Genomic DNA, 57,671 nt, shown 5'->3' with positions numbered 1-57,671 from the left:
GGCTGCGACCGGGAGACGTGCGCATCCCCCGCAAACTCGCGCGTAGCCGGTTTACCACGCCTTATTATCAGCAGTTTCTGGTGTGATGTTTTTACTGTTGACGGGAGAAAAAGCGCGCCTGATGATATATTGCAGTGCAGGAAAAATAAGACCAACGTTAAGGCGAAGGATTTGAGCGGGCGTGACGACGAGCAGCACAAACACGAGTGATAGCAGCGCCGCGGATACGCAACTGCAGGCTTGGGTCACGGCGATTGCGGCGCATGACGAGCAGGCGCTGGCTAATCTGTACGAAGCCACATTGACACGGGTTTATGGCCTGGCGCTGCGCATCACGCGCAACCCGCAAGCAGCTGAGGAAGTGAGTGAAGACGTGTATTGGCAGGTGTGGCGCGAAGCGCCGCGATTCGATGCGCAACGCGGTAACGTCATGGCATGGCTGCTGACGATCGCCCGCAGCCGGGCACTGGATTATTTGCGCAAAGCGGACGATGCCGAACTTTGCGAGGAGCCGGAAGTTCTATTGCTCAATGAGCCATCGCACGACGGCGATCCGCAGGATTTGCTGGCGGCAACGCAGGATAACGCCAAATTGAATCAGGCGCTGCAACAGCTCGAACCGATGCAGCGGCAATTGGTCGCGATGGCTTTCTTCCGCGGTTTGACGCACGAAGAAATCGCCGCTTTCACCGATATGGCGCTCGGCACGGTCAAATCGCATATCCGGCGCGCGCTCAAACAGTTGCACGATGTGCTCGAGGACGATTTAATCAAAGGCTTTGAACGATGAAGAAACGCTACTCACTTGATCCGGAAAATTCCGGGCAGGCGCAAAAAATCGAATCCGCGCTGCTCGAGGGATTGGAGCCGCTGCAACCCAGCGAACAGCAACGCGCAACCATCCGCGCGCGGCTTTTTCAGCGCATCCATGCCAGCGCCGCTGCGGAGTCGCCACGTGTTACGATCCGCAGCCATCAAGGCCAGTGGCGCAAGATTCTCCCCGGCGTGCACGCCAAGCTTCTCGATCGAAATAACCGCGCTTTCCTGCTCGACATCGAACCCGGCGCCAGCCTGCCGATGCATCGCCACCACGAAGACGAGGAATGCATTGTGCTGCGCGGCTCCGCCAGCCTCGGCGATCTCAAGGTCAATACCGGCGACTACCACATGGCGCGCGCCGGCAGCCGCCACGGCAAAATTTCATCGGCAAGCGGCGCGCTGTTGTACCTGCGCGGCATACCGGTGGGCCACACCGCGGAAGTCGCGCGCGACTTCCTTAGCGCCCTTCTGCCCGGCGACGGCCGCGAATTGATCACCATCCGCGCCAGCGAAGGCGCATGGTCGGATCTGGCGCCCGGCGTAGCGAGCAAAGCGCTATACGACGACGGCCAAACCCATTCATCGCTGGTACGCATCGCCGCCGGTTCTCAGTGGACATCGCAACAGACCCCGCTCGCTCACGATGAAGAATGCTTGCTGCTTGAAGGCGACGCATTTTTCGGCGACACCTTGCTGCACAGCGGCGACTGGCAGCTCGCGCCAACAGGCGCCGAATCCCGCCCGGTCTCTTCCGATCATGGCGCGCTAGTGTTCATGCGCGGCGCGCGCAACGCGGCATAACCGTTCAAGGCTCACACATGCGCATCGGCATTGATCTCGGCGGTACAAAAATTGAAGGCGTAGTGCTGGATACCGGCGGCCGGGAATTAGTCAGAAAACGGGTGGATACGCAACAAGCGGCGGGCTATTGGGCGATTTTGCACACTATTGCACAACTCGTCAGGCAACTGGAAGCGGAAATAGATCAGCAATGCCCGGTAGGAATCGGCACGCCGGGCGCCATTTCGGCAGTCAGCGGCACCATGAAAAATTCCAACACCGTTTGCTTGAACGGACAGCCGTTACTCGAGGATTTGCAAGGGCTGTTGAACCGGCCGCTACGCATCGCCAACGACGCCAATTGCTTCGCCCTGAGCGAAGCCCTCGACGGCGCGGGCAAAGGTTACGGCATGGTGTTCGGCGTCATCATGGGCACCGGCGTCGGCGGCGGTATCGTGTTCAACGGGCAACTGCACCCAGGCCGACAACACATCGGCGGCGAGTGGGGCCACAACATACTGGAATTAGGCGGGCCGGATTGCTATTGCGGACAAAAAGGCTGCGTCGAAACATTCATCTCCGGCCCCGGCCTGGCCGCCGATTATCACCGCCACGGCGGCAATCGCGCACTGACCGCTTACGATATCGTGACACTGGCGGCGCAAGGCGATGCTTTGGCGGAAGCGGCGATGCAATGTTTCTTCGACCGCTTTGGCCGCGCCCTGGCGATGGTCATCAACATCCTCGACCCGGATGCAATCGTCCTTGGCGGCGGGCTTTCCAACATCGACCGGCTGTATAGCGAAGGCCGCAACCGCGTCGCGCATTACGTGTTTAATGACCAGCTCATCACACCGATTCTGAAAAACGTCCACGGCGACAGCTCCGGCGTGCGTGGCGCTGCGCAGTTATGGCGGTGTGATGAGATTTAAACAATTGTAGGGTGGATAAGCGAAGCGTCATCCACCCTACAAAACTGGCTCCTATCAACACGCTTCAACCGATTACACGATCCCTCTCAAACTCGATAACCAAACTTGCATAGGTCTCTATGCATGCACCATTATTCCAGCAGACTAAGATAATCCAGCGCTCATCACTCGGATTGACAACAAACTCGTCCCCGACTATTATAAAGTCTGACTTTGGATTAGACGGAACATGGATAAAAATATCACACGCACTCTCGGGAAAGCGATTTTGGAAGCAAGCGCCCGCTTTAAAGTCATTTTACTGACCGGGCCGCGTCAGGTTGGCAAAACCACGCTATTGCAGGATATCCGAGAACCATCGCGCACTTATATCACGCTGGATGACCTTTCTCTGCGCATGGCCGCGCAACAAGACCCGGCAAGCTTCATCGACAGACTGAATCTTCCGGTTCTAATTGATGAAGTGCAGTATGCGCCAAACCTGTTTCCTTACATCAAAATGACGGTCGATAAAACCAAACAAAACGGACTATTTTGGCTCACCGGATCGCAACAATTCGACATGATGAAGAATGTCTCGGAATCGCTGGCGGGACGCGTCGCGCTGCTGCAACTACAAGGCATTTCATTAGCGGAAGAACAAGATCGTAGCGATGACTTGCCATTTCTGCCCGATCTGGCGTTACTCAAATCCCGCCAGAAAACCGCAAAACCGCTCACCGTGCCGGATGCCTATCACAAAATATGGCGCGGCTCATACCCGGACATGGTGGCGCAACACAACGATCAGCACTGGGAACAATTCTACAGCTCCTATGTTTCCACGTATATCCAGCGGGATGTGCGGGAGTATCTGAATATCAACGACACAGCCGCTTTTCACAAATTCATGCAAATTGCCGCCGCGCGCACCGGCCAACTCATCAATTATGCGGATATGGCAAGGGATACCGGTGTCAGCGAAGTGACGGTTAAAACATGGCTGAATGTTCTGCACGCCTCCGGCATTATCTACCAGCTCCAGCCCTATTTTAACAACCGTACCAAACGGCTGGTCAAAACACCCAAGCTGTATTTCATGGATACCGGTCTTTGCGCCTATTTGACTGGCTGGTTGAACGCCGATGTTCTGGAGCGCGGCGCAATGTCAGGCGCAATATTGGAAACCTGGGTTATCGCGGAAATCATCAAATCCTACCTGCACCATAGCCGCAGCCCCCGGATCTATTTTTACCGCGACAAAGAAAAGCGGGAAATCGATCTGCTCATTGAAGAAAACGGAACGCTTTACCCCATCGAGATCAAAAGATCCGCTGCTCTTCACAATATGAAATTTAAAGGATTCAGCATGCTCGAAAACCTCAGCACGCCGGTTGGGCATGGCGGAGTGATCTGTTTTGCAAATACTCTGATACCTATATCGGATAATGTGGATGCGATACCGGTGGGGTATTTGTGATCACGTTAACAAACCGCTACACCGCCATAAACAATTCAAATCAGTGCAGCTACGTTGCGATTTTTAGAAGATGGTCATCAATAATACTGGAGTTGAAAATTGCATGAAATAAGGTACAGAGTCAGGAATCCAATACCGGAGATTGAGCGTTAGCTTTTACTTCAAATGAACTCTTGACATATGAGGCTACTGAATCAATTTCAGGGTAAATCTTTCCACCATTAATTCCCAACGCTTCTAGTTGCTCTCGCATTTTCTTTTTTTCTCCGGCTTTTACGACCAATCTAAGATCCTTTGGCTTATAAATGCACGAAACCGGAATTCGCGAAGATTCTGACTTTCTGTCATTGATGCCAAACAAGAAAAATGCACCATCCTGGCTAATGATTCTCGGGTTATTCAGTAAAGGTTTGACGCAAATTACTGATCGGAGGTGTTCTGACTTGATCTTTGGTTCAAATGACGACCTTTCCTGGCGTATGTCATGAATCAACAATTTGATCGACCCTTGTTCTGAAAATTGTTCTGGAGTTTCGCCTGGCTTTACAACGAATTCGAACTCAAAAGGCTGCTTACTGACATTAGAAATTACGCTCACCGTGTCGCTATCAAAGTATTTGATTTCTTTCTTTGGCAGCCGAAAGATAATTACCTCGCCGTCTGCAGATTTTTCTTTGCTCGTTTCATCGTCTTTATATTTTTCATCCTTGCACGCAAAAAGAAGAGCTATTAAAGGATTGCCAGTAATATCCAGCAAACGAGTGGGTAGAGCGTAATGCTGCATTTTCACGAGCTTTTGAAACGTGGTTTCTAGGGCCTGTTAACACTATTTGATATAATATGGTGATGGAAATCACCGAAACTCAATATCAACAGATCGAACACTGCATGCCGCGCCAGCGTGGCAATGTCAGTCATTCCAATCTACAAATTCTCAATGCTATTCTGTATGTTACCGAGCATGGTTGCAAGTGGCGCGGACTACCCAAGCGTTTCGGTAATTGGCATACCATCTACACTCGAATGAATCGATGGACGAAAAGCGGCGTGCTTCAAAAAGTTTTTGAGCAGCTGCAGCATCAACAAATCATTCGCATCAAGATTGAAGCCGTTTCGATGGATAGCACCAGCATCAAAGTGCACCCTGATGGTACTGGTGCATTAAAAAAAACGGCCCGCAATCCATCGGCAAATCCCGAGGTGGCTGGACCACTAAAATTCATCTGGTTGCCGCAGATACCAGAACAGCCATAACTTTTTCCTTATCTCCGGGGCATACACATGACGCACCGGAAGGACGACAACTCCTGTTAGCACTCGGCCCCGTCTCTTCTCCTACTCATCTGCTGATGGATCGCGCTTATGAGGGTGATCAAACCAGACAGCTTGCATTGGAGCTCGGTTATATCCCGGTTGTCCCACCCAAAACTAATCGGCTGGAGCTCTGGGAATATGACCGCGCCATGTACAAAAAACGCAATGAGATCGAAAGATTATTCCGCAGACTCAAGGGATTCCGTCGAATATTCTCCAGATTCGACAAACTGGATGTCATTTTTCTCTCATTCATCCATTTCGCTCTCATCGTCGAAGCACTTAGGTAGTGTTAACAGGCCCTAGTTCATGAAAATCATCCGGACAACGCAGAATCAACTCTCTGAACATTCTGTGCTCATTGGCGATCCAACCAGAATTCCGGTAGATAGAGGGAATCAGTTCGTATTTCTTATTGGAGTGACCACGATAATAGTATTCATAGTCTGGGTCTCGTGTAAGAGACTCCAACTCCCTGAGCAGCGTGCGGACACTGCCAATCCCTATCTCGTTTTTTTCTAGCGACGGACGTTCCATATCTGAATCTCTTTTCTAAGCTAACTAAAATTAGCCGCATAGCTAAAAAAGTAAAACATCTCCACAAAACCGCTCATTTTAATCGTCTTTTAAACCATTGGTACTATTAGGCGCACCACTATCAGCCAACGCAAACACCACCCCCGCCAGCGGCGGCAAGGTAATCGCGATCGAATCGGCAAAACCCATCCAGGGCATTTGCACGCTGGCGATGCTGCCTAAATTGCCAACGTTGCCGCCGCCGTAATAGGCGGAGTCGCTGTTGAAAATTTCCCGGTATGTGCCGCTGGCGGGAACGCCGATGCGGTAGCCGTTGCGCGGAACCGGGGTGAAGTTGAGGATGACCAGCACGAACGCGCCGTCTTTGCCGCGCCGCAGGTAGCTGATGGTGGATTGATCGGCATCCTGGCAGTCGATCCATTGAAAGCCTTCGGCGGCAAAGTCGAGTTGATGCAGGGCCGGGGTGTTTTGATAGCAGCGATTCAAATCGCGCTGCGCGGCTTGCACACCGGCATGCAAGGGTTGTTGCAGCAAGCCCCAATCCAGTTCCGCATTCACGCGCCATTCCTGCCGCTGCGCGAATTCGTTGCCCATGAAATTGAGTTTCTTACCCGGACAGGTCATTTGGTAGGTCAATAACAGGCGCACATTGGCGAATTTCTGCCAGTCGCCGCCGGGCATTTTGTTAAGCAGCGAGCCTTTGCCGTGCACCACTTCGTCGTGCGAAAACGGCAGCACGAAGTTTTCCGAATAAGCGTACAACTGGCTGAACGTCAGTTGATCCTGGTGATAACGGCGGTGAACCGGGTCCTGGCGCATATACGACAACGTATCGTGCATCCAGCCCATGTTCCATTTCATCGAAAACCCCAGGCCACCGACATAGGTCGGGCGCGACACCGCCGGCCAGGCGGTCGATTCTTCCGCCAGTGTCAGCGCACCGGGGAATTCGCCATGCACCATAACGTTCAGATCGCGCAGGAAATCGATCGCTTCCAGGTTCTCCCGGCCGCCGTATTTGTTCGGCAGCCATTCGCCTTCCTTGCGTGAGTAATCGAGGTACAACATCGAGGCGACCGCGTCGACGCGCAATCCGTCCAAATGAAATTCGGACAGCCAGTAATGCGCGCTGGACAGCAGAAACGATTTCACTTCGTTGCGTCCAAAATTGAAAATGTACGTGCCCCAATCCTGGTGAAATCCCAGGCGCGGATCTTCATGCTCGTACAACGCCGTGCCGTCGAAACGCGCCAGCGCGAAAGCATCCTGCGGAAAATGCGCGGGCACCCAGTCCAAAATCACACCGATTCCCGCTTGATGGCAGGCGTCGACAAAAAAGCGGAAATCATCGGGTGAGCCATAGCGGCTGGTGACGGCAAAATAGCCGGTGGTCTGGTAACCCCACGATTCATCCAGCGGATGTTCCGAGACCGGCATCAGTTCGATATGCGTGTAGCCCATGTCCACCACATAGGGCAGCAGATGCTGCGCCAGCTCGCAGTAGTTATAAAAACGCCCATCGGGATGACGCTTCCATGAACCGGCGTGAACTTCGAGAATGTTCAGCGGCGCGTGCAGCCAATCCCAGTTTCTGTGTCCATTCATCCACGCAGTATCTTGCCAATCGTAACCGCCCGCCGCGGGTGTCAGTGCCGCGGTATTCGGACGGAGTTCAAAATGCTGAGCATAAGGATCGGTTTTGATCAGAATCTCACCACTGGCGCGATTGCGGATTTCGAATTTATACAAGGTATCCGGCGGCAATTCCGGAATAAACAATTCCCACACGCCGCTGCCGTGATGCACCTTCATCGGATGAATCCGGCCATCCCAGCGGTTGAAATCGCCGATGACGCTGACCCGCTCGGCGTTCGGCGCCCATACCGCGAAACGCATGCCGGAAGTACCGGCATTGCTGACGGACTGCGCACCGAGCATGCGGTACGCCTGCCACAGCCTGCCCTCGTTGAACAGATACAAATCGTGATCGGAAATTTGCGGCGCAAAAGCGTACGGATCGAACAGCTCATAAGCGCCATACCCGCGCCCTTGTTCTTCGATGCGCAAGCGGTAAGGCACGGCGGGCATGGTGTCGCCGCGCCATTCGAAAATTCCATCCGGATGGATGCGTTGCAGCGGTTCAAAACCAACCGCTGTCCTGATCCACACCTGCGCATCGTACGGCCGGAACACCCGCACCACGGCTTGACCGTGCTCACGATGCAGCCCGAGGTAGGCATAGGGATCGTGTAAACGTGCATGCAGCAACGCATGCTGTATCGAATTGTTTTTTCTGGCTGTCATCACATTGATCGCAGGATTGGCCGATAGGATACGAATTATAGCGTGTCCGGCTTTTGCTTTAGGGCAATTAAACCTGGGAAAGCTCTGAAAAACTGTTGTACCCGGTCATGCCGCATTGAAATCAGACGCAAAACGCGCATTGTCCATTCATATAGTGCGCTTCTCCGCCTGATTCCGCTTTACCCGGCCATAGCACGACGCTACCTTTTTTAGAGTTTACCTACAGTCGTGTGTGAGAAAGTGCCATAATGCGATACCATATGGACATGAAGCAGAGAGGTACAGTGCTATGGACTATCACAATGAATCGCAATATGCCGGTGGATCCCAGGCGGAATATAAAAACGGCAGTCACCTCCACAGCAATATTTCGCACGATACGCTGGCGCTGATTCTGGCCGGGGGGCGCGGCAGCCGCTTGCATCAATTGACTGATTGGCGCGCCAAACCGGCAGTTCCTTTCGGCGGCAAATTCCGCATCATCGACTTTCCGCTTTCCAACTGCGTCAACTCGGGTTTCCGGCGTATCGGTGTGGTGACGCAATACAAGGCGCAAAGCTTGATCCGCCATATCCAGCACGGCTGGAGTTTTCTCGACGGGCGTTTCAAGGAATTCGTCGAACTGCTCCCGGCGCAACAACGCACCGCCGACGAAACCTGGTATCAAGGCACCGCCGATGCGGTTTTTCAGAATATCGACATTATGCAGCGCCACGATACCAAGTACGTCGTGATCCTCGGCGGCGATCACATCTACAAAATGGATTACAGTAAATTGCTGGCCGAGCATATCGAAAAAGCAGCGGATATGACGGTGGCTTGCCTTGAGGTTCCCGTGGAGGAAGCTGTCGCTTTTGGCGTGATGGGCGTCGATGCGTCATGGCAAGTCACCAGCTTTGCCGAAAAATCGTCTCGCCCGGCGTCGATTCCCGGTCAGCCGGATAAGGCGCTAGCCAGTATGGGCATCTATGTATTTAACGCCAAATTCCTTTACCAGCAATTGATACGCGACCATCAAACGCAGGATTCATCGCACGATTTCGGCAAAGACCTGATCCCTTACCTGGTGCCCCGCTACCGCGTCTTCGCGCACCGGTTTCAAAACAGTTGCGTCAACATGGCATCCGGCATACCGTACTGGCGCGACGTCGGAACGATCGATGCCTATTGGGAAGCCAATATCGATCTGGTCGGCGTCACGCCGCAGCTCAATTTGTACGATGTCGACTGGCCGATCTGGACGCATCAGGAACAATTGCCGCCGGCCAAGTTTGTATTCGACGATGACAACCGCCGCGGCCAAGCGTTGGATTCGTCGGTATCGGGCGGTTGTATCATCAGTGGCGCGACGGTACGCCGTTCTATGTTGTTCTCCAATGTGAAAGTCAATAGTTACAGCTCGTTGGAAGACGCCGTGATTCTGCCCGATGTAGTGATCGGCCGGCACGCGCGCCTGCGGCGTGTGGTGGTGGAAAAACGATGCACGATCCCGGAAGGATTGACCGTAGGATACGATCCCGCCGAAGACCGCAAGCGCTTTTATGTGACGGAGAAAGGCATTACCTTGATTACCCCGGAAATGCTGGGACAGGAAATACACAAGGTCTGCTGACCTCGTCAGAACGAACGCAAGGTACCGGACAGCTCTCTAATAACAATAATTAAGCAGAGGTCTCACCTTTTAAAATGAAACAATTAAATCTAGTTTTACTGTGGCACATGCACCAGCCGGATTACCGGGATTATGTCACCAACGAATTCGTGTTGCCGTGGGTCTATCTGCACGCCATCAAAGACTACACCGATATGGCTTACCACCTGGAAATGCATCCGCGCACCAAGGCGGTGATCAATTTCGTGCCGGTGCTGTTGGATCAACTGGAAGATTTCACCGGGCAATTTGCCAGCGGGAAAATCCGCAGTCCGTTGCTGCGGCTGCTGGCCACACCGGATCTCGAACATATTTCCATCCAGGACCGGCTGTATGTGTTCGACAGCTGCTTTCTCAGCAATCATGCCACCATGCTGCAACCGTACCCGGCCTATAAGCGCCTGCATGAACTTTATCAAATGTTCAACCGGCACAGCGAAAGCGAGCTGGTGTATTTTTCCGGGCAATATCTGGCCGATCTGCTGGTGTGGTATCACTTGGCATGGATGGGTGAAAGCGTCCGGCGCAATAATGAATTCGTCATGCATTTGATGGCGCAAAGCCAGGAGTTCAGCTACGAGAACCGTTTGCAGCTCTTCAAGCTGATCGGCGAATTGATCAAAAACCTGATCCCGCGTTACCGCAAGCTCGCCGAATCCGGGCAAATCGAGTTATCCACCACGCCGCATTATCATCCGCTGGCACCGTTATTGATCGATTTTGCTTCCGCGCGGGACAGTCAACCGGATGTCGCGTTACCGGAGCACCACCTGTATCCCGGCGGGCGCGGCCGCGTCGCGTTTCATCTGGCCTCGGCAACAGCCAGCCACGCGCAGCGCTTCAACGAAAAACCCGTCGGCGTCTGGCCGGCCGAAGGCGCGTTATCGGCAGCATTATTGAAAATTTTCGCCGAGCAAGGCTGTCGCTGGAGCGCCAGCGGCGAAGGCGTACTGGCCAACAGCCTGCGCGCTTCTTACCCCGATGCGCCGTTGCCGGACCGCAACCACTATTTGTACCGCCCGTACCGCATCGATGGTGAAACGGGGCATGTCACCTGCTTTTTCCGCGACGATCAACTATCCGATTTGATCGGTTTCGAATACTCCAAATGGTTTGGGCGCGATGCCGCGGAAAATTTCATCCAATCGCTGGAACGCATTTACCACGACACACCGGCCGACGAAAGTCCGGTGGTCAGCGTGATTCTGGATGGAGAAAATGCCTGGGAGTCGTATCCCTACAATGGTTTTTACTTTCTGGAAGACCTCTACAGCTTACTGGAAGATCACCCGTACATCCGCACCACGACCTATCGCAACTATATCGCCGATACGGAGAAAACAAATAATATTAGAATATTGCCGAAGCTGGCAGCCGGCAGTTGGGTATACGGAACGTTCTCGACCTGGATCGGCGACAAGGAAAAGAATCGCGCCTGGGATATGCTGTGCGCCGCAAAACACAGTTTCGATCTGGTCATGCAAAGCGATCGCCTGAGTGACGAACAAAAGATCGAAGCCAGCCGGCAATTGGCGTCCTGTGAAAGTTCCGACTGGTTCTGGTGGTTCGGCGATTACAATCCGGCGCACTCGGTCGCCAGTTTCGATCACCTGTTCAGATTGAACCTGATAAACCTGTACCGCCAGCTTAAATTACCGGTGCCTCCGGTGCTGCAGGAATCGATCAGCAAAGGCAATGAGCACAATGAAGCAAGCAGTACCATGCGGCGATCGTCATAACGCTTGATCAATCCCGCCGGTATCGAGTGGCGGGGAGAGCCGGATTTGCGGTCGCCAGTTTTAAAAACGACTACCAGGATCATTGAATGTCACAACGTGTATCGTTACTTTTCGGTGTTCATGCGCACCAACCCGTCGGCAATTTTCCTGAAGTGCTTGAAGACGCGCATCTGCGTTGTTACAAACCGTTTCTGCAAGTGCTCCACCGCTACCCCGATTTCCGTTTTTCCGTGCATTTCTCCGGTTGGCTGCTCGATTATCTGCTGCAGCGTTTCCCCACCGACATGGCCCTGCTGCACGACATGGTGGCGCGGCGGCAAGTCGAGTTGTTCGGCGCCGGGGATACCGAACCGGTGCTGGCGGTTATTCCGGACCGCGACCGTATCGGACAGATCGAAGCTTTCTCGCAGAAACTGGCAGCAAAATTCGGTCAGCGCCCGCAAGGCGCATGGTTGACCGAACGGGTATGGGAATCCACCGTCGTCCCGGCGCTGGCGGATTGCGGCATCCGCTACGTCACCGTGGACGACTATCATTTTCTTTGCGCTGGAAAAACACACGAGGAATTGAACGGTTATTTCACCACCGAGGAAGATTCCCATAAGCTGGACTTATTTCCGATTTCCGAAGCGCTGCGCTACAAGGTTCCGTTTTCTCCGGCGGAAGAAACCATCGCTTACCTCGAATCGTTAGCCGATCAGCACACGCAACACACCACCGCAGCCGCGATTTATTTCGACGACATCGAAAAATTCGGCATCTGGCCGGAAACTTATCAATGGGTATACGAAAAAGGTTGGCTCGAGCGTTTCATTCAAGGTGTACTGGCCTCGGATAAAATCAGCACGCAGCATTACAGCGAATATCACGCCAGCGAAAAAACCCGCGGCATCGTCTACCTGCCCACGGTCTCGTACATAGAAATGAACGAATGGACGCTGCCGGCACAATCCGCCAATACTTACGCGGATCTGGTGCAGCAGGCCAAAGCCAACGGCTGGTACGAACACAAGAAAGCGTTCCTGCGCGGCGGTATCTGGAAAAACTTTTTTTCCCGCTATCCGGAATCCAATTGGATGCACAAGCGCATGCTGAGCCTGTCGGCACGGCTCAATGAATTGCCGGAAAAACAGCGCACCGCCTCGATGCGGCAAAAACTGTACGAAGCGCAGGCCAACGATGCCTATTGGCACGGCTTGTTCGGCGGTTTGTACCTGCCGCATCTGCGCCGCGCCGTCTACAACGCCTTGGTTGAACTGGAAGCGCTGCTCGATGCGCGCGCGCCGCGCCCGGCGTATTTCACCGTTGATACCGACCTGGATGGCGTGGAAGAAGCCTATCTGCAAAACGGTGTCCTGCAAGCTGTCTTGAAACTGGATCGTTTCGCCAGTATTTGCGAACTCGACGCTTACGCGCTGAAACATAATTTTGCCGACACCCTGCGCTGCCAGGTGGAACATTATTATCAGAAAATCCAGCCGGACGCGCGCCGTTCGTCCAACCACGCCACCAACGGCATCGCTTCCGCGCACGACCGGATCAATTACAAGCACGACATCAGCGCCGAAGATGTGGTACCTGACGATCATCCGCGCAGTCTGTTCGTCGATCGCCTGGACGGCATGTTCGTCACCTACCGGTCTTTGGCTGCGGCGCTGGAAAATAATCACTTCGAGTCGGACAACACGGCGTATCCGGTTCACAAACTCATCATGCTCGACGGCAACCGCTTGCAGGTCACGTACCAATTCACCGCCAAGCCGGAACAGGGCTTCAGCACCGAAATCAATCTGGCCATGCCCAGCTGCGACGGTGTCGGCGGGCGCTACGTGTATCAGGGAAAAATTCCCGGCGGTTTCGGTCAATGGCTGGAATTGAACGACATGACGGAAATCACCTTGGACGATGATACGCTGGGTGGCAGCGTTGTGCTCAAAACATCCCATCCGGCCACGTTGCGCGCCCGTCCGCACTTTTCGGTATCGCAATCCGAGAGCGGATTTGAGAAAATCATGCAAGCCGCGACGCTGCTGCTGGAATGGCCGGTCACCGCGCCGGAATTGATCATCACGCTGGAGATCAAAGCACACGCGTAACAGTAAAGCCGTTCATAACCGGCACGATTTATCACCTTCGGCAACCCATACCCCTATGACGTCATCACTTACACAATCACCGGCCTGGCTCGCTTTGCAGGCGCATCATGCCAGCATGGCACAACAGCATGTGCGCGACTTGTTCCAGCAAGATCCGCAACGCTTCGAAAAATTCTCGCTCGCGCTGAACGACATCTTGCTCGATTTTTCCAAGCAACCGCTGCGGCAGGAAACAGTCGATCTGCTGCTGGCGCTGGCGCGGCAGCAAAAACTGCCGGACTGGATCGGACGCATGTTTGCCGGAGAAAAAATCAATTCGACCGAACAGCGCGCCGCCTTGCATATCGCGTTGCGCAGCGATCAGCCGGTATTCGCCGATGGTGTCGACGTGCTGCCGGAAGTCAAACGCGTGCTGAAGCAAATGGAGCGTTTCTCGATTGCAGTGCACAGCGGTGCGCGCAAAGGCTACAGCGGCAAAATGTTCACCGATATCGTCAACATCGGCATCGGTGGTTCGGACCTCGGCCCGGTGATGGTGACCGAGGCGCTCAAACCGTATCGCCTCAACGGCATCCGCCCGCATTTCGTCTCCAACATCGACGGTGCGCAATTGTCCGAAACGCTGCGCCATCTCGACCCGGCCACGACGCTATTCATCATCGCGTCGAAAACGTTCACCACGCAGGAAACGCTCACCAACGCGCATTCCGCGCGCACATGGTTCCTGGCGCAAGGCGGCAGCGAAGCGGCTATTGCCTGGCACTTCGTCGCGGTATCGACCAATCGCGCCGCGGTGGAAAAATTCGGTATCGATCCGGCCAATATGTTTGAATTCTGGGATTGGGTCGGCGGGCGTTATTCGTTGTGGTCGGCAATCGGCCTACCGATCGCGCTGGCCATCGGCATGGACAATTTTTATGCGCTGCTCGCCGGTGCACGCGCCATGGATCAGCACTTCGCCACCGCGCCGCTGGAAAAAAACCTGCCGGTAATATTTGGCCTGATCGGCATCTGGCAAATCAACTTTTTCGCCACATCATCCCACGCCGTATTGCCGTACGACCAATCGCTGCACCGTTTTCCCGCTTATTTGCAGCAACTGGAAATGGAAAGCAACGGCAAACGCATCACCCGTACGGGAGAAATGGTCGATTACGCCACTGGCGCGGTCGTTTGGGGCGAGCCCGGCACCAACGGCCAACACGCGTTTTATCAGCTCCTGCACCAAGGCACGCAAATCGTTTCCGCCGATTTCCTGGCGCCTTGCCAGAGTCATTATCCGGTCGGCGATCATCATCGCATGCTGCTGGCGAATTTCTTCGCCCAGACGGAAGCCCTGATGACCGGCAAGAATGCCCAGGAAGTGCGCGCTGAGCTGGAAGCGCAAGGCATGGATGACGCTGCCGTGACGCAACTGCTGCCGCACAAGATTTTTCCCGGCAACCGTCCGACCACGTCGATTTTGTTCAAAAAACTCGATCCGCAAACACTCGGCGCATTGATCGCGCTGTACGAACATAAAGTGTTCGTGCAAAGCGTGATCTGGGATATCAATCCGTTCGATCAATGGGGTGTGGAGCTGGGCAAGCAACTGGCTGGAAAAATCCTCGCCGAACTGCAGCAGGACGGCGCTGTGACTTCGCATGACGCATCCACCAACGGTTTGATCCGTTATTTCAAAGCTAATCGATAGACACGCCCTCATGCCGCCCGCGCAACAAACCCGCGTTTTGTTCATCACTTCCGAAGTCTACCCGTTGTGCAAAACCGGCGGCTTGGGCGATGTCAGCGCGGCGTTGCCACAGGCGTTGCGCACGCAGCAAACCGATGTGCGGCTTCTGCTGCCGGGTTATCCGCAGGTTCTCGCCGGCGTTAAATATAAATCCAAAGCCGCCGAGTTCAACGCGTTACCGCAATTCCCGCCCGCCACCTTATTGACGGCGCGGCTATCGCTGAGCAAAACCGAGCACCTGCCGGTCTTTGTCATCGATTGCCCGGGGTTGTATCAGCGCGCCGGCGGACCGTACATGGATGAGTTCGGGCGCGACTGGCCGGACAATGCGCTGCGTTTCGGCTTGTTGTCGAAAATCGGCGCCATTCTGGCGAGCGACGCCAGCCCGATCGCCTGGCGTCCGCATATTGCGCATTGCAACGACTGGCAAAGCGGCCTGACCCCCGCTTACCTGCATTTTCATCCGGGCAAGAAAGCCGCCACACTGATGACGATCCATAACCTCGCGTTCCAAGGCATTTTCCCGCCGGGCAGCGTGGTTCAGCTCGGATTGCCGCCGCACAGTTTCAGCATCAACGGTGTGGAATATTACGGCAATATGTCATTCCTCAAGGCAGGACTTTTTTATGCCAACCATATCACCACGGTCAGCCCCAACTACGCGCAGGAGATTCAAGCCGAACCGCTCGGCTTCGGTTTGCAAGGCTTGCTGAAATCGCGCAGCCGCCAATTGACCGGGATCGTCAACGGCATTGACGTCAACGAGTGGGATCCCGCCACCGATCTGCATCTGGCGAAAAACTACAGCAGCAAGAAACTCGCGGATAAGGCGGCTAACAAAAGCGCGCTGCAGCAGCAACTGGAGCTGACGGTCGATGCCGATATTCCGCTGTTCGGCGTGGTCAGCCGGCTGAGTCATCAGAAGGGAATCGATGTGCTGATCCAAGTGGCACCGCAACTGATAAAAATTCCCGCGCAACTGATCGTGCTCGGCAGCGACCAAGCACAATTGGAGCACCAGCTCGCCATGCTGGCGCAGGCGCATCCCAACGCCATCGCCGTGCGCATCGGCTTTAACGAAGCGTTGTCGCATCTGGTCGAAGCCGGTGCGGATTGTTTTCTGATGCCGTCGCGCTTCGAGCCGTGCGGCTTGAACCAAATGTACAGCCAGCGTTACGGCACCCCGCCGGTGGTGCATGCGACCGGCGGTCTTCTCGATACCGTGGTCGATTGCACGCCGCAAACGCTGGCCGACGGCAGCGCCAGCGGTTTCGTATTTGACACCCTGAATCCCGGCAACCTGCTCGCGGCGATAAAACGTGCGGCGCACGCTTATCACGATAAAAAAATCTGGCAGTGCTTGCAAAAAAACGGCATGACGAAGGATTTCAGCTGGCACACCAGCGCTACCGCTTATCAGCAGATTTACCGTTCCCTGATAGGAAAGCTCTGAAAAACTACTACGCTCAGCCATGCTGCGTTGAAATCAGGCTCAAAATGCTCATTTATCACTCGTAAACTGCGCTTTTTCGCCTGATTTCGCCTTGCCTGTTTTTCAGAGCTTCCCCAGGAAAACCCTGAAGAATCCGGCGGATTTCGTCTGAATCCCGGCATTCTTCATGCCCTGCGGGGCTATGCTACAATCGGCGCGAGTTGTACAGTCTTATAGCTCAAAGCCCTTCTTTCCATCATCCGAACAAGGAATAGCCATGAAAACCCGGATCGCTGTTCTGTTTGCCGTATCCGCCATCACCCTCGCAGCTTGCAGTTCGCATCCCTTGGAAGCTCCATCGCCTCCGGCTCATGTCAGCCCGGTACCGGATAACTGGCCGCAAGCGCAAGCCAAAATAGTGCAGAAAAAAGCGGACTATCTCCAGTCGCATCAGGTCGCTTACGACTGGTTCGGCAATTTTGCCTTCAGTGAAACCGACGGCATTCCCTATCTCGTCTTGAAATTGTTGCCGAAACTCGCGCCGGAACTGTGGGGCAGCGAAGAGAACTTTCTCGATGCGATCGGCCTGTTCATCGACGAGCGGCAAAAAACTTTCCCGGTCGCGCGCGGTATCGGTTTCAGCGGCTTATCGCGGGCCGAAGCGCAAGGCAACATCGACTACGCCTCGTTCACCTGCGGCGCTTGCCACATTGGCCGCGTGCGGCTGGAAAACGGCCAAATGGATTACCTCGACGGCGGGGTGAACGGTTCGTTCAACATTGTGCAGTTCCGCGTCAAAGCGTATCAAACGCTGCAAAAAGCTTACGCGGGCAAAACCGGCGATGAGCGCTATGCAGTGTTAACGCAACAGCTGCTGGCCGCATTGGATGCCACGCACCAGCAAAATCCGAATTACTTTTACAACAACTTCCAGTCCGCGGGCAGAAACTTTGACGCGGATTACGAAGCGGCGCAGATCGCGCTGTTCAAGAAAACCGCCGGGCAAACGGTAAAAAAATACGCGCAACGCGTCGAAGCCGAATACGAAGGCTTTGGTGCTCTGGTCGCGAAAAACTACCCCGGTCTTGAAGCCGCGATGATCGCCGGATTTCCCGGCATGGCCGACGCTACCGGCTTGAGCGCGATCAATGGTTATATCGGATTGCGCAGCAACCCCATATTGAAATGGTTTGCCGGTATCGTCCTGCCGCCGGAGCCGGGCATTACCGATTTCATGTCGGTCTGGGAACAAGACAAACGCCTCGCCAGCTGGGATAAAAGCCATAAGCGCCTGATCAACGGCGGCGGGCAATGGAACGGCAATATCCCGATGCCGATCTACCGCAACCTGGTCGCCATGCTGACGCTGGGCTTGGAACAGACCGACGTGCGCGTCGCCGCGTTTGCCGAGGAATTGCTCGATGGCCTGCCCGCCAGCCCTTATCCGTTCGCGGTCGATGTTGCATTAGCCAAGAAGGGGCAGGATTTATTCGCCGAACACTGCGCCGATTGCCATCAACCGAAAAACGGCAAGGTGTACGACAACCTCGGCACTAGCATGAAACGCGCTTACGTGGTCGGTGCAGTGCTGAACTATGCTGCGCGCAAGGAGCTGTATAGCAACTGCTCTCCGGACACGACCATTCAGTTGTACGGCAAAGATATCAAACCCTGCGCCGAGTTTGACGGCGTCTCGCTGGCCGGTAAAAAAGACCTGCTGATGTCGCCCAACAGAGAACACCACGGCTACAATGCGCGGCCGCTGAGCGGCGTATGGGCGCAAGCGCCATACTTGCACAACGGCACGGTGCCGACGGTTTACCACTTGCTGGTACCGGATGAACGCCCGGCCAGTTTTGTCAAAAGCCGCCTCGATTACGACCAGAAACTGCTCGGTTTCTCCTGGAACCCGCAACAGGCAAGCGGTAAGGAAGAGGGATATGTGTTCCAGACCAACGCGGTTCCCGCGCTGAGCAACAAAGGTCACGACAAGGATATCGTCGAAGGCAAGAAAACCTACCGCCTAAACTGGTCGAACGACAAGGACGGCGCGTTTGCGATCATCGAGTATTTAAAAACTTTGTAACACTCATCACAAGGAGCCATCATGTCCAATCCGTTGATTCAACCTTATCTGATGTTCGGCGGGCGCTGCGAAGAAGCGCTCGAATTCTACCGCAGCGCGCTCGGCGCGCAGGTCGATATGCTGCTGCGCTTCAGCGAAAGCCCGGATCCCACGCCACCCGGCATGCTGCCGCCGGGTTTTGAAAACAAGGTGATGCACGCCAGCTTCCGCATCGCCGGCAATGTGATAATGGCATCGGACGGTTGCGAAGTGGGAGCGCAATTCAAAGGCTTCTCGCTGTCGATCTCGGTCACCACCGAAGCCGAAGCGGATCGCTATTTTGCCGCGCTGTCGGACGGCGGCCAGGTGCAAATGCCGCTGACCAAAACCTTCTGGTCGCCGCGCTTCGGCATGCTCACCGACCGTTTCGGCATCGCCTGGATGATCAACGTCGTCGGCGAATACACCGCATGAATTCCCGCATTCTGGCTATCGTTGCCGCCATCGCTACGGTGGCGGCAACCGGCTGCACCGCGCAGCAACTCTACTCCACCGGTCAATCGTGGCAACGCAACGAGTGCAGCAAAATCATGGATCAACAGGAACGCGCCCGCTGTTTATCAAGTACCAGCGCTTCTTATGAAGCCTACAAGAAACAGTCCGGTATTGAAGGAAAGCAAGGAAGGTAATTGAACGGTAGGGTAGTTCTTCCAAGTCACACAAGGAGGTATTTCATGAATCAAAAAGTATACAAAGGCAATTGTTTTTGTGGCGCGGTTGAGTTTACCGTGACCGGTGAGCCGGACGCGATGGGTTATTGTCATTGCGAATCCTGCCGGCATTGGTCTGCCGGGCCGGTCAATGCTTTTACGCTATGGAAGCCAACAGCGCTGCAAATTACGCGCGGCGCGAAAAACATCGGCACCTACAACAAAACAGCACAAAGTTCACGCAAATGGTGCAAAACATGTGGCGGCCACATTTATTCCGAGCATCCCGGCTGGAATCTCATCGATATATTTGCCCCCATCCTGCAGAATTTTTCGTTTCAACCGGCCATTCACGTGCACTATCAGGAATCCGTGCTGCGCATCGTGGACGGACTGCCCAAAATGAAAGATGTTCCGAAGGAAATGGGCGGCTCGGGTATCAGCATCGCGGAATAAAGAACCGGTATTCGCGTTAAAGGAAATGACTCCGAACTTTGAAGCCATGAGCGAACAGCAGCTATGGAACATCGCCAATCCGATCATGGACAACTTGATGGATGCGTCAACCCAACTAGACCATCCCCGGCATGTGCGCGACTTCACCGGGCGGCTGAAAGCGATCGTCACACCGGACTATTTTCAATGCGTCTGCCAGCAGTACCAGACGGAAAAAGGCTATTTCACCACCCGTACCCTCGTCGCCGTCTTTCGCCGCCCGGACTCTGCGGCGCTTGTGTGGAAGCAATCGTTCACGAAAGCCCCGGGCGAATTTGTCGCGGAAATGGTGCTGGTGCACCGGGATGGAAGGTATTTAGTCGATCATGTGATGGTGTTTTGAGAGTTTGGTTGAAGTCGATACGTGAAATCCGTTTGTTTCGGTTCTAATGAAGTTTGTTATGATTAAACTGAATTAATAGAACTTTATGAAACAGAAGAACATCATATGACGCTTGCAGTGATAGATCTCATTTTTGGCGCAACAGATCGCGTTATTCTGAACATCTAATTCAAGACGCATATCTTAGAACAGGAGACACCATGGACATATTTTCCAAATTATTTCAAAAACGGGTGGAAAAAACTCCTCTTGAGACCTTTATCTGCACGATTACACCAGAGCAACCCCAAAGAACCTATCAGTCTATCAACGATCCAAATCTTCGGTTGCCTGCTGCACTCTCGACATGGGTTTTATATCTTTCCCATCGCTTTACAAATGGATTGAGAGAAATGCTGATGTCCACCGAAAAGTCACTAGGTACAAGCAGCGTATTTTCCTACGAATGCGTCGCGTTTGAGGCTGCTGCCTTCTGCCACTACTGGTTAATGCGTGAAGTTCTCAATACCGATGAGGATAGCGAAGCAGATGAGAGCAATTATTTTGAGTGCTTGAAGAATTCCGCAAACATAACCAGTTCACTTCTCACTGACAAAGTCAGTTTTGCCTTACCAGATGAACTTCTCATAAAGCGTAGTATGATCTACTCATATGAAGAGAAATGCAAAGCAGTTCAACCGGAAGAAAAATTCGCTCAGTTTCTGATTTCTTCCATTCAGAGTGGTTCACCAGTCACGAGCGCTCCAGTAGGTATTTCTAGTAGTTTGCCGCTTCAGCTAAGTGTTGCTTCATACATTCCCATTTTCGAATCAACACAGCTTGCAGAATTCAAAAAGGTTGCCAGGGTTATGTTCCTAGCTGACCAAGAAGGCCTCCTTTGATGGCGGTACCCAATGTTACGCAAAAAACACCCGCAAACTGTCCTTAAGAACCGATGGAATATCCCCGACTGGTTGGAGAAGGAAGTCACTGCTAGAGATGTGCGCTGTGTTTATTGCAGCATTCAATTCGGTTCGTGCGGCACCGGAAAATCAAAAGCTTCATGGAAACACATCATTAACGATGCACGGATCGTGACAAGAGAAAATATTGCTCTTTGTTGCATTTCCTGCAATGCAAGCAAAGGAACAAAGCTTCTGGCTAATTGGATTACATCGCCCTACTGCCGGAACAAAAACATCACCCCGCAATCGGTTGCCGACATCATCAAACGCGCTCTGCTACAACTGCCGGGATATGTAAAAACAATCACCTAATTCAGTATCGTTATACAGCCTGTTCAGAACCAATAAAAACAAAGCAACTAGCGATGTCTAGGAAACCCGCCACCATGACCTCCGCCCCCGCGGCCTTTACCGAATAATATCGCAACAGCGACAAGCGCAACGATGGCTGCGCCCGCTACAACTTTTCTCCAATCAACGACGGTTTTGTAGAGCTGAAAATCCTCGCGCCAGCGCATGCGTTGCCAGATTTCATCCGGGGCCAGCGCATGGGGTTGATCGATGGTATTTGGCGTAACAGTAATTTTTTGATCCGCCCGGACAACCACGAACTGCCCGGTATCCTCTCTCGTCATCACTTCAATCGTGCCGCTGAGCACCATGATGTCGGTTTGTTGTTGCGACACGTTGATTTGCAGCACTGCGTTTCTGGCTTGTATCCTGGCATGCAGTGTCTCGATGTCATGCAGGCAACTCGATGTATCCGCGTACGCTTTGCCGGAATTGAACTGGTCGACGCGTATCGAGCAGGTTGAATCCGTCGCTTTGAATTCAATACGGGCGCCGCTTTGCATTCCCGAACTCACAAACGAATTGTTCTTTACTGGCGCGGAAACTTTTACTTGATCGCCGTTCAACAGCACATTCTTACCCGATGCATAGAGCGTCCCGATGACGGCACCGCTTGCACCGGCGTTGCGATGAAGGCGAAAACCCATGTTCTCGTCTTGTTCCCAGAAACCGCCGTTTTCGGCAAAATTCCTGTCCTGAATGGGCACGGTTTTACAACCGGAGAGCAGCCAGACCGCCAGCATAAGTAACAACCAGCTATGAAAATTAACACTCAGCTCGTCTCGCATGCAGAAAAATGACTTGTTTTTTGTGCTGCCCATCTTGTTTCTCCTTTCAGGTGCGCATTCCGCGCGGGTTTCCGATAGATCACTGTACTGCGGTCACTCTGAATCGGGACTGAACGCAGTCAGTCACATATTTTTCGGATGGTTACATTTCTCTTTGACAGCACGTACGCTACAGCGTACGCTTCTATTTTTGGAGGTGACAATGACCATACTTAATGCCACGGAAGCCAGGGCCAAGCTTTATAGCTTGATTGACGAGGCGGCTTCGACTCATCAACCGATCATGATCAGAGGAAAAAGGGGCAATGCAGTGCTGCTATCCGAGGAAGATTGGAATGCGATCAATGAAACGCTGTATTTGCTGTCGATTCCCGGTATGCGCGAGTCGATTATTGAAGGACTCGCTACAGACACCAGTCAATGTAGTAAAGATCTGGATTGGTAATGTGGTCACTTGTATACACCAGCCAAGCCAGGAAAGATGCAAAAAAGCTGGCATCTACCGGTCTAAAACAAACAACGCAAGCACTGCTCGACATTATCCGGCAAAACCCGTATCAGAATCCCCCGCCGTATGAAAAATTAGTTGGTGATCTATCCGGCGCTTACTCGCGCCGCATCAACATCCAGCACCGGTTGGTTTATCAAGTTCTCGACAAAGAGAACATTGTAAAAATTCTGCGCATGTGGGCGCACTACGAGTGATCGCGCAAACATGGCTTTTTGCCGCTAGCCGCGCTTCTCGCCGCCTATAATTAACCCTTCATCTTGTACTATAATGCCGCACTACCCGGAAATTCATATCCTTATCAAACAAAATCCATGAATACCACAGATATCAAAAGTTACATGCAGTCCGTCGGGCAGGAAGCGCGCGCGGCGTCACGGCTGGTTGCGAAAGCGGATACGGCGGCGAAGAATCGCGCGCTGACGGCGATGGCGGATGCTATCCGGCGCGACGAAGCGCTTTTGCTGGCAGCCAACACCAAGGATCTGGACAACGCACGCGCAAAAGGCTTGGAAGCATCGATGATCGACCGCTTGACCTTGTCCGCCAAAGGTGTGGCGACGATGGCGGAGGGTTTGTTGCAGATTGCCGCGCTGGCCGATCCGGTGGGCGAGATCAGCGGGTTGAGTTACCGTCCGTCCGGCATTCAGGTTGGTAAAATGCGCGTGCCTTTGGGTGTGATCGGTATTATTTACGAGGCGCGCCCGAATGTGACCGCCGATGCCGCCGGTTTGTGTTTGAAAGCGGGCAATGCGGCGATTTTGCGCGGCGGTTCGGAAGCGATTCACAGCAATCAGGCGATTGCCGCGTGCGTCAAGGAAGGTTTGCGCGTGGCCGGGTTGCCGGAAAGCGCGGTGCAGGTGATCGAAACCACCGACCGCGCCGCAGTGGGCGAATTGATTACGATGAAGGATTTCGTCGATGTGATCGTTCCGCGCGGCGGCAAGGGCCTGATCGAACGCATCGCCAACGAAGCGCGTATCCCGGTAATCAAGCATCTGGACGGCGTTTGTCATGTGTACATCGACGATCAGGCGGATTTCGATAAAGCGATCAAAATCGCCGACAACGCTAAAACGCAGCGCTACGGCACCTGCAACACCATGGAAACGTTGCTGATCCATGCAGGCATTGCAGAGAAAATTCTGCCCGCGTTGAGCAAGATTTATTTCGATAAGCATGTTGAACTGCGCGGCGATGCGGCGGCACGCGGCATCATTCCGCAGATCAAGGAAGCCACCGAGCAGGATTGGTACGAGGAATATCTCGCGCCGGTTCTGAGCATCCGCATTGTCGATGGATTGGATCAAGCGATCGATCACATCACCAAGTACGGTTCGCAGCACACCGATGCAATCGTCACGGAAAACTACACGCGAGCCCGCCGTTTTCTGCGCGAAGTCGATTCCAGCTCGGTGATGGTCAACACCACCACGCGTTTTGCCGACGGGTTTGAATACGGCCTGGGCGCTGAAATCGGTATTTCAACCGACAAAATACACGCGCGCGGCCCAGTCGGGCTGGAAGGATTGACCAGCCAAAAATTCATCGTTCTGGGTGACGGCCAGTTGCGGCAATAATCCGGCGAAGCGGCACTTTTCGCATTAAAACGAGTGCATGGCGCTCACTTATCGATCAGGGTGTTATGACGCAAACTGTTGAAATAAAAATTCCCGATATCGGCGATTTCAAGGATGTTCCGGTCATCGAAGTGCTCGTTGCACCCGGCGATAAGGTTGAGAAGGAAACTTCGCTGATCACGCTGGAAACCGAAAAAGCTTCGCTGGAAGTGCCCGCACCGCAAGCCGGGGTGGTGCAAGACCTCAAGATTAAAGTCGGCGATAAAGTGTCGGAAGGCACGGTCATTCTCACTTTAGCCGTCACAGAGCAATCTGCCGAGCCGGTGCCTACTCAAAAACACGAACAAGCACCTGCTGCGCCTGTTGCACCAGCACCCGCCGCATCTCCGCAACCTATCGCACCCAGCGATATGCACGCGGATGTGGTCGTGCTCGGGGCCGGTCCCGGTGGTTACACCGCTGCTTTCCGCGCAGCCGATCTGGGCAAGAAAGTCATTCTGATCGAACGCTATCCTACGCTCGGCGGCGTATGCCTGAATGTCGGCTGCATTCCGTCCAAGGCGTTGCTGCATGCAGCCAAAGTCATCACCGAAGCGGAAGAAGTGGCATCGCACGGGATTGTATTCGGCAAACCGCAAGTCGACCTCGACAAACTGCGCGGCTGGAAAGAATCGGTCATCGGCAAACTGACCAAGGGGCTGAAAGCGTTGGCCAAACAGCGCAAGGTCGAAGTCGTGCACGGCACTGGAAAATTTACCTCGCCGCATTCGATTCTGGTTGAAACCGCGGAAGGACAGAAAACGGTTTCATTCGACCACTGCATTATCGCCGCCGGTTCCAGCGTCACGCGCATTCCCGGTTTTCCGTACGACGATCCGCGCTTGATCGATTCTACCGGCGCGTTGGCGCTGAGCAATGTGCCGCAACGCATGCTGATCATCGGCGGCGGCATCATCGGCCTGGAAATGGCCACGGTCTATGCCGCGTTGGGCAGCAAAATCAGCGTGGTGGAATGGATGGATCAATTGATTCCGGGTGCCGATCCGGATTTGGTCAAACCGTTGCAGCGCCGTATCGGCAAACGCTACGAAGCGATTTATCTGAAAACCAAAGTAACCCAAATAGAAGCCACCGAAGCCGGATTGACCGCCACCTTCGACGGTGACAACGCGCCGCAACCGCAGACTTACGACCGCATTCTGCTGGCGGTTGGACGCCGCCCGAACGGGGGAACAATCGGTGCGGCGGAAATCGGCATTCAGGTTAACGAGCGTGGTTTTATCCCGGTCGATCCGCAGATGCGCACCAATCTGCCGCATATTTTCGCCATCGGCGATATCGTGGGCGAACCGATGCTGGCGCATAAAGCCAGCTACGAAGGCAAGCTGGCCGCCGAAGTGATCGCCGGACACAAGGCCATCTTCGATGCGCGCACGATTCCGTCGGTCGCCTACACCGATCCGGAAATCGCTTGGATGGGCCTGACCGAAAAAGAGGCGATCAAGCAAGGTATCGATTACGAAAAAGCCGTTTTCCCGTGGGCTGCCAGCGGCCGTGCCATTTCGATGGCGCGCGAGGAAGGCTTGACGCAACTATTGCTGGACAAAACCACGCGCCGGATACTCGGCGCAGGCATGACCGGTGTCAACGCCGGTGAGTTGATCGCCGAAACGGTGCTGGCGCTGGAAATGGGCGCGGATATGCAGGATCTCAGCCTGACCATCCATCCGCACCCGACGCTTTCGGAAACCGTGCTGTTCGCCGCGGAGATAGCGGAAGGAACTATTACCGATCTTTTCCTGCCCAAGAAATAGCCTTCCGCACCGGCATTGACTTCCCGCTCCCATCCCCATTATGAATTCCAACTTGTTACCGCATTGATCATGATCTCAAAAAAAACCTTTTTGCTTTTATCCGCATGGCTGATGGTTCTAACCAGATTCACCGGTCAGGCATGGGCGACGCATATTTCCCAGCCGGTGCTGATCGATCCCAAGACGCAGTACGCCGCCGGTGAATCCGGCATTCTGCACGGCAGGGTGGATTACAACGAGCAACCGGCTCCGGATGTTTTGCTCAACTTCAAGTTGATCCGCGCTGATGGGTCGGTAGCCGCCGATCAATCCTATCCGAGCGATCAGAACGGGTTGTTTGAATTCAAATTCGATACCCGCAACGAAAAAGCAGGGAGCTATCAATTTACCGTGACGTCGCACTGCCTGGAAATTCACCGTTATGCATGCACGTATAAAAATCAAACGCTGCCCATTCATCTAAAATAACCCATAATACAATTGCCGCCTGCCGCAGCTATGCATCGCAAATGGCATGCGGCAAAATTGGTCAGCACGAGAAAAAACCGTCATTCAGCAACAACGGTGCGCTGACAAAGCAGCAAAAACAATACTGTCATGAAAATCATCTCGTCATTCTTCACTAAAATTACCGGTCAATACGTCATCTTGCCGCTCGCGTTGCTGGTACTGGCCGCCTGCAATCCGCAAGCGGATACATTATCGGAGCGTGAGGCCCGCATCAACGCGCGCGAATCCGAATTGGTTACTTTGTTTGCGGAAGTAGTCGAACTGAAAAAATCACTGGAAAAAGATCAACAAGACAAGCACCCCGTCGGCACGGAAGATCCCGGCATCGCCAAGACGGACATCTGCACCTGCGAAACCGCCGGTGCGGAAGCATCTGCGAAAGGATCGGCAACGCAAGCGGATTCCAAAACCATATTGGGTGCCATCGAGCATGTGCATCTTGATCCACCCGGTTTGGAGTTCAGCGCGCGCATCGATACCGGTGCGCAAACATCGTCACTGAATGCGTTGGATATCGTCGAGTTTGAACGAGACGGCAAACCGTTCGTGAAATTCAGCCTGATCCACCCGCAGAGCGGAGAAAAAATCGAATTGACCCGGCGCTTGCGCGGCCATGTGCGTGTCAAGGAATTGGGCGGCAGGGAAGCATTGCGCCGCCCGGTGGTCAAAATGCGCATCCAACTGGCCAATATCGATGAACAGATCAATTTCACCTTGGAAAACCGCAGCCGCTTCAAGCATCAAGTGCTGATCGGGCGCAATCTGTTGCAAGACCTGGCGGTTGTCGATGTCAGCAAAAAAGCCGCTCCGGTTAAAAGCGATAGCCCGGCAGCGGCGGTCAAATAATGTTCGCCAAACTGAGACTCTATAGCGTGGTCATTCTGCTCCTGGCATTCGGGATCGGTTTGACTTTGTACAAACATTTCGCGCTGGGATTTCCGCTCTCGCCGGATGACAAGAAATCGTTGTGGACCATCGAAGCGCGTATCGATTTTGTCGCGCGCGGCGACCCTGTCATCGTTTCGTTCGCGCTGCCGCCGCAAACGCCGACGGTTGTTTTCATGGAAGAAGATTTCGCATCCTCCGATTACGGTTTCAGCGAAATGACTTCCTCCCCCACGGGACGGCGCGCGCAGTGGAGCAAAAGAACCGCATCCGGCCCGCAAACGGCCTATTACCGGCTGAGCATGTACGAAATCGACCGGCTCGCACACCCGCCCGTTGCCGCAGACCTCCCGCCGGAACTGGAAAAGCCGGAATTCGACGAGGTGCTTAAAACTGCGGCGACCACGTTGCTGGATCAGGTGCGCAGCCGGTCTGCCAATACCGAAATCTTCACGCGCGAACTGATCACCACGTTAAACTCAAAAGCGCCAAGCCAGAATCTGAGCCTGCTGATCAATGAACAATCCAGCGAAGATTACAAAACCCACTTGATCATCAACTTGCTGGCGCTGGAAGGTATCAGCGCACGGATCGTGCGCGGCTTGTACCTGGAAGACGGACGGCGCAGACAATCGCTCAGCAACTTTGTCGAAGTCTACATCGGTAACGAATGGCTGCTTTTCAACCAAAACACCGGCAAAAGCGGCAAACCGAAAAAACTCCTGGTCTGGCAGCGCGGCGATCAATCCTTGCTCGATGTGGTGGGCGGTAAAAACTCGCAGATCTCCTTTTCCATTATCCGCAATGTCTATTCCGCCCGCGATTTGGTCGTGCATGACCAGATGAACAAGCAAGCCGGTATTATCGATTTTTCCATTTACAGCTTGCCGATCGAACAGCAGAATGCGTTCAAAATGATTTTGCTGCTGCCGATCGGTGCATTGATTGTGGTCATCATGCGTTTGCTGATCGGCCTCCGCACGTCCGGCACGTTCATGCCAATCCTGATCGCATTGGCGCTGATCCAAACCACGCTACTCACCGGCATCATCATTTTTCTTACCGTCGTCGGCACGGGACTGTTGATCCGGTCTTACCTGTCGCGCTTGAATCTATTGTTTGTCGCGCGCATTTCGGCGGTGATCATTGTAGTGATTGCGATCATCGCCAGCATCAGCATACTCAGTAACAAACTCGGTCTCGATCAAGCCATGACGGTCACTTTCTTCCCGATGATCATTCTGTCCTGGACCATCGAACGCATGTCGGTGCTGTGGGAGGAGGACGGACCACGGGAAGTGTTCATTCAAGGCGGCGGCAGCCTGTTGACGGCGGTAATCGCGTATATCTTCATGACCAACCGCACCATCGAATATTTAACGTTCAATTTTCCCGAGCTGATGCTGGTTAATCTGGCGCTGATCCTGATTCTCGGACAATATACCGGTTACCGGTTATCCGAGCTGTACCGTTTCCATGCCTTGGAACGACGCAATGTTGCTGGCAAGCGCTAAGAAACTGCGCAGTTTCGGCATCATCGGCATGAACCAAAGAAATTTTGGTTTGATCTCGCGCTATAACCCGCGCCATTTATATCCGCTGGTCGACGACAAGTTAAAAACCAAGCTGCTGGCGCAGAAAGCGGGGATCACCGTACCCCAACTGCTCGGCACCGTGCAATATCAGCATGACGTGCGGTTGCTGAAGGAAATCCTTCAGCCCTACGATCAGTTTGTCATCAAACCGGTCAAGGGCAGCGGCGGCAAAGGCATTCTGGTGATCACGAAACATGATCATAACCTGTACTTCAAACCCAGCGGCGACGCGATACAGCTGGCGGATATCGAACGCCATGTATCGAATATTTTGAGCGGTCTGCATAGCCTGGGCGGCAAACCCGATACCGTCATGATCGAGTCGCTGATCCAACTCGACCCGGTTTTCTCCGACTATAGTTACGAAGGCATTCCCGATATCCGCATCATTGTATTACGCGGCTATCCCATCATGTCGATGCTGCGGCTGACCACCCACGCCTCGGACGGCAAGGCAAATTTGCATCAGGGTGCAGTGGGTGTTGGTGTCGACATTGGCACCGGCCGTGCGTTGCACGCGGTGCAGTATGGGGAATCCGTGACGCACCACCCGGACACACGCAAGACTTTTGCCGAATTAATCGTGCCGCATTGGGATAAGCTGCTGCAGTTGGCAGCCGCTTGTTATGAGATGACGGGATTGGGGTATTTGGGCGCCGACCTGGTATTGGATAGGGACCACGGGCCGATGATCATCGAACTGAATGCCCGCCCTGGGCTTGCCATTCAGGTGGCGAATCGCGCCGGCTTAGCGCCGCGTGTCGCAGTGATCGAAGCGCTCAAGACGATCGATCCCGATGTACAAGCGCGCGTGGCGTTCAGCAAGCAGCAATTCGCTTTCGATGCGGATGTTCACCCGCCGCGGCTGCTGCGCACCCGCAGCGACGATGTTTGAGCGGATGAATCAATCCCCGGAATTCACCACCACCTTGTTACGGCCACGCTGTTTCGCCTGATAAAGCGCCTTATCTGCCGCTTCGCTAAGGCTCGCAGCATCGGAGAAATGCGCCAGATCCGCAATCCCGCAACTGAAATTCACCGAAAACTCTTCGTCGTGACTCAGATGCAGCAAACGTGAGAAAACTGTGCGAATCTCATCGATGACTTTTGCCGCCGACGTTGCATCGGTATCGGTCATGATCACGGCAAATTCCTCTCCGCCGTAACGCCCGACGATATCGGTTTCACGCAAGCGCTGTTTCAGCAACCGCGCCAGGCTCTTGAGCACGCGATCGCCCGCGGCATGCCCGTACGTATCGTTAACTTTTTTGAAGAAATCGATATCCACCATCGCGAACGACAACGGCGAATTCAGGCGGTTGGAGCGCACCACCTCGCGCGCCAGTTCTTCTTTGATGGCGGTATGATTCAGTAAGCCGGTCAAACCATCATGAATCATCAGCGACCGTAAAAAGCGCGCACGCGTCGCGCGCGTCGTCACCGCCGCAACCAAATGCTCGGCATCGATCGGTTTAACCAGAAAATCGTCGCCGCACAAACTCATGGCTTCCGCTTGGGTGTTGAAGTCATTTTCGGAAGAAAGGTAGACGATAGGTGTGCTCAGAAAACCATCGATCTGCCGGATGATTCTCGCCAATTCGACACCGTTGCACGACGGCATATACAAATCCATCAGAATGAGATCGGGATTAAAATCATTCAACGCCCGCAACAGATTCATCGGCTCCGCTACGGTTTTAACCAGCATGCCAGCCTGCTCCAAAATCGTGGCGTGGTACGCCAGTATCGTTTGACTATCGTCGACGATCATCACACGGAACGGCTCCTGAATTTGCGAAGCGGTAATCAAATCCAACTGGTCGATCAGCTCGGTGGAGTTGATCGGCTTGGTGAAATACGCCACGCCGCCGGCACGCACCGCACCCAGCCGGTATACCATGTCGTCGTGCGTCGAGATAAAAATCACCCGGGCTGGCCGCGCCAATTCTTTCTGAATATGTTCCATGACCAGAATGCCGCCCATTTCATCTTCCGGGAACTCAACACCCATCAGGATAATGGCATGAGGCTTATGTTGCACGGCAGCGCGGAATTTATCCAAATGATTGAACACTTCCACTTCATAACCGTAATAGCGCAGCTGCAACGCAAGCTCCTGCGCGGCTTCTATGTCAGCCTCCACAACGTAGATCAGATTGGAGGCTTGCGCATCCGGCATCAATGCGTTTTCATCATGCGCAAGTGCAGCATTCTTGATTTGCGCGGATTCTTTTTCGATTGCAACGCGTTTCAATGCATCGATCTGCTGCAGAATACGGTTCGCCAGCACATCATCGGCGGAAATCGTTTCCAGCATCATGCGTTTTAAAATTTGTTCCAATACGCGCGCTTCGACACTGAGCTCCGGATAGCCGAAGGTCTTGCCATTACTGACCAAATGATGCACGGAACGGTGCATTTCCTGCAAAGCTTTGCTATCCCATTGCGCTTGCAGTTTGCTCCATAAAGATTCAATTTCACTAATGCGGTGCGGCAGTTCATGCGCAAATGCAGCTAACAGCAAACGCATTCTTTCTTGAAATTCTTTGTGCTCTTTTGTAATCATGATAATGTACCAGTCCTATCCACTCGTTGCGGTTTACTGCACACAATTTAATGATTCTGCGCCAACACCTGCCGGTGCAGGCAAATCAACGTTTCTTTACAACTTTTTCTGCCAATGCATCCAGTGTATTCAAAAAATGGAAATTCAATCCCGCAATTTAGTACCAAAAAACCGGCCACTAAATTAATTTACTTTTAACTTTCATCACCATCATGTAGAGAACTGAAAGTAAAATTTGAGAATCATCGCTATATTATATTGTTTATCATAAATTAAATGAATTCGTTAACACTTCTATCAGTTCCATCGCAAACAATCACCGCAATTTAGCATTTATGCAACACAAAACACTTCTCTTGATTCTGATCGCCATTACCGGAATCATTCTTGCGCTATTTACCATTGGCCCGCTTCTGACCGCTCCAGCCCCCACGGCGGTGAGTACGTTGTCGGCAGATTTTCCGGTTGAATCAGTGGAAATACCCGCACAGCAGGGAGTCACGGTGCATGGCTGGCTAGCCCGTGGCAAACCTGGCGGTGGCGTCGTGTTATTGGTTCATTCGATGCGCAGCAACCGGATGGAAATGCTCAGCCGGGCGCGCTTTCTGAAAGATCAGGGCTTCGGTGTTCTGTTTATTGATCTGCAAGCCCACGGCGAAACCGCTGGCGATCGCATCACATTCGGCCTGCGCGAATCGGAAAATGTCGAGGCATCGGTCGCTTATCTACGAACAACTTTCCCCACCGAACGCATAGGCGCTATCGGTGCTTCCCTGGGCGCTGCTGCGATTGTGCTCGCCAAACATCATCTGAAACTGGATGCCGTTATTCTGGAGTCTCTGCATCCGACGCTTGAAGAAGCGGTTAACAACCGCTTAAAACTGCATTTCGGCGATTACGGATCGGTCCTGCTGCCACTGGTGCTGTGGCAGTTGTCTTTTTATCTGGATACTCCCTCAGATGCGCTGAGTCCGATTGCACGGATCAATGACCTCGGTTCGCCCGTGTTGTTTATTTCGGGCACGGCCGATGCGCATACCACGCAAGCGGAAACCGAGCGTCTTTATGCTGCGGCGAGATTTCCCAAGGAATTATGGATCGTCCCCGGAGCACGGCACTTCAATATGCACACATACACAGGCAAGGAATACGAGCAGCGGGTCAGTGATTTTCTGTTCCATTATCTGCGCCGCAATGCGCAGTGACGGAAATAGCGCCGGTGTGCACGCATGAGCGGTTCTCCAAAGCGGAGATGTGATAAAGTGCCTGCCTGTTTTACAATGCGCACATCCACCGGCACAGCAATTCAACAACAAACAACTTATTAATATGATGCACTACCAGAATATTCTGCTCGCCATCGATTTTTCCGATCAAGGCCACTATGTTGCACAAAAAGCGCAATCACTGGCGCAACAGTTTAACGCTCAGCTCCACCTCATTCACGTACTGGATAATATCCCGATGCCCGACACGCCCTACGGCACTGTGATTCCGCTTGATGAAGATTCTCCGGATGATTTGCTGCAAACGGAAAAAAACAAATTGACCCGGATCGGCAATCAACTCGGTATCGCACCGGCAAGGCGCTGGCTGATCTGGGGTGAGCCGCAACAGGAAATCATCCGGCTGGCCGAACAAGAAAAAATTGATCTGATTGTAGTCGGTTCGCACGGCCGTCACGGGCTTGCCGTACTGATGGGCTCGACAGCCAAGGGAGTTTTATACCACGCGAAATGCGATGTACTTGCCGTCCACTTGTAACATCGTCCGGAAATAACACGAACGGAATCGCGGCATATCAGTTTTTCCAGAACTCCCACCATTTCTTCCCACCCACCTCGGGTAATTCGGCCAGATAAAAACTGTTCTGAAAATTCATCCGCATCACGCGTTCCGCATCGTCGCGCAAATCGTGCATTTGCAGCGCGTCGTAGGCTCTGATCATGATATACAAAGCTTCTTCGGTAGCCGGTGTGCGCGGATATTCCTTCACCACATTTTGCGCCCGGTTGGCTGCCGCGACATACGCCTTACGCTTCATATAGTAACGCGCCACATGAATCTCGCTCATCGCGATGGAATTCAGCAGATACGCCATGCGCTGCCGGGCGTCGGCAGCATATTTGCTGTCCGGGAAGCGCGTCACCAATTCTTTGAAATTCTCAAACGATTCATACGACGCTTTTGAATCACGTTCGCTCATATCCTGCTTCAACGGGCCTCGCATCAACGTCCCCATCATGCCCCAGTTATCGTTAAAACCCGATAGCGCTTTGATGTAATAAGCATAGTCCACATTCGGGTGATTCGGCTGCAATTTGATAAACCGGTCCGCCGCCGCGATTGCCGAGGCCGGTTCGTCATTTTTGTAATGCGCATACGCAATCTCAAGCTGCGCTTGCTGCGCTATCCGGCCATAGGGATAACGCGCTTCCAGCGATTCATACAATTTGATGGCTGCACTATAATTACCCTCATTCAGTTTATCCTTGGCTTCCGAATAAAACTTATTGGCAGACCAATCCTGCTGATCTTCCGTGCGTTCCGACAACAGACCTTGCGGCAGTAATTTACAAGCGGATAACGTTAACAGCAGAATAAAAGCTAAAATACGCAACATGATGAATTCCGTTAAAAACAAAGATACACCCGGGAATTATAACGCAAAGCCGCCGCAACCCGCATGCCGGGAATCAGCGCTGGATATCATTGAGCTGATCATTCCTGCCGATTTTGCCGGGCAACGCCTGGATCAGGCTTTGGCGAAGCTGTTACCCAACTGGTCGCGTAACCGGCTGCAAGCTTGGATTGGTGAGGACAGGGTCACGTTGAATGGCCGGAGCACCAGTGTCAAACAAAAAGTATGGGGAAACGAGCATGTCCGGATCTCACCGCAAGACAGTGCCGCGGAATCCATATACACGGCGGAAGCGATCAACCTGACAATCGCATACGAAGATGAAACCCTCATCGTCATCAACAAACCCGCCGGTCTCGTTACCCATCCGGGAAACGGCAATTGGCAAGGTACTTTGCTGAATGCCTTGCTGCATCATGCGCCGCAACTGGAGAAAGTGCCGCGCGCCGGTATCGTTCATCGTCTGGACAAAGACACCAGCGGATTATTGGTCGTGGCAAAAACACTCGAAGCGCAAACCAGTCTCGTGCGCCAGTTGCAGCAACGCACGGTAAAACGCGACTATCTAGCATTGGTTCTGGGTGAAATCATGCATGCCGGCAGTGTCGATGCGCCGGTCGGACGCCATCCCGTGCACCGTACAAAAATGGCAGTAACAACCAAAGGAAAACCGGCACGTACGCACTACCAGGTAATCGAAAATTTTGCCGGTTGCACGTTGCTGCAATGCAGCCTTGAAACTGGCCGCACGCATCAAATACGGGTGCATATGCACGCTATTGGATATCCGCTGGCAGGCGATCCGGTTTATGGCGGCACCCCCCGCAACACCAATGCGAAAACAGGGCAAGTATTAACCGGTTTCCCCAGACAGGCGCTGCACGCTGCACGGCTTGCGCTGACGCACCCGCACAGCGGACAGATCGTGCAATGGGAAAGCGTTATTCCTGATGATATGAATCATCTGCTGCAGAGATTGCGGCAGTACATCAAACCGGATGATGCTGAATAAAAAATGCGCCCGCAGGCGCATTCTTTGTCGTACCAATAAACTCTTGCATCATATTTCCATACCTCAAAAAGGCAAGATGGCGTCCAGTGAAAATAAAAACTGATCCTTATTCCCGCCAAATGGTCTGTACGTTGCCGTATGCAGCGATTCCGCTCTATCGTAGCGGAAATTGGGGCGGATATTCAAATTCTTCAGCCCTTTCCATTGAAGATTCAGTGTCTTGGCTGCTTTCCAATTTGCCCCGACGGTAACTGCATAATAATCAGCCGGTGTGCTGGCAGCCAGTTGAGTTCCGCCACCTAATGCGTAGCTGCTGCCAAGATAGTTAGTCGCCAAGCTTACCCGTCCTGGAGCAAAAACACGGAAACCATCGCGGTCGCGGAACCATTCGCCACGTACACCGATCGATAAATCCGGAGTCAAATCGTAATAGAGATGCATATTAACGCCGTACCACTGCGCATCTTTGACTACGCCGCCATACTTGAGGTTAGCCAGCAGCACATTATCAGCAAAACCGTGATCATGCTGCACAACTAAATGTGTCTTGTCCGTCAGCATATGTTTCAGGACTATACTGTACAATCCCCAAAAACTGCTGTTTCGTGTAGAAGTCGTACTGCCGGTGCCACTGACGTTGAAAGAAGTTTTGCGATCATCACTGGTCCAAGTTACGCCACCGATGCCACCCCAATTCTCCATCTGCTTGTCAAAATTACCATCCCAGCCGCCTGTCCCGCTGCCACCGATCGCACCTGCCATAGCAGTAAAATTTTTGTTAATAGTATAGTTGCTTAGCACACCCGTATGCGTAAAAGGCTCGCCGTATTGCATGGTATAAGCATGCGTATAAAAGAAGTTGTTTGGCGCCGGTACCGTTTCATAGCCGATCGGCGTATAAAAATGCCCCACTTTGATATTCAGTCCGTTACCAACAGGCGCATAGACTTCTGCATAGGCTTGAGGAATTGCAATGCCGTAGGTACGCAAAGAACTACAGCATATCCCCAGATCCCAGTTTCCCCGGTCGGCTAATGGCCGTCCATCGTTTACATCGAATGCAGGATTGCCATAGGCTTGGGTGAAGATCGCATCCGTTCCAAACATAAAATCAGCACGAAAACCGATATCCCAATCTTTTCCTTCTGTCCTGACCGGACGCTCCAGAAAGAAATTCAATTGATTCATTTGCACTCTGTTTGCTTGATCGGCAAATGTCACCGGACCGTTGAAACCGTCCGTTTGATATGGATTGAATGTCGCTCCGCCATGAACCCAGCCGCCGAATCTGATACCGCTGTTTTTTATTGCATTCATAATAGCGTTACTGCTGCTTTCCATACTGCTCACGCTGTTCGCTTGTACACCAAATGAATTCATACCGAGCAGCAGCAGCCCACCCGCCACGGCATGAGTCATTTGGTTTTTGTAGATCGTTTTATACACCATTCTCCCCCCTCCCTAAAAAAACTATAAAAAAGATACAAATAACAAAAAATAAAAACCTTAGTATGCATATGGATTGAACTCTAACACTGAATAGTTTGAAGGGTCAACGCAAACCTTCGGGATATCTGACTTATCGGAAAAAATACAACACAGAAAATCTGTGCCGGGCAGTCTCAGCATCGATACTTTACCGGTTATTGCAGCATTAACAGGAAATATAGCCGGATTCAATATTTTTTCTATAGCTTCCTGTTTCAGTTCTCATGATTCTTGCACATCCTTACCTTAATCACGCAAAACACCCGCCGTTGTTAAAGTTTTGAAACAACCGCTCCGTTAAAAGCAGCTCTAACAACAGTAGTTAAAAACCGCTTAACACCCTTTAAGCCGATTCTCACTAATAACTTTAAGTACGCGATTATGGAATTGATACCCATACAAACAACAGACTTGATAGTTGGTCAGCCGCTACCTTGGGATTTGTTCGATCAAACGCACCAACCCATACAGAAGCGCGGTTACATCTTCAAAACCGAGGATGAGTTAAGACAACTGGAAGAATCGCCGATTTTCCGCATGCAAAAACAAGATCCGGAGCAAGCTGAAGCCACGACGAGTTCACCGGGAAAAATCAGTTTTGAAGATATGCATCTCAAAGTGGGTCATAAAATGCATCTTACTTTAGCCACATACTCGAAAAATTCCGGCGAAAGCAATTCGTATGCAACTTCCATGATCGGTTATGTGCAAGACAGCACCCTGATTGTTTCAATGCCGGCATCCGATCAATTGATCGGCGAACCCTTTATTGAAGGCGATCAAATCAACGTTCGTTTAATTACCGGGCAGTATGCCTACAAATTCACCGTATTTGTCGACAAAATCATCAGAGTGCCGTTTAAATACCTGCATCTGTCTTTCCCCAAAGACATACAAGGTCAAAGTATTCGCAAGTCACGAAGAATTAAATGCAATTTCCAAGCGACCGTGGCCGAAAAGGCGATTCCGATCACGATCAGCGATCTCAGTATCTGCGGTGCCGGCATTACTTCTCATCTCCCTTTGGGCACACTAGGTTCAGTGGTCACCTTATCCTTTGTCATCGCCGTGCATGACCGGGAGATACCGTTGTCCATCAAGGCTATCATCCGGTCCGCCAAGCAAAGCACAAAGAAAAATCAGAAAATAATCTGTTCCGGTGTCGAATACGCCGGCATCAAGCCGGATCAAGTTTTTGCGCTACGCCACCTGATTTATCAAGAAATCGTCGAGCACCCTGAAAACGTCATTTGACTTGAAAAGCCGGTGAAAAAAATTTTTACCGGCTTTTTTCTGCTACCAGAAACCCCAGTTGCCTGTTATCACAATCCACACCCCCAGTATCCCGTTGGTAATCGCATGCGCCAGAATCGGTGCCCATAGCGTTCCGCTGCGCACGTACAGCAAACCATAAACGACACCGGCAAACAGTCCAGCCAACCATAAGCTATGCGCAAGCGCAAACAGCGCGGCTGCAATGCAGAGCGCCTTGAATCCTACATGAGCGGGATTTACCGCAAGGAAATTGGGATTTTCAATCCAGCGCATCAAAAACGACCGCCAGAACAGTTCTTCCATCACTGGCACCACCAAGGCCGCGCCGATAATTCGCACGGTCACCAGAAACCAGTCGATTTCACCGTTTTCGCGCGGATCGAAACCCACGGATTCCCCCATCACCATCCAATCCGCCGTCAGATTAATCCATGCGATAAATACCACGACGCCCGCTGCCAATGCGGCAACCCAGAGACGCAAGCCCGCCCCGGACGGCCAGCGCAATTCACTGTAAGCGCTTCGCATTACCCACAGCAAACCGGCGACAACGGCTATTTTTACCGCGTAGAGCATGCGCAGCTCGTTCGGCTCCCAGCCGAACTTCAATAGCGCGTCTTCCAGTATCATAAAAAAAACATAGGCGCCGAAAGGCGCTATCCGGTACAAATTGGTGCGGTCAACCATTGATCAATTCCTTATTAAAATTTTTGTGATGACGCGATTGATGATCAAAGCAACTACTCGATCCATTGATGCTATTTTGCAGTGTATAAGAGCGAGCAAAAATCAAAATGGGAAATAAAACCGCTTACCAGCCTTTTATCGCTTCTGAATGTAAGCGATATGACGATGGCGTTACAGCGCAAGCGGCAATTCCTGTTGACCGGAAGCCTCGGCTGCCGGCACCGCAGTCTCGGCGCAAAGCGCACTGACCTTCACGCCCAGCAAGCGAATCTTCTTCTGCAACGGCACCCGGCGTAAGCACTCCCCCGCGGCACGGCGTATCAGAACCGGATCTGCCGTGTGTGCGGAAAGAGAAAAATCACGTGTCACGGTGCGAAAATCCTCAAAACGCAATTTGATGCCGATAGTTCGCCCAACATAGCCCTTACGCTTCAAATCGTCGGCAACCTGCACGCACAATGCGGTAAATGCCTCGGATAAGCCGGAGCGATCCTGGCGCGGATGCAGATCGCGTTCAAATGTGGTTTCCCGGCTGATCGATTTGGGTTCCGCGTGGGTAATAACCGGCCGTGCATCGATACCGCGCGACACTTCATACAGCCAGATCGAATAACTGCGCCCGAAATGCATGTGCAGAAAACCTAGCTCGGCCTGCGCCAGTTCGGCAATTGTGGTAATGCCCAGCGAAGCCAGCTTGTTCGCAGCCTTCGGGCCGATGCCATTGATTTTTCGCACCGGCAACGGCCAAATGCGCTGCGGAATATCGGCCATGCTAAGGATCGTCAATCCATCCGGCTTCTCCAGATCGGAGCAGATTTTCGCCAGCAACTTGTTCGGCGTAATGCCGATCGAACAAGAAAGCCCGGTGGCCTCTTTCACCGCCTGCTTGATACGTTGCGCCAGCGGCAATGTTTCATCCGGTAAATCGGTCAAATCGATATAGATTTCATCAATACCGGAATCTTCGATGTGCGAAACGATGTCGGCGACGGCGGCTTTGAACAAACGCGAATAATGCCGGTAAATGGCGAAATCAACCGGCAACAGAATCGCATCCGGCGCCAGCTGCGCAGCTTTCATCACCCCCATGGCGGAATGCACACCCAATGCGCGCGCTTCATACGTGGCGGTGGTAATGACCCCGCGCCCGGTGTAATCGCGCAAGCGGAAAAAGCGCCGCTTGCCATCCACCTGCATCACCGGCTGATGTTCGTCCCGTCCGCCGATCACCACCGGCAAGCCGCGCAATTCGGGATAACGCAGCAACTCGACCGAGGCATAAAACGCATCCATATCCAGATGCGCGATCCGGCGCGACGGAGGATTCACGGTATTGGTCAACGCGATACTCATGCAGACTGTGATAAATTACACGGCGAATAAACCGCATCATTGTATATGAATACCCCAAGCGCTCATTTGAAAACACTGCCCTGCCCGTGCGGCAGCGCCCGGCATTACGAAGACTGCTGCGGCCGCTACCTGGATCAGGGCGGAACCGCCACTACCGCGGAAAACCTGATGCGCTCGCGCTACAGTGCATATACGCTGAAGCGCGAAGATTATCTGCTGGCAACTTGGCATCCCGGCACACGCCCGGCTTCTCTTGAATTAACCGGTCACCCCACCCGCCAATGGCTGGGGTTAACGGTAAAACGGCATGAACAAACCGGTACGGATCATGCCATCGTCGAATTCGTTGCGCGTTACAAAATCAACGGTCGCGCCCATCGCTTGCACGAAATCAGCCGGTTTGTGCGCGAAGATGAGCAGTGGTTTTATGTCGATGGTGACATTCTTTAAGTCCACCTACTTTTTACTGTGAGGAAATAATTTGAGTCTCGCGGGTGTTCGGTCAAATCGTGGTGACACTTACCAAACCCTTGTTGCGTTTGATTGGGCTCTGAGCATACTTTCAACCGATAAATACCAGTGGCTTGAAGTTGATTCAACTTCCTTGGATGCAAAGGGAAAACCGATAGCTGTCGACGACATAGTGATCGGTCTCTCTGACGGAGACCTGATCTGCTGCCAGTGCAAAAAGAACCAACCGGATTTTAATTCATGGTCTGTTACTGATCTTCGAGATGAATTGATCAAGGCCGCACAATTCATGACTATCAACCAAAAATCTCAGGTCATCTTCTATACACGCGGAAGCTTTGGAACTCTAGCAAAACTACGTGAACATTCAGCCACTCAGCCGGATGAGACTACATATCAAACAAGTCTGACCAAAGATCATCAGAAGACCGACACAGATTTGGCCAAACTTATAGCTAGCTCTGGAATCAGCACCTACAAGCTACTCCAGCAAACAATCTTTGAAACTTCCCCTGAATTCGGACGAATGCAAGAGCTTCTAAAGGAACGTCTGGCATATCTTGTTTCAAATTCAGAAGTTGCATTCAATGCATTATGGATGAGACTCGATTTGCTTGGAGCGCGGATCACAAATAATGGAAATTCTTCAACTCTACTCTCACACCGGCTTACCAAGGCTGATCTTCGCAATATCCTAACTGAATCAGGTGCGACTTTCGCCCGACCTATAGCGCAACAAGAAATCCAAAAATCGTTTGCCAATGCCTCCGCAGTCGGTCGTCATTGGCGTCGTGATATCGCTGGAAACCAGCTTTATGTTTCTGCTATCAGCGAGCTCCTCAATGCAATTGAAACGAGAAAACATTCGGTTCTGCTTACTGGAACACCCGGCTCTGGCAAGACATGCGTTCTTATGAAGCTGCGAGAAGAGCTGGAAAAGCGCCCGGACTTGGCTACCTTATTCATCCAAGCCCGTGAATATGCTAATTGCACAACACCGGAAGCAAGAAGTTCGCTTGGCCTGCCGAGTAACTTGATTGGTCAAGTTGGACGGATGTCTGATTACAGACATACCATTATCATCATTGACTCGCTCGATGTATTGTCCTTATCACGAGAGCATACTGTATTATCTTTTTTCCTCGCACAGATAGATCAGCTACTACTCATCCCAAACGTAACGGTAATTGCTGCTTGCCGAGAATTTGACCGGAAGTACGACCACCGCCTTTCCGAGCGGAAATGGGATCAAACAGTCAACAATGCACCGCTGGATTGGGAAACCGTAGTCGCTCCACTGGTTAGTCAAGTTGGAGTCGACCCAGCATCACTCGACACAATCACACGGAATCTGCTTCAAAATCCTCGGGAACTTGCGATATTCACAGATATTGCGCAACAAGCCGGAAGTTTCAATATTGCAACAAGCCAAGCACTGAGCCGAAAGTATCTGGAAACGATAGTACAAAGCGATGCAACTCTGGGCGAAACAGCCATGATAGCCATTGAACGGATGGCAAACCAGATGTTGAAATCACGGCAACTCGACATTCCACATGTGCAAATTCAAGTGTCGGATGAGATTTCCAAACGGCTCTTAAGTACTGGCGTGCTGCATCAAAATCAGTCCGGTAATATCGAATTCGGACATCAAACTTTACTCGATGTTCTCGTCGTCAGCGGAGCTGAACGGGATCAGCTTACTTTGAAGTCCTTTATAGAAAAACTTCCGGCTATACCTTTCGTTCGCCCAACGATCCGCGCTTATGTCGCGTATCTGGCGGCTGGAGATCGTTTAAGTTTTCGCCGGCAACTTCGCGCCGTATTTGATAGCAACGCAGCATTTCATATCCGGCGTCTTGTGGCGGAATCGTTAGCCGAACAAATTCCGCAAGATGAAGACTGGTCATTGATTCAGCATCTCCGTCGACAGCATCGCGAGCTCTTCAATTCGCTATATGAACACGGCTATGCCATCAAATGGCATCATTTCTGGCTTAAATTCCTAGTCCCCCATATAACGCAAGAACGCGACTCACAAAGTTTAATCGCACATGTATATCGAGTAGTTTCCTGGAAAAAAGCTGACCCAAAAGGCGTGCTTTCCTTTTGGTTGAATGCTTTGGAATATGATTGGGTAGAGCGTAACCGGGTTGCGCAGAACATCGCGCTTGAACTACGCGATATAGATTCAGACGCTGGAATTAATACAGGCCAGCTTCTCGAAAAACTTTTAATCCTACCGCATCAAAAAATCGATTTTTTGGGTGATGCAATTGCTCGGTACATCGATACTGGCGGAGCCAATGATACATTGCTGTGGCGTTATATCGCAGGCGATATCAAAGAAGAAGATTTATTAAAGTACCATTTCGACCATAAACTCAAGTGCGGCCTTAACGAATTCGCAAGCAAAGATTTTCTTTGTCAACGTATGCTGAAATCGGAGCATCTGCTGGATTTAGCAATTGCATCCATCGAGCAATGGAGCTTCATTCTTAGCAAGAGGTACCATAACAATCGAGATTGGCACGATAACTTTCTTAAGCATACCTCATACGACTCTATACATAGCCGCCATGACACCAGTCACGCCTCCGAAGAAACTATGTTATTCCAGGCAGTTGAAAACGCAATCATCCATCATGCCAAAGAACATACCGGCTGGTGGATCAATCACCGGACACAACTTTGTCGCAGCAATGAAGGTGCTTTGCGCTACTTCGCTATTTTGGCGTTTACCCATTCACCCAAACGTAATGTCGCTGAAATCGGAACCTTGATACTCGACAAAAAAATGCTGGAATCAAGGCTGAGATACGAGATTGGAAATTTGCTCAATGCTTCGTTTGTGTACTTGAATGCATGTACTCAGGATTCTGTACTATCGTCAATCCTGACTCTTGGAGACAATGAAAGCACTGAAGAAAATCCGTGGATACTTAGAACTCGTGTTGAGTTGATATCAGCAATTCCCGCTTACCTGCGATCCCCAGAGGCTCAGATGACATTGATTGATTGGGAGAGAAAACTTGGCCCTTTCACCCGGCAACCATATATCGATTCATGGAGCGGCACAGTCGCAGCACCTTTTTCGTATGAACGGTTTCTTTGTAGCACGGATGAGGCTGTGCTAAAAATTCTATCGCACTATACCAAAGAAGGCCGGAATGATTGGGAGCGCAATTTCTTAGTTGGAGGAGCGGAGCAGGTTGAATGGCAACTAAGCGAGGCTTCTTCGAGAAATCCGACTCGTTTTATCCATTTGTTAGCCGACCATTGGATCGATATCCCTGATCGTTTTAAAGACGATATTTTGAATGGTGTAGCGACTTATCTTGCCCAACGATATGGAAATCTGCACTTTGATACCAGTCAGTGGATACCGATTGAAATTTCTGATCCACAAGTCTTGGCAAGCCTGATTCTTGATGAAATTGAGCGGCATCCATCGTATTGGCATCATTGCCGAGCAGCAGCCAAAGCCCTAGAAGCCAGTGCAAACGTAATTGAGAATGAACATGACGCGACACGACTGCTTTTTATTGCGATAGGCTTTGCTAACTGCCAAGAATCCGATTTCGATAACGATGAAAAAGATTCCACACTTATCGGAATCAACATGATACGTGGTAATGCAGCTGAGGCCGTCATGATTATCGCCACACGATGGGCTGAAAAACACCGGCCATTTCCCGATTTACTTGAACCAACACTGAAACGTTTCGCTCGTGATCCTCACCCGGCGGTTCGTGCACTTATTTTGCAACGGCTACCCTATTTTCAAAGCCTTCTACCTGAATTGGGTTGGGAGATTTTCTATCCGGTTTTGGAGAATAGTAACGAGCACCTATGGAAAATTGCCGAGCCTTGTCTTTACCATGCATACCACAATCGCTTCAATGAAGTATCGCGAATTCTGGAACGCATTGTTTCTACTTCGACAGGAGAAACACTTGAAACCTGGGGGCGAATCTCCGCTCTCGCGGTTCTATCAGAACACATTAATTTACATGAATTCATCACCCAATTGCGATCGCTAGGCAGCACTGACGCATGGAAAGGGGCTGCATCCGTATGGTCGAATAACGAAAACCTTGCTCAACATCCCGAACAATGCTTTTTTGGTATCCGAGCCGGTTTAGAAGAGATAGGTAGTATTGCGCAAACCGTCGCTGGAGAAGTGTCAACACTGTTTGGGCAACACCAGCCACCCGCTCCTATTTCCCCTGACATCTTTGATAAATATTTATCCATCATCGAGCAGGATCAAAGTAATAGTCACTTTCATTTTTATGACATCGAAGATTGGCTCAATGCCGCATCACAGCTTAGGCCCGACGAAACACTCGATTCTGCAGAAAGATTAGCTGCTTTTATTCAAAGTACCAAGCGTCCCATATACAGCTCCGGAGCACTATCTCAATTACTGACGCGTTTGTTTCGTGAAGCCGAGGAAAGAGAGGAATCCGATGCAGGAACCACGCTACGCAGGGTAATCGCATTACAAGACTCATTCCTTGTTATCGGAATCAATGGATTGCAAGAATGGCTGCGCGATGCGGAAAGACCGTAAAAATAACTTTAAGGCAACATCAGTCCTGGCTCACAACGCCTCATACCGAATCTCCACCACCTCCAGTTCTTCCAATCCACCCGGCGTGTGCAACCTCACCACATCGCCTTCGCGCGCCTTCAACAATGCTTTGGCCAACGGTGAAATCCAACTGATGCGTCCGCAGCCGGGATCGGCCTCGTCCATGCCGACGATGCTGTAGGTGTGCTCTTTGCCTTGGCTATTGCAGACAGTCACAGTGGCGCCGAAAAACACTTGATCACATTCGCCGCGTTGCGCCGGATCGACCACTTCGGCGTTATCCAGCCGTTTGGATAAGAAACGCAAGCGCCGGTCGATTTCGCGCAAGCGCCGTTTGCCGTAAATGTAATCGCCATTTTCCGAGCGGTCGCCATTGGAAGCCGCCCAGGTAATGGTTTTCACCAACTCCGGGCGCTCCACTTTCCATAATTGATCGAACTCGTCTTTCAGCCGCTGATACCCTGCCGGTGTGATGTAGTTTTTCACCCCCTGCGGTAACTTCGGCGTATCGTCGGGTTCGTCGTCTTCTTCGTTTTCCTTGGTAAAGGCTTTATTCATACTTAACAATTGTCACCGGAAACAGATAAAACATTAAGATAACGGTCTTCCATCGTCATTTCAAGGCAACTCGACCGCAAGATCATGAAGAAACCTTACCAGCAGCCCAGCATCTAAGGAGTGTATTGTTCAGGAGGCCATTATCCATGTTAATGAACCGGCGCCAATTTCTGAGCATATCCGGCGCAACGGCCCTGGTGGCCGCATGCTCACCCCAAGCGCTCACGGCGCAACCGCTGGCGCATCATCATTCGCAATTCAAAGCGCCTGCTACGTTAAATGCGCTGCAAAATCTCATGCGGCAAAAAGATAAATTTCTCGGTTACCCGATCAACATGACGGCACTACCGGAAGCGTTCTTCGACTGGCGCAATGAGCTTGCGCGTGCCGGCTTGAACCGGTTTGCATTCAATAATGTCGGCAACCCGTACGATCATAGCCACATTCCTTTTAACAGCCATCCGTTTGAACAAGAACTGATCGATCGGTTCGGCGCGGTGTACGGATTCCCGCGCGAAAATATCTGGGGATTCTTAAGCAACAGTGGTACCGACAGCAATATGCACGGGCTCTACATGGGACGCACGATTTTGCAAAACCGCACCGGTGTGATGCCGAAAATTTACTTCACAGCGGAAGCGCATTATTCGATCCAAATTCTGCGGGATTTGCTGCATCTCGACTGGGTAGTGGTAGCAACCGATCCCGGCGGTGGCATGGATGTTAACGACCTGGAGCAGCAACTGAATGCCAATCGGGATCATCCCGCCCTGATCATCGCCACCATCGGCACCACGTTCAAAGGTGCGATCGATTCGATCGACGGCATCCAAGCCAAACTCAAAGGCCGGGAATCGTATCTGCATCTCGACGCTGCTTTGTTCGGCGGTTACTTGCCGCATACACCGTTTGCCGCCGATCTGTTGCACCAAGCAGCCGATCCGGTCACAGGTAAAAAACGCCAGCGCTACGACTCGATCGCCGTCTCGTGCCACAAATTCTTTGGCTTTCCTTCACCCGCCGGGCTATTCATTACCACGCGGACGAACTTCGAATCGTTTCTGGCGCCATTCAGCAAAATCCACGATCCGGAATATATCCAGCAAGTGCCCGGTACGATCACCTGTTCGCGCGATGCCGTCAAACCGGCCGAATTTTATTTCTTCAGCTCGGAATCCGCCTTTGCGCGCCAAGCCACGGACGCCAAAGCGGTGCTGGACAACACCGCTTATCTGCTGAAAGAAATGACCGGCCATTATCCTCATTTGCAACCGGTAAGCGCGAATGACCGCTCGAACATCGTTTATTTCAGAAAACCCACTGAAGCCGTGGTGAACCGCTATTCATTAGCAACCATGCGGCTGGAGAGCGGCAATCGACTCACACCTTACGCGCATGTCGTGATCATGCCGCACGCCAAGAAGGAAATCCTGGATCAATTCCTAACTGATCTGGGTAAAGCGTGACAGCACGTCAATGCGGCATGGTGCAGGAAAAAACGTTGATGACAGCAACCCCTGCGACGATCAGCGTCAAACCGATCAGCGCGGGGGTGTCCAGCGCTTGCCCGAGAAACAGCCAGCCGCTCAGCGCAATCAATACGATACCCACACCGGACCAGATCGCGTATGCCACGCCGACCGGGATCGTTTTAAGCGTCAACGATAGCAAATAAAAAGCCAGCAAATAACCGATGACGACGATCAGCGACGGCCACAAACGGGTGAATCCCTCGGCCGATTTCAGAAACGACGTGGCGATCACTTCGCTGACGATTGCAATAGCAAGAAAAATCCATTGTTGCATGAGCATCACTCCCTGTATCTGGATAACCACACGCACCGGTTTCAACCGGACGCATGGAATAGCTCCGCTATGTTACCAAAACAAGATTGAGTATAAGCAAACCGCAGCATGAACGCTGCATGATGAAGATGAATGTAACGACTGAATGCGTTCAGTCCGATGGATTATAAAAAACCGGCGCTGCGTTTTATCGCAGCGCCGGTTCCTTTAAAGAGCGATCGATAATTATCTTGCGATCAGGCTGCCGTTACTTGCTTGCGGCGATAACCGGCAAAACCGAGCACACCGAGACCTGCCAGCAACATGGCATAAGTTTCAGGTTCCGGAACGGGAACGAGATTGGCGGCAACATCCGGTCCGACAATGCCCATCGTTCCTGAATAGACAAGAACCGAACTATCGGCGAAACGAACCGATGCCGTAATCACGGTACCCGCCAGTTCGGCAACGATTGCGCCGTAACCGCCGTTACTGGCGACGTCCGGATCCCAGGAAAATTGGAATACGTCCAGTGAATCGAAACCAGTGAAGTCAAAACCGAATACGGTTGAACCGACTGCACCGAATAATGACGATGTTCCATTGGCTGCCGGGTCGAAGATAAAAGTTCCGCCGCCCGAACCACCGAATACCAGCGACTCTCCCAGTATGCAACTTCCACCATCCGTGCAATGCGTTCCGGACAGATCGAACGTGAGTTTCTCGATTTGACCGCTGGTGCCGTCAAAAGCAGCGGTATTGATGCTGAAAGAACCCAACGGGCCGGGGTTCGTCACTGTGATCGATCCTGCCGGCGATGCGTAACTGACACCGCTCAACAGCATAGAAAACCCGAGCGCAGCGGCAACTTGCGTAGCGCTTTTCATGATTTTCATTATTTTTCTCCTTAAATTAAAAAATGACCGGATTGATACCTTGTACGTTATTCGTTCATTGCACACCGCTCGCGGCAGTAAATAATGCCGAATGGCATCAGCGAGTTATTCTCGTACAAAAAAATCCCTCTTTTGCAGCATGTAGGAATTTTCCTTCCAATTCTACCGGTTTTTTTATTATTGAATACTGATTTTTGTACTAATTATGAGTGCCATTCAGCACATCGGTGATTTGGTTGAAAGGCTTATTCCGGAAAAAGTTTTCGATATTGCCCGCCAGCTGATCCAGCAAACGCTGGCGGGATTCGCGGCTGGCCCAGGCGATGTGCGGTGTGACGATCAAGTTCGGCGGCAATTCGCGCAGGATCAAGTTATCCGCACCGGGCGGTTCGCCCTGGATCACATCGATGGCCGCACCGGCAATCCGCCCGTCGGATAAGCTCTGCAGCAAATCGGTTTCGTTGATCAATCCGCCGCGCGCGGTATTGATCAGATACGCCGACGGCTTCATCAGCTCAAATTCCCTGTGGCTGAGTAGATGCTGCGTTTCCGGTGACAACGGACAGTGCAGCGTAATGAAATCCGCCTGCCGCAGCACATCATCGAACGCAGTTCTGCCGGAGCGTGGCGGTTTGTTTTTATGTTCCGCGATCACTACCTGCATGCCGAACGTCTGCGCGACTTGCGCCACAGCCTGCCCGAGCTCACCGTACCCGATGATGCCAAGCTTTTTGCCGGACAGCTCGATGACCGGATAATCGAGCGGACAGAAAAACTGGCTCTCCTGCCAGCCGCCGCGCTTCACCAAAGCCTGATAGTCGGAAAAATGCCGCGCCTGATTCAGCATCAGCATGAACACATGCTGCACCACGGAAGGCGTGGCATAACCGCGTACGTTGCACACCGGCATGTTGTATTCCGCTGCCGCGACCAGGTCGACATTGTTGTAACCGGTCGCGGCGATGCAAATCAGTTTGAGTTGCTTCGCCGTGGCGATCGCCTCACGGCTGATAGTTACCTTGTTGCTGACGATCACTTCGGCGTCACGAATACGCTCCGCCACTTCCGCCTCGGTGCTGTCGTGATAAAACCGCCACGGCGCAACCGCCCGCTCCAGCGCGGCGCAGTCCATATCGCCGCGGGTGACGGAACCGAAATCCAGAAAAATAGCGCGCATACCTTGCTCCCGATAATGACGGAAAATCATACCACAGGCGATACTTGGTCATCCCTGCAAAACACTTAGAGCTTGCATGAACTGCAGGAATCATCAAATTTTAGACGGCATTGATCCCTGAGAATTTATACTATTCGCATCAAAACATTGAGAGAATCAAGAGGAACTGAAATGCCGACCGATGATTTTTTCCGAGCGCGTCTCGATCAGATAATTGATCTGCGTCATCCCCTGGCAGTGCTGTCGAATCGACTGCCGTGGGCTGATATTGAAGCAGCACTTGTCCCTGCTTTTGAGCGTAAAAACCGTCAGGGTGAAGTGTTGGAGATCAACGATCTTTTTGGCACAACATTGGCGATTGCCAGTGGGGGCGTGAGCACTGCGGGTCGCCCCCGCTTGCCGATCCGGTTGATGGCATCGTTGCTGTATCTGAAGCATGCTCAACCTCAGTGACGAAGAGCTGGTGGTTCGCTGGCCGGAGAATGTGGTGTGACAGTATTTCAGCGGCGAGGAATATTACACATCGAAGTTGCCGTGTGATGCCACCCAGATTGGCCGTTTCCGCACCGCCATTGGTGAAGCTGGTGTTGAGAAGCTGCTGAAGGCAACGATTGACACTGCGGTGCACACCAAGGCGGTCAAACCGGCTGAATTCAAACGAGTGATTGTTGACACGACAATTCAGGAAAAGGCAATTGCGCATCCGGTAGATAGCCGGTTACTGGAAATTGCTCGCGGCAAGATTGTGCAAGCAGCCAGACGGGCTGGCATCACCTTGAAGCAAACCTACGCCAAAGAAGGCAAGGCGCTGCGCCGAAGGGCAGGCGGCTATGCCCACGCCAGGCAATTGCGGCGTCTGCACAAAACCGTTAAACGCCAACGCACGATCCTTGGTATCGTGCTGCGGGAGATCCAGCGCAAACTGGCAACCGTGACGACGGTCTGTGCCGCATCGCTGCAGCAATTGACCACGCTATTGGAACGGGCAGGACGGATTCATAAGCAGCAACCCAAGGACAACAACAAACTCTATGCATTGCACGCACCGGAAGCCGAATGCATCGGCAAGGGCAAAGCACGCAAACCTTACGAGTTCGGAGTTAAAGCCGGCATTGCTGTTACGCACAAAAGCGGCCTGATAGTCGGTGCCAGAACCTTTCCTGGCAATCCCTACGATGGTCATATTCTCCACCAACAGCTCGAACAAACGCACAGGCTACTCGAAGATACCGGATCAATACCGAAGCAGGTTATTGCCGATCTCGGGTTCCGGGGAGTGGATGCTGACAATCCGGCAGTGGAAATCATCCATCGCGGCAAGTACAAGTCGCTGACGAAACCGCAGCGGCGCTGGCTCAAGCGCCGGCAGGCCGTGGAACCTGCAATCGGGCATCTGAAGTCGGATCACCGAATGAATCGCTGCTGGTTACCAGGTCAGTTGGGTGATGCACTGCACGCTGTGTTATGTGCGGCTGGCTACAATCTGCGCTGGCTGATGAGAGCTATACACCGTTTGGGCATCAAGAATTCTTTATTGCGACTTGCGCTGCTGCAACTGATCAACACCTTTTACACAAAACGTTCGTTTGTCGGCATGACTGTGTGAATTTTGCAGGGGCGACTACTTGGACGTTCCCATGGCGATCACGTAGAATCGGGCGCATTTGACTCGCTGCGAAGCACCGGAAACTACATGGCCCTAGCTTGGAATGAAATCAAAGACCGCACTGGCGTCTAGCTGCATGCAATACTCAGATTCAAGTTACTGCATGCCAGGGATCGGGCAGCACGCCCCAAGCAGGACATACCCTCCGCACCGGTCGATTGCGTAGTCCATGAGCACAAGAAAAATAAAGTAAATGGAAAAATACGGTGAACCCGTAATTCACCGTATTTTAGGGTGCTGAAGCTAGTAGGACGACTGCTTGGGTGCGGGTGCGGATGTGGCTTGCTTGAAATGGTTTACAGCATCTGCGGCAGCTTTCTTGGCTGCGTCAGTATTTCCACTCTTGCCTTCTTTGATCGCATCATCCAGGCACTTTATGCCTTCATCGATATGTGCAGGGTCGCTTTTAGAGGTTTTATCACTTTTTGCATCAATGGCATGCGTTTTCGCCTTCTCGGCATGCTCGGCGACTGCTTTGCCATCAGCCGCAGCGGCTGCAGCTTCAGCGTGCTTGATTGCGTGAACCAGATGGCTTTCCCCTGCCATTGCACTCAGTGAAAAAAGAATCATGATCATGATGCTGGTAAAAAACGTCATTGTTTTTACGCTCATTTTATAACTCCTTTCAAATTAATTGATCAATGGGAGATCTTTTGATTACCCCTCCCCTTTTCATATTAGAGTGATTGGCGTCATTAATGAATAAGCATTGTGCTTATTTTTCTTGTAGTTATTTGCCTACAAATATAAGGGTATATACGGGTGGTAACACGAGAGGAAGCATTAAGAACTCGAATTTTAACCAACTTCTCCGTCTGCAACATTCACAAACCGCCTTCCCCATTTTCACAAGCTTCACCATTTCAGAATCGGTATTTATTTCGCGATGGTAATACTCGGCACGCCGACGCGCGGGATGTCGGTCACGGTCATCTGGAACAGCAGGAATAGTAACTGAAAGGCATCGCGGTTCCAGCGCGCGTAGGGGCCTTTGGTATTAACCGCGTAGTAGCGGCCATCCCAGCGGATGGAAAAATCGACATCCGGCGGCGGTGTATTGGAAACGACAAATTCCATGGTCAGGTCGGGATTCTCGTTGGCCAAAATCGGCGGTGTGCGCGGATCTTTCTCGACGTGATAACCCACTTCATCGCCGAGCGCCTTGCCGAGAAAGCCGAGAATCGAGTGAAAGCTTCTCAGGCGGAAAATACCGCTGATCGGCCATTCCCCGCCGTAGTGCCCGGCACGGATATCAAACGCGATATCGCTGCTGTTGCCGTCTCCCACTCGCTGGCGCAGACTTTCACGCTCTTCATCGGACAATATATTAGGATCGTAGTTGGTGATCAGGATCGGCCCGGCCACATGTTTGCGCAGTGTATAGGTATTGTCCTGCGGGTTATAGTGCACGATAAATTCCTTTTGCAGCGCCTGAAAACCATCCGCTGTGATAGTGCTAGCCGGAATAACCCAGGTATTGATCAGCGCCAGAGGTTCGACGTACAACTGGTTGAAATCCTGGATCGCCGATAAATGCAGCACCACGCGGCGGAACACTTCATAGCCGGTTTTATCCGCCGGACTGTTGCGATAAACGCCGTTCGGTTGCTTTGCATCCAGCAGGCGCACTTCCTGCGCCATCATGCGCAACAGCAAATCGACATCGAAACGCTGACGCAGCAGCAAGGTCAATTTGTTTTGCGAAAATGGCGTCAGCAGCCGCTTGGTAAATTCCTCCCCTTCGATCGGCACGATGCTGATGGTCGGGCTTTCCGATACGCTGCCGCCGAAAACCGGCGATATCACGGCACCGGCCAATCCGCCCGGCGACGGCGTGGCACCGGCATTCGCTTGGAAATTAAATGTCGCGGCGATGTTGGATACGCCGGTGAAATGAACCGGCTGGCGATGGTGGGCGCGCACGATATTGATCAGCAGCTGCTGCGAAACCGCATCGGTGATGGCATCATCGTAGGCAAGCACGGCCCGGTTCAAAGCCATCGGCGACAGGCAGCCGCCCAGGATAATCAGCATGAACAGAAACGGCAAGAGTCGCAACAAACGGTTTTGCCGATTCAGACGCGCGTTCTTATAGTCCACCGATTATCTCACTATCCTGAAATATGCCTTTTCGATACAGTGCGCATAGATCCATGGTCAGTGCGACACTGCAGTGAATCATAACACCGAGCCAGATACTTTTGCTCTTTAAACTCAGAAATCCTAAAACGACACCCGCGATGATCGCGGCAATCGTTTCCGGCATCGGTTTGCCGAAATGGATCATGCAATACGGAATCACCATGACGAAAATGGCATAAAACCCGAAACGCTGCTTGGTGCCGTGCAGAATAAAACCGCGGAAGAAGAATTCCAATGCGAGAAATTGCAGGAAATACACGATTTCCCATACGACGAAATTGGGGAACAGGCTTTCATTCCTGGCCACCGTGTAAAACGGATAGCGATCGAGAAAGCTCTCGCTGCCGGAAAAATAAAATACCAGCGGCACCATGATCGCCAGCATGCCGAGATACAGCAGATAACCTTTACCGGCATTCTTCAGTTGCAATCCGTACTCGGTCAGGCTTTCCTTGAACACAAACAAAATGATACCTGCCGGGAAAACGAAGTAAAAAAAAATGATCACCGCTGCCCAGTAAATCAACTGATGCAATTGCGCACTGGCATGCTGTTGCAGGACATGGCTCATAGCCTGCGCCAAGCCGGTCAACTTTACATCGTACAGAATAGAAATGAGGAATTGAGCATCGCCCAGATAACGCGTACAAGTAAGGGAAAAAGCGACGACCAAGCAGACCAGTACAACCTTTACATCGATTTTTCTGACATTTTTCTGCAAAGACCGTAATGAATCGATCTCCGACTTCAGAAAAACAAATGAAAAAAGTCTTTTATTCATCATCTTTAATGCATTTTATTCAACCCGACTGGAAATCCTTAGATAGCCTCTTCCAGTTTGGTTTGCGGGAAAAATTATGTAAATGGTTTGTTAATTGTTTGTGAGCGCTTCCAGCTGAAAGCTTCACATTAATGAATATACAAATGAGAGGCTCTAACAACAGCAGACGGAATCAATAATATTCCGGCCGGGCATGGCTTTCGAAGCGCGTGTATTCGCCGAGGAAGGTCAGATCGACTTTGCCGATCGGACCGTTACGCTGCTTGCCGATAATGATTTCGGCGATACCTTTGTCCGGCGAATCCGGGTTGTACACTTCGTCGCGATAGATAAACAGAATCACATCGGCGTCTTGTTCGATTGCGCCGGATTCGCGCAAGTCGGACATCACCGGGCGTTTGTTGGGGCGTTGCTCCAGGCTGCGGTTAAGCTGCGATAGCGCGATCACCGGCACTTTCAGTTCTTTTGCCAGCCCTTTTAAAGCACGCGATATTTCCGAAATTTCCGTGGCGCGGTTTTCTCCCTGACCGGTGGATGACATCAACTGCAAATAATCGACTACGATCAAACCCAATTCGCCGTACTGGCGGTACAGCCGCCGAGAGCGCGCGCGCAGCTCCAAGGCATTCAATGCGGCGGTCTCATCGATGTAAAGCGGCGCTTCGTTCAGCTTTCCCAAGGCGTGCGTAAGTTTGGGCCAATCTTCGTCTTCCAGACGGCCGGTGCGCACCTTATGTTGATCAAGCTTGCCGACCGACCCCAACATCCGCATCGCCAGTTGCGCGCCGCCCATTTCCATACTGAACACTGCCACCGGTTTATTTAATTCCAGCGCGACATGTTCGGCAATATTCAACGAGAAAGCGGTTTTACCCATCGAGGGACGGCCCGCCACGATGATCAGATCGCCCGGCTGGAATCCGGAGGTTTTTTGGTCGAGATCGTGAAAACCGGAGGCGATACCGGTGACATTGCTGGGGTTATCCTGGCTGTAGAGCAGCTCGATCCGCTCCACCACCTGTTTCAGCAACGGCTGGATACCGATGAAACCTTCCTTGCCGCGCGCGCCTTCCTCGGCGATTTCAAATACCTTGGCTTCCGCTTCGTCGAGCAAATCCGCTGCAGTACGTCCAACCGGGTTGTACGCCGAATCCGTGATCTGCACGCCGATTTGCGCCAGATTGCGCATGATCGCGCGTTCCCGGACGATTTCAGCGTAGCGTTTGATATTCGCCGCCGATGGCGTGTTTTGCACAATCGTACCGATATACGCCAGGCCGCCGACGGTTTGCAGTTCCGCGGAGGTTTCCATGGATTCCGCCACGGTAATCACATCGGCCGGTTTGTTGTGTTCGATCAGCTTACAGATATGGTGATAAATCAAGCGGTGATCGTGCCGGTAGAAATCGCTGTCGGTAATGACATCGGCGACTTTTTCCCAGGCATTGTTATCCAGCATCAGTCCGCCCAGTACCGACTGCTCGCTTTCTATCGAGTGCGGCGGCGTTTTATAGGGATCGAGAAACTGCTCTTGATGAAGACTGACCGGTGATTGTGCCATAGGATTCGGAAACACCATTGAAGGAGTTCTGATTCTATCACTTGCTGACCGGCAAATGAAAAAGGACTATCGAAATAGTCCTTTTAAAAACGCAACAGCCTATGAATCAGATTGTTACACCGCGGCTTCACCCAATACCGATACGGTGATATTGGCGGTCACATCGCTATTCAGCGCAATGGTCAGCGGATAATCGCCAACTTGCTTTAATTGCCCGTGCGGCATACGGATCATAGCTCGCTCCACAGTAAAACCGAGCCCAGCCAGCGCTTCGGCGATATTGGCATTGGTCACCGATCCGAACAGTTTCCCGTCGCTGCCGGCTTTTTGCGTAATCTGCACCAGCAATCCGTCGAGTTTGGCAGCCACTGTCTGAGCCGCCGCCAAAGCAGCCGCTTGTTTTTTCTCCAATTCCGCGCGGCGGGATTGGAATTCTGCGATGGCCTGCTCGGTTGCACGCCTCGCCTTTCCTTGCGGAATCAGATAATTGCGTGCAAAACCGCTTTTGACATTCACGATATCGCCCAATTGTCCCAAGTTAGTCACTTTTTCCATCAAAATAATTTGCATTGCAGTTACTCCTTAGTGACGATCGGTATACGGCAATAGCGCCAGAAAACGCGCATGCTCAATCGCTGTGCTGAGCTGCCGCTGATAGAAAGAGGTCGTGCCGGTAATACGCGCCGGGATGATCTTGCCATTTTCACTGATGAAATCTTTCAAAATTCCAATATCTTTATAGTCCACGTGCTTGATGCCTTCCGCAGTGAAACGGCAAAACTTTTTGCGTTTGAATAACGGACGGTTGGCTTTCTTTTCTCTTTCTTTATCCTTGCTGTCTTTGCGTCTGGTAAAACGTGTCATTTTAAATTCCTATTAACTGATTAAATAAGTTCGATATGCTCGGCATGCAAAACCAATTGTGGATTCATATGACTCTTTCTGTTGAGAAACCCGGTCAGTTTAACTCTGCTGTCGATCTTGAACTTGGCGATCGTAAGAGCCAATTGTCCCAATGCAACCGCAAAAATATCCAATATTATTTGCCGCACCAAGCCCGCTTCCTTTTGCCGCGATACATGACTGACGGTAAATTCAATCACGGCGACACCGGCCGGTGTGTAGCGCAAAACGCCCAGCTTGACAATTTTTCCGCAAATAATGGTGCGATTACATTCCAATTGCAATTTTTCTACGCAGAAGCGCTGGACTCTTCAGCAGCATCATCCGATTCCAGTTCATCGGCAGCTGCGTCCGCAGTGCCCCCTCCCGCAGCACTCGCTCTTTCCCTTTCCTCTTGGCGCATCATTGCCGAGGGTTCCGTGATAGGGCCGCCGACCTTAATGGTTAGATGGCGTAGCACAGCATCACTGAATTTGAACGCATGATTCAGATCATCCAACGCTTCTTGATTGCACTCGATATTCATCAACGCATAATGCGCTTTATGAACTTTCTGAATCGGATACGCGAGCTGGCGGCGCCCCCAGTCTTCCACGCGATGGATCTTGCCATCTTTTGCGGTGACAATGCCGCGGTAACGCTCGATCATTGCAGGTACTTGTTCACTTTGATCAGGGTGAACAATAAAAACGATTTCGTAATGTCGCATAATTTCCTTTTGGGTAAAGT

The 57,671-nt window shown here is 52.1% G+C and carries 53 protein-coding genes and 1 pseudogene (1 of these 54 only partly in view); 34 read left to right on the top strand and 20 right to left on the bottom strand.

The genetic code is table 11. The features are described from left to right. From HRU78_02130 to HRU78_02110, 5 genes are all read left to right on the top strand, one after another. Positions 1-86: the end of a hypothetical protein gene (locus HRU78_02130; protein ID QOJ22588.1), read on the top strand. 184 nt of this gene lie to the left of the window's left edge; the window shows 86 of its 270 coding nt (coding positions 185-270); the start codon falls outside the window, past its left edge; it ends in the stop codon at positions 84-86. A 95-nt stretch (positions 87-181) separates the two neighbouring features. After that, positions 182-790 carry a sigma-70 family RNA polymerase sigma factor gene (locus HRU78_02125; protein QOJ22587.1) on the top strand — a complete coding sequence of 203 codons (609 nt, stop codon included), beginning with the start codon at positions 182-184 and terminating at the stop codon, positions 788-790. Then, entirely contained in the window at positions 787-1,620 is an 834-nt protein-coding gene (locus HRU78_02120) for a cupin domain-containing protein (protein QOJ22586.1), read from the top strand. The genes HRU78_02125 and HRU78_02120 overlap by 4 nt, the downstream gene beginning before the upstream one ends. Positions 1,621-1,637: 17 nt before the next feature. Beyond that, complete coding sequence (locus HRU78_02115; GenBank protein ID QOJ22585.1) at positions 1,638-2,531, top strand: ROK family protein; 894 nt, start codon at positions 1,638-1,640, stop codon at positions 2,529-2,531. A 229-nt stretch (positions 2,532-2,760) separates the two neighbouring features. After that, positions 2,761-3,990 (top strand): ATP-binding protein, encoded by a 1,230-nt coding sequence (locus tag HRU78_02110; protein ID QOJ22584.1) that lies wholly within the window; start codon positions 2,761-2,763, stop codon positions 3,988-3,990. Between the two features lie 121 nt (positions 3,991-4,111). Here the strand turns inward: HRU78_02110 and HRU78_02105 are convergent, their stop codons facing one another. Continuing rightward, positions 4,112-4,780 (bottom strand): FRG domain-containing protein, encoded by a 669-nt coding sequence (locus HRU78_02105; protein QOJ22583.1) that lies wholly within the window; start codon positions 4,778-4,780, stop codon positions 4,112-4,114. A 56-nt stretch (positions 4,781-4,836) separates the two neighbouring features. Here HRU78_02105 and HRU78_02100 point away from each other — a divergent pair. Then, a protein-coding gene (locus tag HRU78_02100; protein ID QOJ24876.1) for an IS5 family transposase occupies positions 4,837-5,594 on the top strand; the annotation gives its coding sequence in 2 pieces (ribosomal slippage) (positions 4,837-5,152 and positions 5,152-5,594; 759 coding nt in all). 325 nt (positions 5,595-5,919) lie between these two features. Here the strand turns inward: HRU78_02100 and glgB are convergent. Continuing rightward, positions 5,920-8,145 carry a 1,4-alpha-glucan branching protein GlgB gene (gene glgB, locus HRU78_02095; protein QOJ24875.1) on the bottom strand — a complete coding sequence of 742 codons (2,226 nt, stop codon included), beginning with the start codon at positions 8,143-8,145 and terminating at the stop codon, positions 5,920-5,922. Between the two features lie 289 nt (positions 8,146-8,434). Here glgB and glgC point away from each other — a divergent pair, with 289 nt between their 5' ends. The 12 genes from glgC to HRU78_02035 all read left to right on the top strand — a co-directional run bounded on the left by glgC (position 8,435) and on the right by HRU78_02035 (position 21,664). Further along, a complete protein-coding gene (gene glgC / locus HRU78_02090) occupies positions 8,435-9,757 on the top strand; it encodes a glucose-1-phosphate adenylyltransferase (GenBank protein ID QOJ22582.1) in 1,323 nt (440 codons plus the stop codon). Positions 9,758-9,831: 74 nt separating this feature from the next. After that, entirely contained in the window at positions 9,832-11,535 is a 1,704-nt protein-coding gene (locus tag HRU78_02085) for a glycoside hydrolase (GenBank protein ID QOJ22581.1), read from the top strand. An 86-nt stretch (positions 11,536-11,621) separates the two neighbouring features. Then, complete coding sequence (locus HRU78_02080) at positions 11,622-13,631, top strand: DUF1926 domain-containing protein (protein ID QOJ22580.1); 2,010 nt, start codon at positions 11,622-11,624, stop codon at positions 13,629-13,631. Between the two features lie 55 nt (positions 13,632-13,686). Further along, positions 13,687-15,324, top strand: coding sequence for a glucose-6-phosphate isomerase (gene pgi, locus HRU78_02075; GenBank protein ID QOJ22579.1), 1,638 nt, complete (start codon positions 13,687-13,689; stop codon positions 15,322-15,324). Between the two features lie 10 nt (positions 15,325-15,334). Continuing rightward, entirely contained in the window at positions 15,335-16,816 is a 1,482-nt protein-coding gene (gene glgA / locus HRU78_02070; protein QOJ22578.1) for a glycogen synthase GlgA, read from the top strand. Positions 16,817-17,072: 256 nt separating this feature from the next. After that, positions 17,073-18,881: a cytochrome C gene (locus tag HRU78_02065; GenBank protein ID QOJ22577.1), complete on the top strand. Its 1,809-nt coding sequence runs from the start codon at positions 17,073-17,075 to the stop codon at positions 18,879-18,881. Positions 18,882-18,902: 21 nt separating this feature from the next. Further along, a complete protein-coding gene (locus HRU78_02060; protein ID QOJ22576.1) occupies positions 18,903-19,334 on the top strand; it encodes a VOC family protein in 432 nt (143 codons plus the stop codon). Then, a complete protein-coding gene (locus HRU78_02055) occupies positions 19,331-19,549 on the top strand; it encodes a hypothetical protein (protein ID QOJ22575.1) in 219 nt (72 codons plus the stop codon). The genes HRU78_02060 and HRU78_02055 overlap by 4 nt, the downstream gene beginning before the upstream one ends. A 45-nt stretch (positions 19,550-19,594) precedes the next feature. Then, the gene (locus tag HRU78_02050; GenBank protein ID QOJ22574.1) at positions 19,595-20,026 is read left to right on the top strand and encodes a GFA family protein; all 432 of its coding nucleotides are present in this window, start codon (positions 19,595-19,597) and stop codon (positions 20,024-20,026) included. Between the two features lie 25 nt (positions 20,027-20,051). After that, the gene (locus HRU78_02045) at positions 20,052-20,408 is read left to right on the top strand and encodes a hypothetical protein (GenBank protein ID QOJ22573.1); all 357 of its coding nucleotides are present in this window, start codon (positions 20,052-20,054) and stop codon (positions 20,406-20,408) included. A gap of 200 nt (positions 20,409-20,608) precedes the next feature. Beyond that, complete coding sequence (locus tag HRU78_02040) at positions 20,609-21,289, top strand: hypothetical protein (protein QOJ22572.1); 681 nt, start codon at positions 20,609-20,611, stop codon at positions 21,287-21,289. Positions 21,290-21,301: 12 nt separating this feature from the next. Then, entirely contained in the window at positions 21,302-21,664 is a 363-nt protein-coding gene (locus HRU78_02035) for an HNH endonuclease (GenBank protein ID QOJ22571.1), read from the top strand. 47 nt (positions 21,665-21,711) lie between these two features. On the opposite strand, the gene HRU78_02030 is transcribed toward HRU78_02035, so the two are convergent. After that, positions 21,712-22,524, bottom strand: a complete 813-nt coding sequence (locus HRU78_02030) for a hypothetical protein (protein QOJ22570.1) — start codon at positions 22,522-22,524, stop codon at positions 21,712-21,714. Between the two features lie 169 nt (positions 22,525-22,693). On the opposite strand from HRU78_02030, the gene HRU78_02025 reads away from it, so the two are divergent. The 8 genes from HRU78_02025 (at position 22,694) to HRU78_01990 (ending at position 30,278) form a co-directional block, all read left to right on the top strand. Then, positions 22,694-22,936: a type II toxin-antitoxin system Phd/YefM family antitoxin gene (locus HRU78_02025; protein QOJ22569.1), complete on the top strand. Its 243-nt coding sequence runs from the start codon at positions 22,694-22,696 to the stop codon at positions 22,934-22,936. Then, on the top strand, positions 22,936-23,196 hold the full coding sequence (locus tag HRU78_02020) for a Txe/YoeB family addiction module toxin (GenBank protein QOJ22568.1): 261 nt from the start codon (positions 22,936-22,938) through the stop codon (positions 23,194-23,196). The genes HRU78_02025 and HRU78_02020 overlap by 1 nt, the downstream gene beginning before the upstream one ends. A gap of 117 nt (positions 23,197-23,313) precedes the next feature. Beyond that, on the top strand, positions 23,314-24,579 hold the full coding sequence (locus HRU78_02015; protein ID QOJ22567.1) for a glutamate-5-semialdehyde dehydrogenase: 1,266 nt from the start codon (positions 23,314-23,316) through the stop codon (positions 24,577-24,579). A gap of 65 nt (positions 24,580-24,644) precedes the next feature. Continuing rightward, complete coding sequence (gene lpdA / locus HRU78_02010) at positions 24,645-26,393, top strand: dihydrolipoyl dehydrogenase (GenBank protein ID QOJ22566.1); 1,749 nt, start codon at positions 24,645-24,647, stop codon at positions 26,391-26,393. Between the two features lie 69 nt (positions 26,394-26,462). Continuing rightward, on the top strand, positions 26,463-26,861 hold the full coding sequence (locus HRU78_02005; protein QOJ22565.1) for a hypothetical protein: 399 nt from the start codon (positions 26,463-26,465) through the stop codon (positions 26,859-26,861). A 129-nt stretch (positions 26,862-26,990) separates the two neighbouring features. Continuing rightward, positions 26,991-27,749 (top strand): ATP-dependent zinc protease, encoded by a 759-nt coding sequence (locus tag HRU78_02000; GenBank protein QOJ22564.1) that lies wholly within the window; start codon positions 26,991-26,993, stop codon positions 27,747-27,749. Next, positions 27,749-29,302, top strand: coding sequence for an inactive transglutaminase family protein (locus tag HRU78_01995; protein QOJ22563.1), 1,554 nt, complete (start codon positions 27,749-27,751; stop codon positions 29,300-29,302). Before HRU78_02000 ends, HRU78_01995 begins: the two co-directional genes overlap by 1 nt. After that, entirely contained in the window at positions 29,283-30,278 is a 996-nt protein-coding gene (locus HRU78_01990) for an alpha-L-glutamate ligase-like protein (GenBank protein ID QOJ24874.1), read from the top strand. Before HRU78_01995 ends, HRU78_01990 begins: the two co-directional genes overlap by 20 nt. 9 nt (positions 30,279-30,287) lie before the next feature. Here the strand turns inward: HRU78_01990 and HRU78_01985 are convergent, their stop codons facing one another. Continuing rightward, positions 30,288-31,949: a diguanylate cyclase gene (locus HRU78_01985; GenBank protein QOJ22562.1), complete on the bottom strand. Its 1,662-nt coding sequence runs from the start codon at positions 31,947-31,949 to the stop codon at positions 30,288-30,290. 335 nt (positions 31,950-32,284) lie between these two features. Here HRU78_01985 and HRU78_01980 point away from each other — a divergent pair, with 335 nt between their 5' ends. Further along, positions 32,285-33,154, top strand: coding sequence for an alpha/beta hydrolase (locus HRU78_01980; protein ID QOJ22561.1), 870 nt, complete (start codon positions 32,285-32,287; stop codon positions 33,152-33,154). A 124-nt stretch (positions 33,155-33,278) separates the two neighbouring features. Further along, positions 33,279-33,713: a universal stress protein gene (locus HRU78_01975; GenBank protein QOJ22560.1), complete on the top strand. Its 435-nt coding sequence runs from the start codon at positions 33,279-33,281 to the stop codon at positions 33,711-33,713. Between the two features lie 37 nt (positions 33,714-33,750). Here the strand turns inward: HRU78_01975 and HRU78_01970 are convergent, their stop codons facing one another. After that, positions 33,751-34,572: an outer membrane protein assembly factor BamD gene (locus HRU78_01970; GenBank protein QOJ22559.1), complete on the bottom strand. Its 822-nt coding sequence runs from the start codon at positions 34,570-34,572 to the stop codon at positions 33,751-33,753. Between HRU78_01970 and rluD the strand changes: the two genes are divergently transcribed. Continuing rightward, the gene (gene rluD, locus HRU78_01965) at positions 34,571-35,602 is read left to right on the top strand and encodes a 23S rRNA pseudouridine(1911/1915/1917) synthase RluD (GenBank protein QOJ22558.1); all 1,032 of its coding nucleotides are present in this window, start codon (positions 34,571-34,573) and stop codon (positions 35,600-35,602) included. The genes HRU78_01970 and rluD overlap by 2 nt on opposite strands. Before the next feature lie 63 nt (positions 35,603-35,665). On the opposite strand, the gene HRU78_01960 is transcribed toward rluD, so the two are convergent. Then, positions 35,666-37,051, bottom strand: a complete 1,386-nt coding sequence (locus HRU78_01960; GenBank protein QOJ22557.1) for a porin — start codon at positions 37,049-37,051, stop codon at positions 35,666-35,668. A gap of 420 nt (positions 37,052-37,471) precedes the next feature. Here HRU78_01960 and HRU78_01955 point away from each other — a divergent pair, with 420 nt between their 5' ends. Beyond that, positions 37,472-38,344 (top strand): flagellar brake protein, encoded by an 873-nt coding sequence (locus tag HRU78_01955; protein ID QOJ22556.1) that lies wholly within the window; start codon positions 37,472-37,474, stop codon positions 38,342-38,344. Positions 38,345-38,386: 42 nt separating this feature from the next. On the opposite strand, the gene HRU78_01950 is transcribed toward HRU78_01955, so the two are convergent. Together HRU78_01950 and dinB are read right to left on the bottom strand one after the other, a co-directional pair. Beyond that, a complete protein-coding gene (locus tag HRU78_01950) occupies positions 38,387-39,052 on the bottom strand; it encodes a CAAX prenyl protease-related protein (GenBank protein QOJ22555.1) in 666 nt (221 codons plus the stop codon). A 171-nt stretch (positions 39,053-39,223) separates the two neighbouring features. Next, positions 39,224-40,381, bottom strand: coding sequence for a DNA polymerase IV (dinB, locus tag HRU78_01945; protein ID QOJ24873.1), 1,158 nt, complete (start codon positions 40,379-40,381; stop codon positions 39,224-39,226). 69 nt (positions 40,382-40,450) lie between these two features. Between dinB and HRU78_01940 the strand changes: the two genes are divergently transcribed. Both HRU78_01940 and HRU78_01935 read left to right on the top strand, forming a co-directional pair. Further along, positions 40,451-40,855, top strand: a complete 405-nt coding sequence (locus HRU78_01940) for an SEC-C domain-containing protein (GenBank protein QOJ22554.1) — start codon at positions 40,451-40,453, stop codon at positions 40,853-40,855. Positions 40,856-40,886: 31 nt separating this feature from the next. Continuing rightward, positions 40,887-45,452 carry an ATP-binding protein gene (locus HRU78_01935; GenBank protein QOJ22553.1) on the top strand — a complete coding sequence of 1,522 codons (4,566 nt, stop codon included), beginning with the start codon at positions 40,887-40,889 and terminating at the stop codon, positions 45,450-45,452. A 30-nt stretch (positions 45,453-45,482) separates the two neighbouring features. Here HRU78_01935 and greB read toward each other — a convergent pair whose 3' ends face one another. Further along, positions 45,483-46,031: a transcription elongation factor GreB gene (gene greB, locus HRU78_01930; GenBank protein ID QOJ22552.1), complete on the bottom strand. Its 549-nt coding sequence runs from the start codon at positions 46,029-46,031 to the stop codon at positions 45,483-45,485. Positions 46,032-46,177: 146 nt separating this feature from the next. Here greB and HRU78_01925 point away from each other — a divergent pair, with 146 nt between their 5' ends. Further along, positions 46,178-47,497, top strand: coding sequence for a histidine decarboxylase (locus tag HRU78_01925; protein QOJ22551.1), 1,320 nt, complete (start codon positions 46,178-46,180; stop codon positions 47,495-47,497). A 7-nt stretch (positions 47,498-47,504) separates the two neighbouring features. Here HRU78_01925 and HRU78_01920 read toward each other — a convergent pair whose 3' ends face one another. The 3 genes from HRU78_01920 to HRU78_01910 form a co-directional block, all read right to left on the bottom strand. Beyond that, on the bottom strand, positions 47,505-47,837 hold the full coding sequence (locus tag HRU78_01920; GenBank protein QOJ22550.1) for a QacE family quaternary ammonium compound efflux SMR transporter: 333 nt from the start codon (positions 47,835-47,837) through the stop codon (positions 47,505-47,507). Positions 47,838-48,073: 236 nt separating this feature from the next. After that, positions 48,074-48,703 (bottom strand): PEP-CTERM sorting domain-containing protein, encoded by a 630-nt coding sequence (locus HRU78_01915; protein ID QOJ24872.1) that lies wholly within the window; start codon positions 48,701-48,703, stop codon positions 48,074-48,076. Positions 48,704-48,911: 208 nt separating this feature from the next. Continuing rightward, positions 48,912-49,889 carry a 2-hydroxyacid dehydrogenase gene (locus HRU78_01910; GenBank protein ID QOJ22549.1) on the bottom strand — a complete coding sequence of 326 codons (978 nt, stop codon included), beginning with the start codon at positions 49,887-49,889 and terminating at the stop codon, positions 48,912-48,914. A 171-nt stretch (positions 49,890-50,060) separates the two neighbouring features. Here HRU78_01910 and HRU78_01905 point away from each other — a divergent pair. Continuing rightward, positions 50,061-51,495, top strand: a pseudogene (locus HRU78_01905) (IS5 family transposase). Between the two features lie 303 nt (positions 51,496-51,798). On the opposite strand, the gene HRU78_01900 reads toward HRU78_01905, so the two are convergent. The 8 genes from HRU78_01900 to rpsF all read right to left on the bottom strand — a co-directional run bounded on the left by HRU78_01900 (position 51,799) and on the right by rpsF (position 57,651). After that, positions 51,799-52,167, bottom strand: a complete 369-nt coding sequence (locus HRU78_01900) for a hypothetical protein (GenBank protein ID QOJ22548.1) — start codon at positions 52,165-52,167, stop codon at positions 51,799-51,801. A 264-nt stretch (positions 52,168-52,431) separates the two neighbouring features. After that, positions 52,432-53,589, bottom strand: coding sequence for a hypothetical protein (locus tag HRU78_01895; GenBank protein ID QOJ24871.1), 1,158 nt, complete (start codon positions 53,587-53,589; stop codon positions 52,432-52,434). Between the two features lie 55 nt (positions 53,590-53,644). Beyond that, positions 53,645-54,481: a CPBP family intramembrane metalloprotease gene (locus tag HRU78_01890; protein QOJ22547.1), complete on the bottom strand. Its 837-nt coding sequence runs from the start codon at positions 54,479-54,481 to the stop codon at positions 53,645-53,647. Between the two features lie 169 nt (positions 54,482-54,650). Further along, positions 54,651-56,039: a replicative DNA helicase gene (dnaB, locus tag HRU78_01885; GenBank protein QOJ22546.1), complete on the bottom strand. Its 1,389-nt coding sequence runs from the start codon at positions 56,037-56,039 to the stop codon at positions 54,651-54,653. Between the two features lie 114 nt (positions 56,040-56,153). Beyond that, positions 56,154-56,609 (bottom strand): 50S ribosomal protein L9, encoded by a 456-nt coding sequence (locus HRU78_01880; protein ID QOJ22545.1) that lies wholly within the window; start codon positions 56,607-56,609, stop codon positions 56,154-56,156. A gap of 12 nt (positions 56,610-56,621) precedes the next feature. Beyond that, the gene (locus HRU78_01875; GenBank protein QOJ22544.1) at positions 56,622-56,903 is read right to left on the bottom strand and encodes a 30S ribosomal protein S18; all 282 of its coding nucleotides are present in this window, start codon (positions 56,901-56,903) and stop codon (positions 56,622-56,624) included. A gap of 20 nt (positions 56,904-56,923) precedes the next feature. Beyond that, a complete protein-coding gene (priB, locus tag HRU78_01870; protein ID QOJ24870.1) occupies positions 56,924-57,220 on the bottom strand; it encodes a primosomal replication protein N in 297 nt (98 codons plus the stop codon). 11 nt (positions 57,221-57,231) lie between these two features. Next, positions 57,232-57,651 (bottom strand): 30S ribosomal protein S6, encoded by a 420-nt coding sequence (rpsF, locus tag HRU78_01865; protein QOJ24869.1) that lies wholly within the window; start codon positions 57,649-57,651, stop codon positions 57,232-57,234. Between the last annotated feature and the right edge of the window lie 20 nt (positions 57,652-57,671).

This window comes from Gammaproteobacteria bacterium, from assembly GCA_015709635.1.
Taxonomy (GTDB): Bacteria; Pseudomonadota; Gammaproteobacteria; order Burkholderiales; family Nitrosomonadaceae; genus Nitrosomonas.
The sequence above is the reverse complement of the archived record's forward strand: the minus strand, read 5'-3'. Positions and strand labels throughout refer to the sequence as shown.

What these genes read in the sequence shown, in the direction of transcription:
- HRU78_02120 (QOJ22586.1), top strand. Translation starts at nt 787, where the DNA reads ATGAAGAAACGCTACTCACTTGATCCGGAAAATTCCGGGCAGGCGCAA.
- HRU78_02115 (QOJ22585.1), top strand. Translation starts at nt 1,638, where the DNA reads ATGCGCATCGGCATTGATCTCGGCGGTACAAAAATTGAAGGCGTAGTG.
- HRU78_02110 (QOJ22584.1), top strand. Translation starts at nt 2,761, where the DNA reads ATGGATAAAAATATCACACGCACTCTCGGGAAAGCGATTTTGGAAGCA.
- glgB (QOJ24875.1), bottom strand. Translation starts at nt 8,145, where the DNA reads ATGACAGCCAGAAAAAACAATTCGATACAGCATGCGTTGCTGCATGCA.
- glgC (QOJ22582.1), top strand. Translation starts at nt 8,435, where the DNA reads ATGGACTATCACAATGAATCGCAATATGCCGGTGGATCCCAGGCGGAA.
- HRU78_02085 (QOJ22581.1), top strand. Translation starts at nt 9,832, where the DNA reads ATGAAACAATTAAATCTAGTTTTACTGTGGCACATGCACCAGCCGGAT.
- HRU78_02080 (QOJ22580.1), top strand. Translation starts at nt 11,622, where the DNA reads ATGTCACAACGTGTATCGTTACTTTTCGGTGTTCATGCGCACCAACCC.
- pgi (QOJ22579.1), top strand. Translation starts at nt 13,687, where the DNA reads ATGACGTCATCACTTACACAATCACCGGCCTGGCTCGCTTTGCAGGCG.
- glgA (QOJ22578.1), top strand. Translation starts at nt 15,335, where the DNA reads ATGCCGCCCGCGCAACAAACCCGCGTTTTGTTCATCACTTCCGAAGTC.
- HRU78_02065 (QOJ22577.1), top strand. Translation starts at nt 17,073, where the DNA reads ATGAAAACCCGGATCGCTGTTCTGTTTGCCGTATCCGCCATCACCCTC.
- HRU78_02060 (QOJ22576.1), top strand. Translation starts at nt 18,903, where the DNA reads ATGTCCAATCCGTTGATTCAACCTTATCTGATGTTCGGCGGGCGCTGC.
- HRU78_02055 (QOJ22575.1), top strand. Translation starts at nt 19,331, where the DNA reads ATGAATTCCCGCATTCTGGCTATCGTTGCCGCCATCGCTACGGTGGCG.
- HRU78_02050 (QOJ22574.1), top strand. Translation starts at nt 19,595, where the DNA reads ATGAATCAAAAAGTATACAAAGGCAATTGTTTTTGTGGCGCGGTTGAG.
- HRU78_02045 (QOJ22573.1), top strand. Translation starts at nt 20,052, where the DNA reads ATGACTCCGAACTTTGAAGCCATGAGCGAACAGCAGCTATGGAACATC.
- HRU78_02040 (QOJ22572.1), top strand. Translation starts at nt 20,609, where the DNA reads ATGGACATATTTTCCAAATTATTTCAAAAACGGGTGGAAAAAACTCCT.
- HRU78_02035 (QOJ22571.1), top strand. Translation starts at nt 21,302, where the DNA reads ATGTTACGCAAAAAACACCCGCAAACTGTCCTTAAGAACCGATGGAAT.
- HRU78_02030 (QOJ22570.1), bottom strand. Translation starts at nt 22,524, where the DNA reads ATGGGCAGCACAAAAAACAAGTCATTTTTCTGCATGCGAGACGAGCTG.
- HRU78_02025 (QOJ22569.1), top strand. Translation starts at nt 22,694, where the DNA reads ATGACCATACTTAATGCCACGGAAGCCAGGGCCAAGCTTTATAGCTTG.
- HRU78_02020 (QOJ22568.1), top strand. Translation starts at nt 22,936, where the DNA reads ATGTGGTCACTTGTATACACCAGCCAAGCCAGGAAAGATGCAAAAAAG.
- HRU78_02015 (QOJ22567.1), top strand. Translation starts at nt 23,314, where the DNA reads ATGAATACCACAGATATCAAAAGTTACATGCAGTCCGTCGGGCAGGAA.
- lpdA (QOJ22566.1), top strand. Translation starts at nt 24,645, where the DNA reads ATGACGCAAACTGTTGAAATAAAAATTCCCGATATCGGCGATTTCAAG.
- HRU78_02005 (QOJ22565.1), top strand. Translation starts at nt 26,463, where the DNA reads ATGATCTCAAAAAAAACCTTTTTGCTTTTATCCGCATGGCTGATGGTT.
- HRU78_02000 (QOJ22564.1), top strand. Translation starts at nt 26,991, where the DNA reads ATGAAAATCATCTCGTCATTCTTCACTAAAATTACCGGTCAATACGTC.
- HRU78_01995 (QOJ22563.1), top strand. Translation starts at nt 27,749, where the DNA reads ATGTTCGCCAAACTGAGACTCTATAGCGTGGTCATTCTGCTCCTGGCA.
- HRU78_01990 (QOJ24874.1), top strand. Translation starts at nt 29,283, where the DNA reads ATGTTGCTGGCAAGCGCTAAGAAACTGCGCAGTTTCGGCATCATCGGC.
- HRU78_01985 (QOJ22562.1), bottom strand. Translation starts at nt 31,949, where the DNA reads ATGATTACAAAAGAGCACAAAGAATTTCAAGAAAGAATGCGTTTGCTG.
- HRU78_01980 (QOJ22561.1), top strand. Translation starts at nt 32,285, where the DNA reads ATGCAACACAAAACACTTCTCTTGATTCTGATCGCCATTACCGGAATC.
- HRU78_01975 (QOJ22560.1), top strand. Translation starts at nt 33,279, where the DNA reads ATGATGCACTACCAGAATATTCTGCTCGCCATCGATTTTTCCGATCAA.
- rluD (QOJ22558.1), top strand. Translation starts at nt 34,571, where the DNA reads ATGATGAATTCCGTTAAAAACAAAGATACACCCGGGAATTATAACGCA.
- HRU78_01970 (QOJ22559.1), bottom strand. Translation starts at nt 34,572, where the DNA reads ATGTTGCGTATTTTAGCTTTTATTCTGCTGTTAACGTTATCCGCTTGT.
- HRU78_01960 (QOJ22557.1), bottom strand. Translation starts at nt 37,051, where the DNA reads ATGGTGTATAAAACGATCTACAAAAACCAAATGACTCATGCCGTGGCG.
- HRU78_01955 (QOJ22556.1), top strand. Translation starts at nt 37,472, where the DNA reads ATGGAATTGATACCCATACAAACAACAGACTTGATAGTTGGTCAGCCG.
- HRU78_01950 (QOJ22555.1), bottom strand. Translation starts at nt 39,052, where the DNA reads ATGGTTGACCGCACCAATTTGTACCGGATAGCGCCTTTCGGCGCCTAT.
- HRU78_01940 (QOJ22554.1), top strand. Translation starts at nt 40,451, where the DNA reads ATGAATACCCCAAGCGCTCATTTGAAAACACTGCCCTGCCCGTGCGGC.
- greB (QOJ22552.1), bottom strand. Translation starts at nt 46,031, where the DNA reads ATGAATAAAGCCTTTACCAAGGAAAACGAAGAAGACGACGAACCCGAC.
- HRU78_01925 (QOJ22551.1), top strand. Translation starts at nt 46,178, where the DNA reads ATGTTAATGAACCGGCGCCAATTTCTGAGCATATCCGGCGCAACGGCC.
- HRU78_01920 (QOJ22550.1), bottom strand. Translation starts at nt 47,837, where the DNA reads ATGCAACAATGGATTTTTCTTGCTATTGCAATCGTCAGCGAAGTGATC.
- HRU78_01915 (QOJ24872.1), bottom strand. Translation starts at nt 48,703, where the DNA reads ATGAAAAGCGCTACGCAAGTTGCCGCTGCGCTCGGGTTTTCTATGCTG.
- HRU78_01910 (QOJ22549.1), bottom strand. Translation starts at nt 49,889, where the DNA reads ATGCGCGCTATTTTTCTGGATTTCGGTTCCGTCACCCGCGGCGATATG.
- HRU78_01900 (QOJ22548.1), bottom strand. Translation starts at nt 52,167, where the DNA reads ATGAGCGTAAAAACAATGACGTTTTTTACCAGCATCATGATCATGATT.
- HRU78_01895 (QOJ24871.1), bottom strand. Translation starts at nt 53,589, where the DNA reads ATGCTGATTATCCTGGGCGGCTGCCTGTCGCCGATGGCTTTGAACCGG.
- HRU78_01890 (QOJ22547.1), bottom strand. Translation starts at nt 54,481, where the DNA reads ATGATGAATAAAAGACTTTTTTCATTTGTTTTTCTGAAGTCGGAGATC.
- dnaB (QOJ22546.1), bottom strand. Translation starts at nt 56,039, where the DNA reads ATGGCACAATCACCGGTCAGTCTTCATCAAGAGCAGTTTCTCGATCCC.
- HRU78_01880 (QOJ22545.1), bottom strand. Translation starts at nt 56,609, where the DNA reads ATGCAAATTATTTTGATGGAAAAAGTGACTAACTTGGGACAATTGGGC.
- HRU78_01875 (QOJ22544.1), bottom strand. Translation starts at nt 56,903, where the DNA reads ATGACACGTTTTACCAGACGCAAAGACAGCAAGGATAAAGAAAGAGAA.
- rpsF (QOJ24869.1), bottom strand. Translation starts at nt 57,651, where the DNA reads ATGCGACATTACGAAATCGTTTTTATTGTTCACCCTGATCAAAGTGAA.